Raw genomic sequence first — 57,671 nt, 5'->3', positions numbered from 1 at the left:
AGATCAATAATAAACTCTCGCAGGATCGGGCCGATGCAGTACGTGAATACTTTATCAGTAAAGGCATTGAACCCGACCGTATTGCCAGCAAAGGTTTTGGTGAGACCAAACCCGTGGCTACGAATGATAGCGAAGAAGGCCGTCAGAAAAACCGCCGGGTTGAGTTTGTGATTGTGAAAAAATGATGTTTTCTCCGATCAGCTACTGAGTTGTAAAAAAAAGCATAAATACGTCAACCATACTATAGGAATCGTGTTAACGTATTGGCGACCAAACGCCTGTTCTCATTTATCAAGCAAAACGACATGCAACTCAACGCTGGCTGCAAACTCTCCTTCGAAGCGCTAAGTCCAACCCCTCTGGTTCTCATGCTACGTCCTCGCTCAGGTGCGGGGCAGTGGATCATCCGGGAAGAATACCAGATTACGCCCTCCGTTATTGTCACGGAGTTCACCGATATGTATGGCAATCTCTGTCAGCGAGTTATAGCTCCTGTGGGGCCTTTTTCCATTTTCTTTTCAGCTACGGTTCAAACGGCTGATTTAATTGACGTCGCACCTGGTGCTCCTTATACACCCGTTGAAGAATTACCCGATGATGTGCTGCATTATACACTACCCAGCCGCTACTGCCAGTCTGATCAAATGGGTGACTTAGCCACTCAGATCACAAAAGATACAGAACCCGGTTATGATCAGGTTGAAGCCATTCGCAAATGGATTCATGAAAACGTCACCTATCAATACGGCACGAGCGATGCCAGTACGTCGGCGATCGACACCGCCGACAAACGTATCGGTGTCTGTCGTGATTTTACGCATCTCGGTATTTCCCTTTGCCGTGCCTTAAATATTCCGGCCCGCATGGTCGTTGGTTATTTATACCAGCTTGACCCCATGGATCTTCATGCCTGGTTTGAGGCTTATGTTGATGGGCGCTGGTTTACATTTGATGCTACGCAGGAACAACCACGTGGCAATCGAATTACAGTCGCCTATGGGCGCGACGCAGCTGATGTAGCGTTTACAACACAGTTTGGTCCAATGAATCTTAATGATATGCAGGTATGGGTCGATTCAGCCCAGAATGAGCTGGAAGAAAGCGAAAAAAAAGCAGAAGAAGCTCCAACTCTTTCAACCTCAGCCGGGTCTACTAATCAAATCAACCACTGACATGACCAAACAACTGCTCTTCTGTGCTTTTGTGGGAACGCTGACGGCCTGCCAACATGAGGCTGATATTCAACCGACTTCCACAGCACTTGCGGCTGAACTAGTCGGTACGTATCATACAAATTCGTATCTCGATCCGTCGTATGTAGCACTGTCGGCTGGTCAAATGCCGTATGCCGAATTAAAAGCAGAGTCAGACAGTACTGTTACGTTAGTTTATACCAAACTGTATCCGGAAAAAGCCAGCTTATCTCTCCCGCATGTAGCCTTAAGTCGCCAGACAAATGGTGTTCAGCTTCGTTTGGCCGATTCGAGTATCGGTACGGTACAAACCGACCGGGTTTTCACGAATAACGGAATGGAGAAACAGGGAAAGCTACTTCGGCTTACCATCCAGAATGACCCACAGAATATCCTCAATTTCTCAGGATCTAAATAAACCAGATTGCTCTACAACAAAAAGCGCGACTCTTTATGGAGTCGCGCTTTTTTGATATGTTGATAGGTACTCTACTAGCGAACAGCAAACTCACCTGAACCGATCCGGAAACCTTCCGAATAAAGTTCTACTGTGTATTTACCTGGTTTGTAAGGAATACCACGGCTATATAGCAATTCAACATTTTGTCCATTGCTGGTGTAATTTACCGTTTGCTTAGTGGTATAAACCGTTTCAGCACCGTCTACCGTGAATGTACCTGAGCCATTGGCCATATCCGATACGACAGCTCCCGAAGGATCAAGTACACGAACAAACACATCTTTTGGTTCTTCTTTTGTCAGCGGATTGTCTAACAGGGTATAAACCAATTTGATTTTGTCCAGGCGCTTTGCTTTATAGGCGTCGTCATCTTTCACTTTGCCCTTGGCATTAACACCGAACACTTTAACGTTTTGCGCTTTCAGAGCTGCTGCACGAGTAACTTTTGTGCTCAACTCCTGATTCTGAGATTGAACCTGGCTAACAACCGTCGTTACCGAATCGCGGAATTGTTGACCTTTCACTTTCAAGCCGGTATTTTCTTCGTCCAGTACTTTAACATTGCTGGCGAGCGTTACGTTTTCGCGCTGTAGGTTGGCGATAAGCGTGTCTTTTTCAACCAGATATGCTTCGTACTGCTTGATTTTAGCCTCGTACTTAGAAATCGAAATACGATTACCTCTTTTTAATGCTGCTTTATCGCCTTCTAGTTGCACCTTCATTTTCTGCAATTCAGAAACGTCGCCACCCAGTTTTTGTACTTCGGCAATCTTGGCATCAAGTGCTGTCGAGATCGAATCTAGTTTAACTCGGGTCGTTGACAATTCCTCAACACGCTCGGAGATGGTTACCTCCTGGTTTTCAGAGACTTTCTTCTGATCGAAATACAAATAACTCGATACACCTGCCAGACCCGTCATAATAATCAGGGCAGCCAGTAGAGCACCGCTTGTCTTGGGTTTCTGCGAATTACTTTCCATAAGAATTTTCAGTTAGTTTAACGATTTAACATGCACAAATTTTCAAAAAGCCGCCTAAGCGGTTGTGTAGAGGTTGTTACATCAGGAGTTTAGCGATGGTTAAGAAACTTTACTTGCCCAGAAAATCTGATTTTAACAGGCAAGCAATGTTATCGAAACGTTAGTTTTTATCATTCTATTGTCGACTATAACGAATTGCCTCTTAAAAATGTTGTTAACGCGGCATTAATAGGCCTCACAAAGGTAATTGATTATCAACAAGATAAGCCATACAATAAATAGAAGTTTCTACTTAACTTAGACTACCCAGCTAGTAGCCTATCAATTGCCTAACTGATAACAACCTAATTACTACGTCGGTTATGATTTAAATATTCGTCAATAATGCCCGAACTTCCCGAAGTTGAGATTAGACGTCAATACCTCGAAACGTCTTCATTATACCAGCCCATTAGCCATATTGAGGTTGAGGATAAAAAACTACTCACAACTGATTACGCCACATTAGCCAGTACGCTGCACGGAAGGCAGTTTACGGGTACGCGCCGTATAGGTAAAAACCTATTCGTTTTAACCGACGTAGCCAATGTGATTGTCCACATGCATTTTGGCATGACGGGTGATCTGGACTATTATCACGCTTCGCTCGACCGGCCGCGCTTTGCCCGAATTGTATTTGAATTTACGAGTGGGTTCAACCTTGGTTTCCTCTGTCCGCGTAAATTCGAACGTATTGGTTTAGTAGATGACATAGAGGCTTTTTTGAAACGAAAGAAAATTGGCCCCGACGGTCTGGCGATTTCATTGACCGAATTGACCGAGCGTATCCGGCGCAAAAAAGCATTAATAAAACCCGTGTTGCTCGATCAGAGCATTGTGGCCGGCTTAGGAAACTGGATTGTTGATGAAGTGCTGTTTCAGGCTCGTATCCACCCCGAGCAACGGGCAGACACACTCTCCGACGCTCAGATGAGTCATCTTCATGATGCCATTTTACTCGTTCTTGAAACAGCCATTCGCTACGAAGCTACGTACCGGGATTTCCCAGTCGGCTTCCTGATTCACGTTCGCGAGTGGGACGATTCTCCTTACGATGATCTCGAAGCGCACAAATATTGTCCGCATTGTAGAACCCGCATTGAACGCTCGGTCGTGGGTGGACGCACTACGTTCTTCTGCCCAAAAGATCAGGTGCTCCCTTTAGTACAGGAGCTAACCGGAGCTACAGGAGGAAGACCCCCTAAAAATATTGGCTTAAACGGAATCGAGCAATGCAGGGATGCAACTCGCCAGGGATAGGCCATGCCACGTACAACCGTACGTCGCCCCGATCTTGATAGCTTAAAGCCAAGTCGGGGCTTTTTGTTGCCCTACGGTCAACGGATTTTCTTAGGCATACGCCACCCCAACTGTACAAGGCTGACGCGTCACTAGAGATAATGGAAAAAAAGAAGGTGGTGACATACGATGTCACCACCCCGGTCTTATGTCAAGCTGAATTGTACTTTTTGGGGATGTGTTGTATAACAAGAGTGGCTGTTGCAAAAGTCTGAAAGACCTACTGAAAGCCAAGTAAAGAAGCCAACTTCCGGTCATTGTAAAGTGAATACCTATCGTTTACCAAAGTAACTTAGAGTGGGTAGGGACTTTTGCAACAGCCACAAGACTTATGTTAATAGAATATTCCGAGATGAGCCATTGCCTGAAAGTATGAAAAACAGGCTAAATATGACAAGCATATCATAACTATTCATCATCCAAATACAAATACTGTTGAAAGTAAAGCCTGTAGACTATCCAGAGAGTAATTAATATACCCACCCCTATCAATCCTTCAGTGGTACGAGAAGAGACAAGATCGAAATGCCTAAGAATGCGGGTTATTATAAGCCCTGACACTATGCTGCAAACGATAAAGATGGTGCCAACAGCTAACGTTCGAATAAAAAGAACAAATCCTAGCATGCTTTTTAAGGTTCAATTAGATTACAATTTGCAAATCCTGAAACGTCCCCATTTACTTCTGAATTAATATAGTTCTTCAAACTCAGTTCTCGAACCACCCCCAGGACATGGTATAATATAGCCCCTTAATACATACGACGTAGTATAAACTGATCCAATACCTTCAACAAAAAGATTGACAGTTACATCAACAACAACAGTTAATGTTGTTATTGGGCCATTCATAGTATATGTAACGGCATCCTCTTGATAGCTTTGCTGCTGAGCAGATAATGGGAAGGTCATTCCCGTAAGAGACGTAGCTACATTCTCGACATGACGCGTGTTAGGATCGAAATTAGTTGTTATTGAAAGACCATTCCAAGGCAATATAGGCATTTCACTTCGTGTGATACCAGGATGATTGCCACCACAAGGCTGCTCATATGCACGAGCGGCTCCTATCGGCTGAGAAATATTTGCAGCATGTGCAATAGCATTGATAATAACTTGGTCCTTGAATTTATTTTTGAACTTAAGGCTTTTAGAAAATTTTGTGCTTCACCAATGCTATTAAAAACTACCGAATTTTTAGTAGTTACTTGATCAGATTTAACTAGCTTAAAATCAGTTACTAGCTTTTCAACTTGCTGCTTAGTATCAATACTCTCGTGTTCTACCTGACAACTAGATATAATAGAACCCACTAAGAATATCACTGCCAAAGACTTAACATTTCTTTTTCCTCTACCTTTTCCTAGTAGATAGCGAACGGCTAGAAATACGAGAGTACCAATAGTAATCCAGCTAAGAAAAGTAAAGAAATAAAGGAAAAAATCAGGATGAAGCGGTTTCGGAAATAAGATGATTCCCATGTTTTTGCTTTTAAATAAGTAATACTAAATGAACAATCTGTAAGTCTGTTTTTGCAGAGCAATACAGAATTGCCTCGTATTAAACATAGAGGTAATATCTATCTTACATAGGTTATAATGTCTGAAATCACCATTTCACCAAATGAAATCACCCAAATAGATTAAAATTATTATTTAATCTATAATAAATATAATCTTTTATAGTGCAAATAGGCTAATAACTATACTAAGACCATATATTTATATATTCCTTGTTAGTTTATGTATATACATTAGATATTCTCTTCCTGAATTATACATCCATTCCCTAAGTATGAAAGGGGAAAAAATCACAAGCCAGTAGGTTCGCAATACTACAAACCAAACGGTATCGACTGGCAGAAGATAACAGGGGAAAATAGTTTGCATTAGGAACTTCCGCGCCCGTGCCAACCTTTTCCCCCTACTAAGAAGTCTGTTCATGAACTAGCATGCGAATAAGTTGGTTTTGAAATTACATGTATCTACATGAATTATGAAAACACAACGCACACTAGCAGATATACGTACTGCCACGCCTAATAACGTTGGTGATGGTTTCATCGGTTTGAATGCCTTTCATCCGCAGGGGTCGCGGCCATTCAATCCATTTCTGTTGTTAGATCACCACGGTCCTATGAAAGTGCAGCCATCCGAACAACCGAAAGGTGTTGATGAGCATCCACACCGGGGTTTCGAAACGGTAACTATCGTTTATGAAGGCGCTCTTGAACATCGTGATTCGGCAGGTAACCACGGTAAGCTCTTCAAAGGAGATGTGCAATGGATGACAGCTGCTTCGGGTATTATCCACGAAGAAAAACATGAACGGGCCTTTTCCCGTCAGGGTGGTCAACTGGATTTTGTGCAGTTATGGGTCAATCTAGCAGCCAAAGACAAAATGAAGGCCCCTCGTTATCAAGATATTGCTTCGTCACGAATTCCGACAACGACATTGTCGGGTGGTGGACGGCTACGTGTTATTGCGGGTGAGTTAGAGGGTTCGACAGGGCCTGCCAGTACGTTCAGTCCAATTATTGTAGCCGATTTGACGTTGACCCAAGGCCAATCTGAAACGCTTAGCGTTCCTTCAGATTACTCATTTATGGTTTACGTGTTGCGTGGCTCGGCCACGATTAATAACGAACAGTTAGTACGTGGTCAAATCGCGCTGATGAATCCAGATGGCGACTTCATTTCGCTTTCAACGGCCGCGGACGCTAAACTGCTCATTCTGGCAGGTGAGCCAATTCGGGAGCCGTTGGCTGTTTACGGGCCATTTGTCATGAACACCCGCGAGGAGATTCTGGCTGCTTTTGAAGATTTCCAGGCCGGAAAAATGGGTATCCTAAAGTAGGACCTGCGCTTAGAGCCGTACAACGGTTATTTCGAGGGGCATCAATAACCGTAGCACGACTCTAAGCATAAGTCTGTGCGTTTTCGGACAAATACGTACGGACTTACTTTTCTAAATCCTTGATGTTGCCGAACCCGATTACATCCTTATATACTGGATCATCGCGCAATTCGGTAGCCCGAATGAGTTTATCAGCGCCAAATTTTGCCTTCAGATCGTATAATGTCTGGCGGAATTTCCCCTTACGCGTAGTATTCTCGAACAAGCTTAGCGGCACGACTTCTGTCGGTATGAATCGAAAAACAGCTACGCACATGCTACGCAGGTGTTCGTTAAGTACCGGTTCACACTTATGCGCTTCCTGAAACTTGACCAACCGCTCCCGAATAATTCCATACAGTTCAATACCGTCCTGTTTAGGGCTTGGAAAATGGGCTTCATAATTATACGTTTTACCGGTGTGATAGCGGCAGGAAAACGACATATCCTGACAAAACACGCCTTGTTGCACCATGCGCCGTTCGAGCGTCAGGCAAAGTGATTGCAGTAATTCATCCAGACTTTCAGGATTCCGCTGATCGGCGGCAATTGTGCGCATCGCCGACATACTCTTATTATTGGTGTTCGTATCCAGATCCACCTCACCCCCAAAATTCAACCGCAAATGCCAGTGCCAGCCAATAATGCTCTGGCATACAGCGCGCAGATGGTGTGGGGAGGCATACCGTAATTCTAAAGGCGTATGAACACCGCCTGCTTCGAGTCGATCGGCCATACGACGGCCGATTCCCGGCAAATCGGTTAGTTTAAGCGGGCGCAGTACGTCGTCAATTGTATCGGGAGTAATAATTGTCAGGCCATCGGGTTTTTGAATATCGGACGCTAGCTTGGCCAGAAATACATTTGGCGCAATACCAATTGAACAACGCAGCCAGTCACCCACATCCCGCCAGATTGCCTGCTTGATACGTAGCGCCACCTGGCTCATGTCTTTGTAAATCAGTTGATAGTTTGTTAAATCAACGACAGCTTCGTCTATGCTTTTCGGCACTACGTCGTCCGAAATCGTCTTGAGTACCTCAATAATTTTGACATGATATTCCCGATAGCGGCCAGGGTGCGTTTGGACAGGCACCAGGTCGGGACACAGACGCATAGCCTCATCTAACCGCATACCCGTTTTTATACCTCGCAATTTAGCTTCTATCGACGGCGCAATGATACATCCTTGTCGACCCGTATAGACACATACACCTACGGGCCGCCCTCGCAGCCAGTAATTATCCTGTTGTTCGCATGAAGCAAAAAAGCTGTTCATATCGACAAACAGCACCGTTGGCAATGTATTATCAGAAAGTCGGTTCCGATTCATCAATTTTACAATAAGAAAGTGTCTTTTGATGCTATCATTCGTCTGTATTTGTAGTATGTTTGTTGTAATACAAGCGCAATATATTTTACTTGTATTATATATACTAATACTATACCATATTGTGGTAGAAAAATGTTCAAATAAACTTGATGATACTGTGACAATTCAAGACCGCTTAAAGCAGGTTTTCGACGCTCTTGGTATAACTATTTACCAGATAGCCAAGGAATTAGGCGAAAACCCATCCAAATTTTACAATATTCTGAACGGTCGGGCCAAGCCATCATACGATACGATCATGAGTTTGCTGGCCTGCTATCCGCAAATCAGTGCAGACTATTTGATTCGCGGTATTTTGCCCGTGTTGAACTCACCTGAAGCAAATGCCAAGATGATGTCTTCTGACGACGACACTATTGAGGTTCCATTTGTGCCCGTTCGGTTCTACGCTACGTTCGTAGAGAGCTATTCGGAAGGCGGCAATACCACGGATGCTGAGACTTTCCGGGTGCGAAAGCCGATCTTAAAAGGTCATAAACAAGCGGTGGTACTGGAGATTTCGGGAAACAGCATGAGTCCGCAGTTGGCACATGGGGCTAAAGTGCTGGCGGTGCCTGTTAGTGAAAACAACTGGGAATACCAGTCGGGGGGCGTTTATGCGGTTATGTATCGGGATTACTTTGTTGTTAAGCGCATCCGCGATAATGAGCTCCTAACCCGGAAATATTTAACGCTCCACTCTGATAACCCGAACGGCGGTAACGTAACAGTTCCTTTGCAGGATATTCGGGGCTTATGGAAAATTGTGTCGATTGTTGAAGCTCCCGTGGAGTAAAAGCAGGGTGACGTAAAGAGTTTCTGTCGATGCGGTAGATTGTGTTGATAAAAATCTACCGCATCGACAGAAACCAGATTGCCAATTTATTACGCCACTCCCTGCGGTTCCATAACCTCTTTCTGATGCTCCCACATTTCCTGAAAAATAGGGCTGTACTGGCGGAGGGTTGAAAAGCTACCTTCATCCACGATTTTACCGTCCCGCATAATATAGATGTAATCGAAAAGAGGTAACAGATGTAATCTATGCAAGGTTGAGACAATCGCTTTATCCGCAAACTCACGCCACAATTCGCGGTAAATGGCCAGCTCGGTCTTGGGATCTACACTACTCGTTGGTTCGTCCAACAACACAATATCGCTCGTGCGGGCAGCCAAAACTCCTCTCGCCAGAGCCAGCCGCTGCCGTTGACCACCCGATAAATTCACGCCTTTCTCCTGAATGTTGGTTTCCAGAGCGTTTGGCAGTTGTTTTACTACGTCGTCGAAACGGGCCACGCGGCAAACTTCTTTTATATCATCGTCATCAAAAGGGAGCCCGAGCGTAATGTTGTAGGTAAGCGTATTTTCAAAGATTTCTGGCTCCTGCGGAAACAAAGTCACTGTGTTGGCAACTGCATTCAGGTCAGGCATTGGCTGTCCGTCAACGTGCACTGATAAGCCCGATTCGGGCAGATATAAACCCCTCAAAAGGGTCAGTAGTGTGCTTTTTCCCGATCCGCTTTCACCAATAAATGCCACCCGTTTACCCCGGTTCAGACTAATCGTCACCTCAATCAGGTTAGCAACCTTACGAGATGAGCCACTTGACCGGCCATGCGAAAAATTAAGCCCGGTAATATCAATGGTTTGCCAGTTGATTGGCAGCGTTTCGTGGTCAGGGCGTTCATAACGGGAATAAGCCTCACCTATTCCCCGTACCGTTTGCACATCTGTATTGAACTGCACAATTTGCGTATACTGATAAGCAACGTCGTTAAACACACTCGTAAACTGATTTACATAGCCTAACAGTGTGACCAGGCCACCAATTAAAAATATTTGCCCAGGCACATAGTGCTGGTAAACGTAGCCCGTTGCCAAAACAATGTAAATGAGTGTGACTAACAGGGTGGCAACAAACCACTTCCATTCGTTAATTTTTACCTGCTTCATGAACGGTAAAAAAACGGCATTCACTTTTCGACCCAGGCTGATCTGAATACGTTGCTCCAAGCGCAGTGTAATCACAGTTATGATATTTGACAGGTTATCGAAGAGACTGGAGGAAACAATATGTTCGCGTTCGTTGGTTTCATCGAGTGCTTTAATGAACGGTCGGTCAAATTGAAGAATAACCCAAATTGTTAATGCCCCTAATGCCAGCCCAATACAGCCAAATAGCGGAGCGAAATACAGCATGGCTCCAAACGAAAAAGCCAGTTTGAAAAGAGCATTTAAGTAGATGAATCCACCCTGAAAGAATGTTTTCAGCGCATCGTATGCTTTACGAATCCGGTTAATAGTGGCTCCACTATGATGGTTCTTATGCCAGCTAACCGGCAAGTGCAGTGTTTGGTGAAATAATTCATCCAAAAAATTACGGCTGAGCGTAAACGCCAGCCTTCGTTCCATGATGCGAGCCGGGCCGTGAAAAGTCCATTCCAGCAATACCAGACCCATATAGCCTGCGGCATACAGACCGATCAGGTTTGGTACATCGGTGCTTTGCTGCTGAAGTTCGCCAACAAACCATCCAAACAGCAACGGGTTTAAGGCTCTGACAAGGTTGGCTAGTACAAACAGCAAATAAATCAGTACATATCGCCGTTTTTCGTGCCGGGCATACGTCCAGGCAGTACGTAGCATAGCCACATACGGGTTTTTCATGATTTTTAAGTTACGGTAGAGTTACGTCAACGAATTTACCAATTCACAGCGATATGACAAGCGATTGATTTCTAAGTATATTCTTTCCTTTCCCCTTTGATTTCTGATTGAAATTCAGTAATTTTGCGACCTGATTTGCAAGGAGAGCCATGTGTCATACAGCGCGGCTCACTCCCTTCTTATTTTAGAAACACATAACTTTCAGTATAACAAGCTAATGGCTCGCGATTTAGCATTTACGAGAAATATCGGTATCGCTGCTCACATTGATGCGGGTAAGACGACCACTACCGAACGTATTCTCTATTACGCCGGAGTAAGTCACAAAATCGGTGAGGTTCATGATGGAGCCGCCACGATGGACTGGATGGAGCAGGAACAGGAACGTGGAATCACGATTACCTCGGCGGCTACAACTGTCGACTGGACTTACCGGGACAAAAAATACCATATTAACATTATTGATACCCCAGGCCACGTTGACTTTACGGTTGAGGTAAACCGCTCACTACGTGTACTTGACGGACTTGTATTCCTGTTCAGTGCGGTTGACGGTGTTGAGCCTCAGTCGGAAACGAACTGGCGTTTGGCTAACAACTACAACGTAGCACGTTTGGGCTTCGTAAATAAAATGGACCGGTCTGGCGCCGACTTCCTGAACGTGTGCAAGCAGGTAAAGGAAATGCTGGGCAGCTACGCCGTTCCGCTTCAGTTGCCAATTGGCGAAGAAGATAACTTTAAAGGTGTTGTTGACCTCGTTAACTTCCGGGGTATCGTTTGGAATGAGACAGATAAAGGGATGACGTTTGACGTTGTTCCCATCCCTGCCGACATGCTGGACGAAGCCACAGAATGGCGTGAAAAACTTCTTGAAGCTGTTGCCGAGTTCGACGATAGCCTGATGGAGAAGTATTTCGAAGATCCGGAATCAATTTCTGAAGACGAAATTCTGGCGGCTCTGCGTAAAGCAACTATCGCTATGAAAATCGTTCCGATGCTTTGCGGTTCGTCCTTCAAAAACAAAGGGGTTCAGACCATGCTTGACTATGTGATGGCACTGTTACCATCACCGTTGGACAAGGAGAGCATCTTTGGAACCGACCCTAACACTGGAGCAGAAATCTCTCGCAAGCCTTCGTCAACGGAGCCATTTGCAGCGCTGGCGTTTAAAATTGCGACCGACCCCTACGTAGGCCGTTTATGCTTTGTGCGTTCTTACTCGGGTGTTCTGGAATCAGGTTCTTATGTCCTGAACAATCGTTCGGGCAGTAAAGAGCGGATTTCACGGATTTTCCAAATGCACGCCAACAAGCAAAACCAGATCGATCGTCTGGAAGCGGGTGACATTGGGGCCGTTGTCGGCTTTAAAGATATTAAGACTGGCGATACGTTATCGGACGAGAAATTCCCGATCATCCTGGAATCGATGGTATTCCCCGAGCCAGTTATCGGGTACGCTATTGAGCCTAAGAAATCAGCCGATCAGGATAACTTCTCGAAAGCCATTGGTAAGTTGATCGAAGAAGACCCAACCCTGAAGGTTGAGTCGAACGAAGAAACTGGCCAAACGATTATCCGGGGTATGGGCGAACTTCACCTTGAAATCATCATTGACCGGATGCGTCGTGAATTCAAAGTAGAAGTAAACCAGGGTGCTCCTCAGGTAGCTTACAAAGAGAAGCTTACCAAAAACGTTGAACACCGTGAGGTTTATAAAAAACAAACGGGTGGTCGTGGTAAGTTTGCCGATGTTGTATTTGAACTTGGACCACGTGGCGAAGACGAAACCGGTGTTGTACCATCAGGACTTGAGTTCGTAAATGCTATTGTGGGCGGTGTAATTCCCCGCGAATTTATCCCTGCCATCGAAAAAGGATTCAAAGAATCGTTGAAAAACGGGCCTTTAGCTGGCTTCCCGCTTGAGAGCATGAAGGTTCGGATATTCCATGGCTCGTACCACGATGTTGACTCCGACGCGCTGTCATTTGAAATGGCCGCTCGTTTAGGCTTCCGTGAAGCAGCTCGTCAGGCTGGTCCGAAATTGCTCGAACCAATTATGGCTGTTGAAGTGCTAACGCCAGAAGAGTATACAGGTCCAATCACGGGTGATTTGAACCGCCGTCGTGGTGTAATGAAGGGTATGGATACAAAAGCTGGATCGCAAGTGATCAAGGCTGATGTTCCTCTGTCAGAATTGTTTGGCTACGTAACCGATTTGCGGACAATGTCATCGGGTCGTGCTACGGCTAACTTGACATTCTCTCATTATGAAGTTGTTCCAAACAACATTTCTGAGGCCGTAGTAGCAAAAGAAAAAGGTACTGTGAAGGCGTAAGCCTTATTCGATATTGGGCAGTGGGTCAACCGACCGACTGCCCATTTTTTGTGCCGTCGGAGTAAATGGTTCTTTCGACAGCACTTTCACCTAACGAACCAAAACACAATGAGCCAAAAAATTCGCATAAAGCTGAAATCGTTCGACCACATGCTGGTTGACAAGTCGGCCGAGAAAATCGTGAAAGCGGTTAAATCGACGGGTGCTATCGTAAGCGGTCCCATCCCATTGCCAACGAACAAAGAAATCTATACCGTACTGCGGTCGCCCCACGTCAACAAAAAGGCACGGGAGCAGTTCCAACTTTGCACCTACAAGCGCTTAGTGGACATCTACAGCAGCAGTGCGAAAACGGTTGACGCGCTCATGAAACTCGAATTACCGAGTGGTGTTGACGTAGAAATCAAAGTCTAACGAGTCGACGCTAAAGGCTTAGAATGCCGCAAGTGCGAGACGTCAACCGTTTCGAACTTGCGGCATTTTTCATATAAAGCAATTTCCCGGCAATTCCGTTGAATTATACGTAAAGACTACCTGTTATTTTTGTATATTGTATGTCACGGCGAAGGCCGCCCGGTGAGATTTTATACATTATGTTAAACGTCATCCAACTACTGCCCGACTCGATTGCCAACCAGATTGCGGCTGGTGAGGTTGTGCAGCGGCCAGCGTCGGTAGTAAAAGAATTGCTTGAGAACTCGGTAGACGCCAAAGCTAAATCGGTGCAGGTTATCATTCGCGAAGCGGGTCGAAACCTGATTCAGATTGTAGACGACGGCGTTGGTATGACTGAAACCGATGCCCGTATGAGTTTTGAACGCCACGCAACGTCCAAAATTCGTTCCTCCGACGATTTATTCCGCATTCGTACTATGGGGTTTCGGGGCGAAGCGCTGGCGTCCATTGCCGCCGTCGCTCAAATTGAAATGCGTACCCGCCGGGCAGAAGAGGAATTGGGCACGCTGATCCGGATCGAGGGATCTGACATTAAAACGCAGGAATCCATCTCGTGCCTGCCCGGCACAAATCTGCTCATCAAAAACCTGTTCTTCAACGTACCAGCCCGACGCAACTTTCTAAAGTCGAATTCAGTGGAAATGCGGCATATCCTTGATGAATTTCAGCGGATATCACTGGCAAATCCTGAAGTTGCCTTTTCGCTGTTTCATAACGATCAGGAAATCTATAACCTTCCCGCTGGTAAACTCAGTCGCCGAATCGTTGATATGTTCGGAAAAAGTTACCGCGAACAATTAAACTACTGCGAGGAAAAAACCCCCTACGTAACGGTTCATGGTTATATAGGCAAACCAGAGTCTGCAAAGAAAGCGCGCAATGAGCAATTTTTCTTTGTTAACAATCGGTATATCAAACACAATTACCTTCACCATGCGGTAGTGGGAGCTTACGAAGGTACGTTGCCCGAAGGGAGTCATCCGTTTTATGTACTGTTCATTGACATCGACCCATCGCACATTGACATCAACATACATCCGACTAAAACAGAAATTAAGTTTGACGACGAGCGATCTGTTTATGCCATTATGATGGCGGCTGTCCGAAAAGCCGTAGGCGTCTATAACCTATCGCCTTCCTTGGATTTTGATTCGGATGTCAATTTTTTAATGGGTGGTCGATCAGCTTCAGGAAAATCGGCGGCTATTGATACGAAATCGGAACGTAGCGATGGATTAGCAGTTAAATCAGATGTTTCTGCCCGGAATACTGCTCGGCCTGTTACGCCATCCTGGGCCTCGTCCACACCTGTCAATGAGCGTAGCACGTTACGTAACGACTCCCTGGATAAAGCGGCTGGAAGCAGTTTCGACATGCCAAAAGCTAAGCCGTCTGTTAATAACTGGCAAACGTTATACGAAGGTGTTTCAGGAACCGATAACCCAATTCAACCACCTAGTGACACCGGAGAGGAAGGAAACTGGCTGGGTGCGGCCAAGCTGGAATCGCAGCCAGCAGAAAGCGAACCTATTACATTGGGAAGCCGGGCCAATCAGTTACAGATAAATGTAGAGTCTGGCGAGGAGCCCGTGCCTGTGCTCGTTGATGACGATAACATCGTACAGGTCCAGAATCGTTACCTTTTAGCGCCAATCAAGTCTGGAATGATGTTGATTGACCAACGTCGGGCTTACGAACGGATTTTATATGATCAATTCTATGCGGCACTGACAAAACGGAATGGAGCCTCGCAGCAACTGTTGTTTCCAAAAACGATTACGTTAATGCCCATAGATTTTCAGTTAGCGCTCGATTTGCGCGATGACCTGATGAGTCTCGGTTTTGAGTTCGATGAGTTAGGCGCAAACACCTTCGTCATTCGGGGAGTCCCAACATTAACGATGGGCGAAAATGAAGAAGAGCTATTCGCGAATCTGCTGGCTCAATTGCGGGCCGATACGGGCCGACTGAAATTAGACAAGAGTGAGTCGATGGCACGCTCACTGGCCCGCCGGTCGGCGATGCGCCATGTAGTGCGCTTGAGCACAACCGAGCGTAGAGCATTGGTAGACCAACTGTTTATCTCGGCCAATCCAGGTTATACGCCTGCTGGTGAGCGGATAACAATTGTTTTAACGTTGGATAAAATTGCGGGACTTTTTCACCAATAATTGAGTTTATTAGCATAAATTAGTTGAAATAAGAATGTTCAATCTGACGCCGGTAGTCCGTGTACTTTTGATAATAAACGTAATAGTATTTCTAATCACGAATTACCTGTTTGCGAATGGAAGTATTATTGAGCAATTTGGCCTGCATTCATTTTTGTCTGACAAGTTCAATCCGATTCAGTTATTGACACATATGTTTTTGCATGCAAATGGCAATCACATTTTCAGCAACATGATCGGCTTACTGGTTTTTGGGCCTATGCTGGAGCAGGCCTGGGGACCGCGTCGGTTTACGTTCTTTTACTTTTTTTGCGGTTTAGGGTCAGCTTTATTGTTTTCCGGGGTAAACTATTTCGAGATACACGACATATATGAATCCATTCAGGATTATCGGTTAAACCCAGGCTTCGACAATTTTTCGGCCTTTATTGACCAGCATGCGGTTTCATATTACGAGCGATTGGTACCGTTCATTGAAAAGTTTAAAAGTTACCCGAACGACAGTAAAAATATTCAGGATAGCGTTGCCATTGCCAATCAGATTTTCACCAATCAAGTCGATGAGCCAATGGTTGGTGCCTCTGGAGCCGTTTTTGGAGTAATAATGGGCTTCGGATTATTGTTTCCGAACACTGAACTGTTTTTATTGTTTCTACCTATACCGATTAAAGCAAAATACCTCGTTATAGCTTATGGGGCCTTTGAGCTTTATTCGGGTGTCTACCGGACGCAGACGGATAACGTAGCCCATTTCGCCCATATAGGCGGAATGCTATTTGCATTTATACTAATAAAATACTGGGATTCACAGCGAAAAACGTTTTATTGACGATGAGCGGGTTGTTTGAGGATTTTCGGAGCGAATTCAATAAGCCCAACAATACGTTGGTGCAGTTGATACTAATTAACACTGTCGTATTTCTGGTGCTGTTGATAGCAAAGGTAAGCCTGACCATGGCCGAACGGTCAGGCCTATATATCATCATGGAAGAGCAACTAATGATGCCCGGTGAGGTAAATGCATTTCTGCATAAGCCCTGGACATTAATTACTTACTTTTTTACGCACAACGATATTTTACATATTCTCTACAACATGCTGTTTCTTTACTGGTTCGGCAAACTGATTGATGAATATTTAGGCAATCGTCGCCTGATCGGTTTGTACATTATGGGGGGAATCGCAGGTGGGTTAGTTTTTCTGGCCATGTATAACCTGGTACCCTATTTTCAGAACCGGGATACCGTACCAATGCTTGGCGCTTCAGCGGCAGCCTTTTCAGTAGCTGTAGGTGCTGCCACTTTACTGCCAAATTACACGTTCCATTTACTCTTTTTTGGCCCTGTTCGTATAAAATATATCGTTTTCTTTTTCATTGTTCTTTCAATCGCTCAATCGGCGGGTGCCAATGCAGGAGGAAATTTAGCTCACTTAGGTGGTGCTTTGATGGGCTTTACGTACGTTAAGTTATTGCAGAATGGCACTGATCTGGGGCGACCTATCTATTGGTTAGCCGATGGCTGGAACAATTTATTTCGTCCTAAACCAGCGGTGAAAGTATCTTATCGCCAACGTAGCAGCACCAGTGCTCAAACCAGCGCTTACGCAACATCAGGTAGTTCTTCATCGGCTATTTCAACCCCTGATCAGGATGAAGTTGATACGATTCTGGATAAAATTTCACGTTCCGGCTATGAGAGCCTGACGCGTGAAGAAAAACAAAAGCTCTTTCGGGCCAGTCAGCGGAATTAATTTCATTCCTCTAAAAATCTAAGCCCTTAGGCGTCTACGTATATCTACAGGCGCCTAAGGGCTTAGATTTTTTATAATTGTCGAAAAAATATAGTAGTTTCGCCATTTCAATGCAGCGGGCGATTTGCCAAATGAAACATTGTATTTTGTACGTGTGTTGTTGTAAGACAGACGTTTATCTGCTACCATCATGCTGATTACCCCGGGTGGCCTTTTGGCCACAATTAACACTCCCGACGATCTTCGTAAACTCGATAAATCCCGCTTGCCTCAGGTTGCCGATGAACTTCGGCAGTTCATTATTGACGACGTATCGGTCTATGGTGGCCACTTCGGGGCCAGCCTTGGTGTAGTTGAACTAACAGTTGCTCTCCACTACGTATTCAATACGCCCGACGATCAATTGGTGTGGGATGTGGGTCATCAGGCTTATGGGCATAAAATCCTCACCGGTCGTCGTGACCAGTTTCACACAAATCGCTTTTACAAGGGTCTTTCAGGTTTTCCGAAACGAAAAGAAAGCCCATATGATTCGTTTGGGGTTGGACACTCCTCTACCTCTATTTCGGCAGCATTAGGTATGGCTGTAGCGTCGCAGTTACAAGGTCATCCAAAACGAAATCACATTGCTGTTATTGGTGACGGAGCCATGACCGCCGGAGAAGCCTTCGAAGGCATGAACCACGCGGGTGCTACAGACAGCAATCTGCTCATCGTGCTGAACGATAATTGCATGAGCATCGACCCTAACGTAGGCGCCCTGCGTGAATACCTGACCGATATTACTACGTCACAGACCTATAATAAGGTGAAGGATGAGGTCTGGAATTTGCTGGGTAAAATGGATAAACTTGGCAAGACCGCTCAGGAACTGGTTTCTCAGGTACAGTCGGGAATTAAAAGCTCGCTGCTCGAACAAAGCAATTTATTTGAATCATTGCACCTACGGTATTTTGGCCCAATTGACGGCCATGATATTGACCATTTAGTAAGCGTTCTCGACGATCTTAAAAATATTCCGGGGCCAAAGTTGTTGCACGTTCTGACCGTGAAAGGCAAGGGGTATGCGCCGGCTGAAAAAGATCAGACGAAGTGGCATGCACCTGGTTTGTTCGACAAGGTGACGGGCGTTATCCAGAAGAAAATCTATGATACGCCCCAACCGCCCAAATATCAGGATGTATTCGGAAATACATTGGTTGAACTGGCCGAGCAAAACCTCCACATTGTGGGTGTAACACCGGCTATGCCATCGGGGTCGTCAATGAATCTTATGATGAAAGCTATGCCTAAGCGGGCCTTCGATGTAGGTATTGCCGAACAACATGCCGTTACATTCTCGGCAGGAATGGCTACCCAGGGCGAAGTTGTCTTCTGTAACATCTATTCGACGTTTATGCAACGGGCTTACGACCAGGTCATTCATGACGTATGTATTCAGGAGTTACCAGTTATCTTCTGCCTTGATCGGGCTGGATTCGCAGGATCCGATGGACCAACGCATCACGGAGCCTATGATCTGGCCTACATGCGCTGTATTCCGAATATGATCGTGGCCGCACCGATGAACGAACAGGAACTGCGGAATATGATGTTCACAGCCCAGTCCGACGAGATTCAACAAGGGAAAAATGCCTTTACGATACGTTACCCGCGTGGAGAAGGGGTAATGCCCAACTGGCGAACGCCATTTGAAAAACAAATCGTTGGTAAAGGCCGCCTGATTGCGGATGGCGAGAACGTAGCAATTCTGACGATTGGTCATATAGGTAACTACGCTGTTCAGGCTACACAAATGCTGATTAAAGAGGGTATTCGACCCGCTCACTTTGATATGCGGTATGTGAAACCATTGGACGAAGAACTACTCCACCAGATTTTTAGCCGATTCGACCGTGTTTTAACGGTTGAAGATGGTTGTATAATGGGTGGTTTCGGCAGTGCGGTTTTGGAATTTATGGCCAATCATGGTTACATGGCCCGCGTCAAACGGTTAGGTATTCCCGATGCGGTTGTTGAGCATGGTGAGCAAATTGAACTACATCACGAGTGTGGTTTCGATCCAGAGGGTATTGCTTCGGCCGTTCGTGAATTGCTATTTTCGGGCCGGGCGGTAACGGTTTGATAGAGAATATTTTTAACAGGATTACAGGATTATATAGGATAAAGCAGAATCCTTGTAATCTTGTAATCCTGTTTGTTTTTTTAGAGGATTATGAAAGTTTTCAAATTTGGCGGAGCATCCGTAAAAGATGCTGATGGCGTTCGGAATCTGGCCGAGATCATACGAACACAAGGTCAAAATGTCGTGGTAGTTATTTCTGCAATGGGTAAAACAACCAATGCCCTGGAAGAAATCGTTCGAAGCTATATGCAGGCGAAAAAGTTTCAAAGTCAGTTAGAAGCTCTCCGAACGTATCATACAGACATTATGGATGAACTTGAAGGTGATTTTTCCGATGTTCATCAGACGTTCGCTCACCTTGAATCTTACTTATCTCATCCTCCCGCTACTTCCTACGACGAAGTTTATGATCAGCTCGTATCCCTGGGCGAATTACTTTCTACACAAATTGTTGCGGCTTATTTAACACAAACCGGCCTACCGGCCCGCTGGCTCGATGCCCGGGAATTGATCCGTACTGATGCAACGTTTCGTGAAGGCCGGGTTGATTGGCAGGAGACCCAGCGACGTATCCACAAAGCGGTTACGAAAAAAGGGATTAAGATAACCCAGGGATTCATTGGTCAGACACCTGATAAGCGAACAACTACGCTTGGTCGCGAAGGATCTGATTATACCGCTGCTATTTTCGCTTATTGCCTGAATGCGGAAAGTGTTACCATCTGGAAAGACGTGCCGGGTGTATTGAATGCCGACCCTAAATGGTTCGATGACACTGTGCTCTTAGACAAAATAACGTATCAGGATGCCATTGAATTGGCTTATTACGGGGCAACCGTCATACATCCAAAAACGATTAAACCTCTGCAAAACAAGGCTATACCTCTTTACGTCAAATCATTTCTAAAGCCTGCCGCACCGGGAACCGTCATTGGCAATTACGAACGGCATCTGCTGGTTCCCTCCTTTATTTTCAAGGTGAATCAGGTACTCATTTCACTCCACCCAAACGATTTCTCGTTTATTGCAGAGGATAATTTGAGTCGGATTTTCGGGCGGTTTGCCCAGGCAGGGGTGAAAATAAACCTCATGCAAAATACCGCTATCAGCTTCTCTGTGGTCGTGGATAATAATCCAGATCGCGTTCCGGCGCTGTTAGCCCAGCTTAAACAGGATTTTCGGGTTACTTATAACGAACGCCTGGAACTGATTACAATACGTTACTACGATCAAAGTACAACAGACCGCGTACTGGTTAACAAAAAGCTGCTACTGGAGCAGAAAAGCCGGTATACGGTGCAGCTAGTTGTCAAGGATTTGGGCTAGTATATTTACATTTGTCCCGTTGCCTTTAGGCTGATAACCAGGCCTTAAAGTATTACATTTTCAATTAATATTCTCACTATAAATGAATCGCTACTCCGCATTGCTGGTAACGTTTATTTCCTTATCACTCAGCTCATGTGTAACTGGTCAAGTAACAGATTCAGAGAAGGTTAGCTAGTCTTTTGAAGATTATAAAAGAGCTATTCTAATTTCAAATAGCGATAGTGCTTCTGTAAAAGTTGGCGGTAAAACATTCGAATATTTTCAATATTTACGGGAACATATACTAAATGCTGACCGCAAAGCGCTGGATAGAATTGGGCTTGTAGATAAGATGACTGTGCTTTCCTTTAGAGTGAACCCAGGCATAACGAAATCTAAGTTAGCATCGATGGATGGTAAGTCATTTTTCAAATACGCGGTTAGCTTGGGAGCCCTAAATAGTGCTATTTTAAAAGTGAAAATAGGGGAAGTGAAAATTTCTGGTGATCAGGCAGAAGGCACTATCGTAATGAGTGATAGATCAATGCCGCCAAATTTATATTATCGTTTCGTTAAAGAAGGTGGAAATTGGAAGTTTGACTTTACATCAACACTACCTATACTTTTTGGTATTTTATCGGTTGCAATCAACCAAGCTAATAAAAGTGAAGATGATTTTGTTACCGAAGTTACTGAGAAAAACTTGGGAGCTAAATTACCACAAAAGGTATGGGAGCCTTTATAACTGTTTCTATAGTGAATAAAATATAGCATTTCTATGCATTACGGCTATTTCAATGGCACCATTGCGCCTACAGAGCAGCTTGCGGTGGGCATTACAGACCTTAGCTTACTTCGTGGCTATGGTCTTTTCGATTACTTCCTGACGTACAACAGCCGCCCCTTTCAATGGGATTGGTACTGGGAACGGTTTCAGAACTCGGCCTCACGGATGCACTTGCCACTGCCACTTGGCAAAGATGAAACCTATGCCGTTGTCATAAATTTGATCGAACGTAGCGGTGGAGCGGACGTAGCATTTCGGTTTGTACTGACAGGCGGATATTCGGCCGATAGTATTAGCATCGAACGACCCAATCTGCTTATTCTGGCGGAATCGATTCATCCTACTCCTCTTATTCAATATGAACAGGGTATCAAAGTAATTCTGGATGAATACGTCCGGGAGATGGCCGAAGTAAAAAGCACTGATTATAAGCGTGTTATTCTAATGGCGCAGGCTATTAAATCGGCTGGCGCATCAGACTTGCTGTACCAGAAAGGGGGAGAAATTAGTGAGTTAAGCCGTAGTAATTTCTTTATTGTCAAAGGTGATCGGCTCATCACACCCAGTCGGCATATCCTGCACGGAATCACGCGCCGAACGATTCTGCAATTAGCTCAAAGCGATTTCCAGGTTGAAGAACGCCCGGTGCTACTCTCCGAACTTTATGACGCCGACGAAGCGTTCACGACAAGTTCAACTAAAAAAGTATTACCTATCACCCAAATAGGTGATCTAACCATTGGCAACGGACACGTTGGCCCAAAATCAAAATTTCTGTTAGAGCAGTTTAATGAACTGGTGAAGACCTGGTAATAGACTCGCATATTTTTTAATCACCTCCTTCGTCACTACGTCCTCCTGCCCTATTCGACCGATACAGGGTAAAGCCGTATACTGTAGAATGAAGTCTTCCGATGCCGGAACCGTCGGTCCGTTGAATAAAATGCCTATGAGCGGAATCGAACGATGACGACAGGCTTCAACCGACAGCAAGGTGTGGTTTATACTCCCCAGATAATTTCTGGATACTAACACAACAGGTAAGCCCAGACGTTGAACCAGATCAATATTCAGATCATCATTGTTAAGAGGTACCATCAGTCCACCCGCCAGCTCGATAATCAGTGAATTATTCGTATCAGGTGCGATAATCTTGCTCATATCAATCGTTACGCCATCCAGCGCTGCGGCCGCGTGGGGCGACAATGGCTGCGTTAGCCGATACGCTTCCGGGTGGAAGGCCGACACCGAATTACTCACTAATTGACGTACTGCATTCGTATCAGAATCGGATAAAGCTCCGGACTGAATTGGTTTCCAATAGTCGGCTTGAAGAGCTTCGACCAACACGGCGGATGCGACTGTTTTACCGATTTCGGTGCCAATTCCGGCAACAATTAATTGAAGAGGTAGTGCCATCTATTCTCGTAAACTAGTTTCATTGAACAAGGCTTTTTGCAAAACAGCCAGTAACTGATCTATCTCGGCGGTTGAGTTAAACGCATGAATGCATAAACGCAACCGCTCCTGCCCAGCCGGAACAGTTGGACTTAAAATGGCCCGAACGTCCAGCCCAATACGTTGTGCCTGGTTAGCAACGTATCGAGCCTGCTCATTGCCCGGTGTAATCAAACATTGAATGGGCGATTGGCTGTCCGTCCACGTAGCACCAGGCATTAATTCTCCTGCTTTTTGACGGAAATAATTTAATCGGTCGTGCAGTTGTTGCTGGCTTTCAGACTGCACCTTTATCAGTTGATGCGCACAACGAATGGCCAGAAAACTGTGGGGTGGTAAAGCTGTTGTGTAAATAAACGGGCGCGCAAAATTGATGAGATAATCACGTAGCACAGCCGGACCAACAACAACCGCCCCATGAACGCCCAATCCTTTTCCAAACGTATGAACTCTAGCTAAAACGCGTTTCTGCAAGCCCAATGCAACCACCAATCCTTCACCATGTTCGCCATAAACGCCAGTGGCATGGGCCTCATCGACCAGTAAAGCAGCTCCATAACGATCACAGAGATCAGCCAGACCGAGTAAAGGAGCTAAGTCACCATCCATCGAATAGACCGATTCAACGGCGACGAAAACCTGCCCGTTCGCCTGTTGAAGTTGGCTTTCCAGATCTATCAAATCATTATGTCGAAAACGTCGACGAGTAGCGTAGCTGAGCCGAGCACCGTCAATCATGCTGGCATGAATCAATTCATCTGTCAGTAACGTATCCCCCGCTTTAGGCAGACAAGCCAGTAGGCCAAGATTGGCGTCATAACCAGAATTAAAAACCAGGGCTGCCTCAGTTTGATAAAATACCGCCAACTCCTTTTCAACTTCGTCGGCTAAAGTTGTCTGTCCTGCCAGCAATCGGGATCCGGTCGCCCCACTACGTGCGTTGGTGTGTTCGACATCGGCCTGTTGAATGGCAGCTTTAAGCGCTGACGAACGCGCAAAACCGAGGTAATCGTTGGAGCAAAAATCAACAAGTCCGTCTGACGTTCGGAGTTGTCGTAGTAAACCATTCTGTCGATACGTATCCAGACGCTCTGACAAAAGATGATCAACTAAATGAGTAACAGTAGGCATGGGAACAAAGATAAAACGACCTAGCAGGACAAGGCCTTATTGCCTGCTGATAATGTTGAAAATGTGTGTAAGTATAGGGTTATCCACAATCCCTGTGTGGATAAGTAGCTATAAAGTATAACTTGAATTTAAAATGGGGAAATGTCTCTACACAAAACAATTAAACACATTAAAAAATAATTAGTCACCTGCTGATCTCGAGGACAATTTTACCAAATTGTTTGCCGGCTTCCATTTTCTGAAAGGCTAGTTCGACTTGATTGAGGGAAAAAATTTCGTCGATAATTGGTACAATTTGTTTTTCATTTACAAAAGCAAGCATGTCGGTAAACTCCCGTTCGGTACCCATTGTCGAACCAAAAATAGACAGTTGCTTGAAAAATACACGGGCCGGAACAATGTCGGTAATATTGCCCGTTGTACCGCCAAAAAAAGCAATCCGCCCGCCCGGTGCCGCTACGTCGATTAGTTTGGCGAAGCTTGGCCCCCCAGCACTGTCGATGATAACATCAAAGTAGCCGCTACGTCCTCCGCCCGTTTGAGTCATCAGCGTTTTATGCCAATCTGGCTCGTGATAGTTAACCCCACCTATGGCTCCTAAGGATTTCGCCTTTGTCAGTTTTTCTTCAGATCCAGAAGTTACCCACACTTCTGCTCCGGCGGCTACGGCAAACTGCAACGCAAACAAAGCGGCACCACCACCAATACCCGTAATGAGCACTTTTTCGGGAACAGACGCACCAGACTGGTGTAGCCCGGCACGCGTCATAAGTGCCCGCCAGACGGTTAGGCCCACCAGCGGAAGCGCAGCCGCCTGTTCAAATGACAAATGAGAAGGCTTAGGACAACTATAATTCAGACCGACAGCCACATACTCGGCAAACGTACCGTTATCAGGCATACCTAACATGCGGTAGTCAGGGCCATAGAAATTGGGGTTACTGCCCCAATGCATAGATGGATTGATCACAACCTCATGCCCACGCCAGACGGGATCAACGTCTGCGCCAACTTCAGCCACAACGCCTGCGCCGTCGGAACCCAGAATTACGGGCAGTTTTATGCCTGGATACAAACCCTGCTGAATAAACACATCGCGGTGATTCAGGGCTGCGGCTTTGAGTTTTATAAGCACTTCACCCGGCCCGACGGTGGGCATTGGCGCATCGATAAGCTGAACGGGTTGGTGCTTTTCGGAAAGAAGGACGGCTTTCATGGATGAGTTTTTACGAACGTAATGAATTTGTATCGAAACTTCTGGATTTTACATTTGTCTGACTAACGCCAGCCAAACCATGATAACGTACAGAGAGGCAACTTCTGATGACGCAGAGCAGATTGCCCGGTTGCATAGCCTCAGCTGGCAGCAAAACTACAGAGGTATTTGGAGAGATGAATTTCTAAATGGTTCTGTACTTGAAAATAGACAGCACGTTTGGCAGGAACGGCTGACGCAACCAACAAAAAATCAGCACATTATTGTAGCTGAGTCTGAAAAGACAATTTATGGTTTTGCCTGTATCTACGCTGATAAAGATCCTATCTGGGGAACATTACTCGACAATCTGCACGTTCATGCAACGCAGAAAGGAAAAGGCATTGGCACCTTTCTGATCAAATCGGCAGCCCGCTGGTCCTATCTTAAAAATCCTGAGTCGGGGCTTTATTTATGGGTATTACCACAAAACAGCAACGCCCGAACATTTTACGAGAATTTAGGCGCGACGAATGCTGAGTTGGTTTCCCAGGAATGTCCGGACGGCGGAATTTATCCTAGTTACCGCTACGTATGGTCTGACGTGCTGAAATTGATTTAAATAACAGGGAGAGACACTACCAAAAGTTAAGCAACCAATTATGATTCGGTTTTTCAACGAGGACGTACCGTATAAACTTACCCGGAAACAGGCAACTCGTCAATGGCTTAAACAGCAGGCTGAAGCCGAAGGGTATTCTGTAGGGGATTTAAATTATATTTTCTGTTCCGACGACTACGTTCTGCAAGTGAACCGCGACTACCTGCAACACGATTATTATACAGACATCATTACGTTCGACCAGAGCGAAGAGGATGATAAGTTGGAAGGAGATATTTTCATTAGTGTTGACCGCGTAGCCGACAACGCTCAACAGTTAGGTATTGCGGCCGACCAGGAAATGCGCCGGGTATTGGCGCACGGTATGCTCCATCTCTGCGGCTATGGCGACAAAACCGATGAAGAAGCCGCGCAAATGCGAGCGAAAGAGGAAGAGTGGATGAATCTTCTACCTAATTAACCCGCCGTCATGCCACCATCTAGTTGGATGGCCTGGCCTGTAAAAAAGGCATTCTCGTCGGAACAGAGCCACAAGATTGCCTGGGCAATTTCTTCCGGCTGCCCAAACCGTCCCATTGGGATCATCTTACGCATCCGTTCTTCCATGCTTGGTGCAGTGCTGATTAGTCCGTCGACCATGGTAGAGTGCGTATACGCTGGACAAACGGCATTGATCCGTATGTTTTGCCGAACGTATTCCAGCGCGGCAGTCTTAGTTAACCCAATTACGGCATGTTTAGAGGCACTATAGGGCGCTCCCATCGGCATCCCCCGGACACCCGCAATGCTGGATACGTTCACAATACGACCACCGGCAGGACGGCGTTTCCCTACATTATTTTCGGATTGTGGGCCATTCTCCTTTTGGGTTAACATCTGGCGAATCTGGGCCTGCATACCATAAAATACGCCCCCAATATTCACCGCCATCATCTGATTAAAATCCTGTGATGTCTGGTCTAGTAATCGGCCAAACTTGCCACCGATACCCGCATTGTTGATGCCAATATCCAAACGTCCATACGTAGCAACCGTCTGATGAACAGCGGCATCAATCTGCTCGAATTCTGCTACGTTGCAGGCTACGAATAAGGCATCACCACCTGATTCCTGAATTTGCTCAACAGTATCGCGCCCACTTGCTTCGTTTATGTCAGCAACAACGACCCACGCTCCAGCTTTGGCAAACGCAATAGCCGTTGCCCGACCAATACCCGAACCAGCACCGGTAATGAAGGCAACCTGGTTAGTGAAATTCGCCATAAAAAAGGACTTAATGCCACCTAAAATACAAACCCTGTTTTTGTCATCCAAGATAACAAAAACAGGTCTATATGTCTGACTGAAATTGGTTTACTCCAGGCCGAAGGCCGATAAGGTCACAAATTCGCTGACCCGCGCCTGAATTTCCTGCTCCGTCAAGTTCATTATCCGTTCAGCGCCGAATTTTTCAACACAGAACGACGCCATTGCCGAACCGTAAATAATGGCTCGTTTCATATTCTCGAATGAGATATCATCCGTTTTAGCCAAATGGCCGATAAAACCTCCTGCAAACGTATCACCCGCGCCCGTTGGATCGAATACTTCTTCGAGCGGCAACGCTGGGGCAAAGAAGACTTGATTTTCGCTGAACAGCAGGGCACCATGTTCTCCTTTCTTGATAATGACCGTTTTAGGCCCCATTGTCCGGATTTTAGCCGCAGCCCGTACTAATGAATATTCGCGGGTTAATTGCCGGGCTTCTTCGTCGTTTACCACCAGTACGTCCACCAGTGTAAGCAGGCTCATCAAATCGGGATTAGCGATTTCGATCCAGAGATTCATGGTGTCAAGCACAATGAGTTTCGGGCGTTTGTGAAGCCGCTCAATCACCATCTGTTGAATAGCCGGTGCGGTATTTCCCAGCATCAGATACTCACAATCCTGATACGACTCGGGAACGACCGGATCAAAATCTTCCATTACGTTCAACTGCACTTCCACCGTATCGCGGGTGTTCATGTCGTTGTGGTACTTACCCGACCAGAAAAATGTCTTCTCTCCTACCCGAACTTGCAGTCCCTCGGTATTGACACCGTGCTGATTGAGATCGTCAATCATGGTTTGTGGAAAATCGTCACCCACAACGGCAACCAGATTATTCTCTTTCGTAAAATACGATGCTGAAAGCGTGATGTAGGTGGCGGCCCCACCGATAATTTTGTCGGTTTTGCCGAACGGGGTTTCCAGCGCGTCAAACGCCACGGAACCAACAGTTAGTAGACTCATTGTAAGAAGTTTTCTGTTTACGATTTACGGTTTTCTGTTGGCTACTTATCAGCTAGTAGAAAACAAATACTTACTTTCTCCGCCCAATGACGGGGCATCGTTTAAAGGGTTTTGTTTGATCAAATAAATACCGATACGTTACGTGTGTCTTGACAATTTTTGATCCTAATTGGCTGACGAAACGTACCATTATTGGATTGAAATCACCAACCCAGTTCATCTCCAGTTCAGTATACTGAAAGTTTGGATTGTGGTCGGCTTCGTGCGGCATTCGTAGCGCGATAGCCGCTTCAACGCCTTTTCCCTGATGTTCCGGTGCTACACCAAATACTACCCCAAAGGCTTTATGATTGGTTTTCAATAATACGTGCCACAGAAATTTCAACTTACCAATCAGATTGAGTTTCCCATTAACGTGCTTGAATATCTGGTTCAATTCGGGCAGGCAAACAAAAAAAGCGACCGGCTCATCGTGATAATAAGCGAAGTAGATGATTTTTTCGTCAATGACAGGTTTTAATTTCTGCATCAAGACCTGCGCCTGTGCTGCCGACATCTCCTTAACCCCACTATGACCACCCCAGGCTGCGTTGTAAATATGCCGAAATTGTTCGGCCGCCTGCGGAAGCTGTTTTTTATCAATCGTTCGGAAACTGTAGTCAGGGTTCTGGTAGATACGTTGAGCCCGTTCTTTTACCGCCTGCGACATATCGACCAGTTTGGCCCAGGTTGTTGGGATACCGAACGTGAACTGTTTGAAGTAGTCTTTGAAGCCGTAGTTCTCAAAAAAAGGAATGTAATACGGCTTGGTGTAGGGCATACAATAGTTTGGTTCCCGATCAAACCCGTCCACTAATAATCCCCACCAACGGTCGCGGTCGCCGAAATTGATAGGGCCGTCCATCGCTTCCATGCCTTTGTTCCGGAGCCATTTTTTAGCCATATCGAACAGCATAAACGCAGCTGCCTGATCGTCGATGCATTCAAAAAAGCCGGCCCCGCCCGTGGGTTGGTCGTTATCGAGGTTCGCAATTTCGTGGTCGACAAAAACCGCAATACGTCCGATTGTTTCTTTTTTGTCGTTTACCAGCAAATACCGAACGCACTCACCGTGTTCGAACCGTTTGTTGCGAGCCGGATCGAACACTTCCTCAACGTCGGTATCCAACGGCCGAATCCAACACGTATCGTTCCGATAAAGTCGTACGGGAAACTGAACAAATTCTCTCTGATACTGGGCGTTTGCGCCTACTTCCACTACCTGCATTATAGAACCTGAGCGGGTCAATACTTAAAACAAAACGCGAATATAACCAAAACCACCCGGGCAGCGTAGGCGGGCTACCGTTTTCCGCCGAACAATCCGTAACTTCGCCTTCATGAACAGGATCATTTCTGCCAGGCTGACAAAGGAACTGTATGCTTCGACAGCTCGCTATTGCCGCTGAACGCTTATACTCGCTCACAAATGCCAATCAGGCAGGTTAATTCCTTTATCAGTATCCGAAACAGTCAATCAAGCAATGCAACCGCTTCATTTATACAATACGCTTTCCCGAAAAAAAGAACTGTTCGAACCGCTCAATGCACCCTATGTAGGCATGTATGTTTGCGGCCCGACGGTCTATAATTATGTTCACCTTGGCAACGTTCGTACGTTTCTTACCTTCGATACACTCTATCGATATCTGACATTTATCGGCTATAAGGTTCGCTACGTTCGTAACCTGACGGACGTTGGCCATCTGGTTGGCGATGGGGATGAAGGCGAAGACAAAATCGGACGAATGGCGAAGCTGGAGAAGGTGGAGCCAATGGAAATTGTGCAGCGCTTCACGAATGATTTTCATACCGTGATGGCGCAGTTCAATACGTTCCCGCCAAGCATCGAACCAACCGCAACGGGCCACATGGTGGAGCAGATTGAAGCCGTACAGGCTTTATTGTCAAAAGAACTCGCCTACGAATCGAACGGGTCCGTTTATTTTGATATTGAAACCTACAATCAGCGGGGTGGAAACTACGGAAAACTTTCCGGCCGGATTCTGGAAGATTTGCTGAATGATACCCGCGAACTGGACGGTCAGTCGGAAAAGCGCAACCCGCTTGATTTCGCCATCTGGAAACGGGCAGCTCCTGAACACATTATGCGCTGGAACTCCCCCTGGGGAGAAGGTTTTCCGGGCTGGCATTTAGAGTGCACCTGCATGAGTACCAAATACTTAGGCAAACAGTTCGATATTCACGGTGGTGGAATGGATCTGAAGTTTCCTCACCACGAATGCGAAATTGCCCAGGGTGATGGGCTTACGGGCCATGACCCCGTTCGGTACTGGATGCACTCGAACATGCTGACGGTTAACGGTCAGAAAATGTCGAAGTCACTGGGTAATTCATTCCTGCCGTCTGAATTATTTGCGGGTTCGCACTACTTACTTGAGCAAGCTTACAGCCCCATGACTGTGCGTTTTTTTATGCTTCAGTCGCACTACCGCAGTACGCTCGATTTTTCGAACGATGCGCTTAAAGCGGCTCAGAAAGGCTATCGCCGATTGGCTAATGGCTTACGAGTCATCAAGAGCTTAAGCTATCAAGCGGGTGAAGGAAATGAAGACGAAACGAAGCAACAGGATATTCGGCAGGCGGTTCAACAGTTCTACGAAGCCATGAACGACGACCTCAATACGGCCGTTGGCATTGCCCAATTGTTCACCCTGTTGAAATACATCAATATGCTTTACCTGAACCAGCTTCAGGCATCGGTTCTTGGCGAAGAGGTTTTCAATTTACTCAAAGAGTCGTTTATTACGTTCATGCAGGACGTACTGGGTTTAAAAGAAGAAGGCGCAGATAATCAGCCTGTTCTGGAAGGATTGTTAACCTTGTATCGAGAGTATAAAGAGCAGCGTCAATACGACAAGGTGGATCAGATTCGTTCCTACTTCAAGGCACAGGGATTGGCAATCAAAGACATGAAACACCAGATCGACTGGGCATATGAAGAATAGAGATCTCACCAGTCTTGAGATTAGCCATAGAAAAAAGCGACTGACTACTTAACCAATACGGGCCAATCTTAGGATTGATCCAGACACATCTGAATGACCAGATCTTTCACGCTTCTCGTACTGGCTTTCCTGCTAAGTTTCAGTGCCTGTAAAACTAAGCAGAACCAGAGTGATACCACGCAAACCACCGAACAACAGGTGCCATTGGTATCAGCTCCGGCATTTGATGCTGATTCGGCATATAGCTATATTGATCGCCAGGTTAAGTTTGGGCCACGTGTCCCTAATACACCCGCCCACATCCAAACAGGCAATTACCTCGCGGCCAAGCTAAAGCAATTTGGTTGTGAGGTCACGGAACAGTCATTTATAGCAACCACCTGGGATGGGAAGAAACTAAACGCCCGTAATATTATTGGCAGTATCAATCCCAAAGCTGCCAAACGTATCGTGCTGGCATCGCACTGGGATTCGCGTCCACACGCTGACCAGGACCCCGACAAAGCCGATCAGACAAAAGCCGTCACCGCAGCTAACGATGGAGCGAGTGGTGTAGGTGTTTTGCTCGAACTGGCACGTAGCATTCAGCAAAGCGACAAGAAGCCAGCGGTTGGCATTGACCTTATTTTCTTCGATGCCGAAGATTGGGGGAACGGCGAAAAAGCAGCAAATGATTTTGAGAAAGAAAGCGGCAATCAATATGATTACATCGGTTTTTGTCTTGGTTCGCGCTACTGGGCCAAGCATTTGCATAAGCCAGGCTATTCGGCATATTACGGTATTTTGCTAGATATGGTTGGTGCGAAAGGCGCTACGTTTGCGAAGGAAGGTCTTTCGATGCAGTTTGCTCCTTCAGTTGTTAATAACGTTTGGCAAACGGCCAGTCGGGTGGGATATAGTCAATATTTTGTTGATACACCCGGTGGTCAAATTACCGATGATCATGTAGCACCAAATACCATTGCGAAGATTCCCATGATTGATATTATTCACACAAATATTGGATCGGGCGGTTTCTTTCCGGCCTGGCACACCGCGGAAGACAACATGAGCAATATTGACCGTGGAACGCTTAAGGCCGTCGGTCAAACACTTTTGCAAGTGCTTTATAACGAACAATGAGTAATGTAGGGGATGGAATGCAACGGCTTTTTCTGGTATCGTTGCTTATGGTAAGTATTTTGGGTTGTAGTTCTGCACCTGACCAGTTTGGTAAGCTTGACCTAAAAAAATGGCGGAGCGACCGGGGCGGATGCAATGGTGTTCGTGCTACGTTAGTACCAGGTTTTAAAGCTGAAGTTCAGAATCTGAAAGGGAAAACAGCCAACACCATTGGCGAATTACTTGGTCGTCCAGACGTCAATCAGATTGCCGACCGGAATCAGAAATTCTACATTTATTTCTTGGAAAAAGGTATTCACTGCGATCAGCCGGGGGGTAAATCAACGAGTCGCTCAGTTGCTATTCGAATGAGCGCTATCGGTTTGGCTACCGAGATTACATTTCAAAATGGGATTCCCTGAGTAACGCGGCTGGGAGCCGCAGTCTGTTGGTACTCATGTAGCGGGTTTCCACCCGCGATAGTTACACGTAAAACTTTTTTCGTTCAATCATTTCCTCCACTACGTCGGGTACCATGTAGCGAATCGACCTGTTTGCGCGGAGACTTTCCCGGATAAAGGTTGCTGAAATATCAAGCAAGGGAGCTTCCACTAATCGAACGTTGGGGTGAGCCTTAAACTGACTCTCAGCCGAGCGCGGACGTGGATATACGTACAGCCCATAGTACTCCAGAATCTTGTCGTAGTTTTTCCAGTTGGTAAACTGCTCCAGGTTGTCTTCGCCCATGATAAGACGAAACGTATGCTGCGGATATTTTTCGCCAAGCCGGATCAACGTATCAATCGTATAACTGGGCTTTGGCATGGAAAATTCGATATTTGTGGCTTTCAGGCGGCTGTTGTCCGCAATAGCGCGTTCGACCATATCGATCCGATCGAATTCATGCAGAAGACTCTTGGTTTTTTTAAAAGGATTTTGTGGTGATACGACAAACCATACCTGCTCCAAATCTGTACTGGTAGCCATCGTATTGGCAATAATCAGATGGCCAACATGGATGGGGTTAAAGGAGCCGAAGAACAAGCCAATTTTCATAACGAATCAAAAGTCAATAGGCATCAGTGTTTGTTATCGACTGATGACTATTGATTTATATTACCGTTCCCTTCGCAGGTACTTTATTTTCCTTCACAAAATCATCAACCAACTTCTGTGCTTTTTTGAGCGATGTTTCGAGATCATCGTTTACCAAAGCGACATCAAACCGGTTTTGAAAGCTCATTTCAAAATGCACTTTAAATAACCGTTTCGATAAGCTTTCTTCAGTCTCAGAGCCACGGCCAATCAGGCGTTGACGTAGCGTTTCTTCATCTGGGACCTTTACAAAAACGGCCAGCGCTTTCTCACCATAATATTCTTTCAGTTTAAGACCTCCCTGAACATCTACATCGAACAGAACATGTTTACCACTGTCCCAAACACGCTGAATCTCCGATTTTAACGTACCATAGAAAGCACCAATATAAACTTCCTCCCACTCGACAAACTCGTTATTATCAATTTTTTCCTTGAATACTTCGGGCGTTAAAAAATAATAGTCTTTGCCATTCTCTTCTGAACGTCCCCGGCGGTCACGCGTGCAGGCTGAAATAGAAAAGCCGAGATTTTCATTCTCGGCCAATAAATGCTTAACAATTGTTGTTTTGCCCGAACCAGAAGGGGCTGAAAAGATAATTAGTTTACCGTCCACGTAGGAAAAAGTGTTGAATGGATAATAAGTTAATTGGGGTAATTAAGGGTGCTTTATACAGCATTCCTTAATTACCCCAATTGCTTTGGTAGCTATTAACTAAAAGTTAGAATACGGGATTTAATCGTTGCCACTAACTGCTCAGGGCAGCATCTTTTTTCTATCCGTTTCGTCAATAATTCCTTCACTTCCTGTTCAAGATGATACATCTCAATACAAGGTTTGCAAGATTCCAGATTTGCTTTCACTCTGGCGAGTTGTTGTTCGGTGGCTTCTCCATCCAGAATCAACTGAATCATCTTCAAACAATCGGCCCGGTGATCGCAATGTTCTTTCATCTCGGGCTTTGTATCGGATGAAGATGATGATGACAACGAGGTTTGCATTGGAAAAATTTTATTTATTCCAAGAATAATAATACCGTTAAGTTATGAGCAGAACCAATTTATACTTAGAAAAAGTTCGGTTTATTCTTCATTTTCTTCTTTGTATCCCATTGAAGATGCGTAATCACGCAATTTTTCTTTCAACAGGTTGCGGGCGCGGTGCAATCGAGACCGAACGGTACCAATAGGAATGTCCAGAATTTTTGCCATTTCCTCATACGTAAACCCTTCGATGTCGCACAAGATAATAACAGTCCGAAAATCCACTGGCAACGAGTTTAAGGCCGTTGCGACTTCATCGCCAATTAAATCAGAAACGGATTCAGCCCGTAGGTCAACCGTGTGTTCAGACTCGGCGTCTTCAGAATTATAAGTCGTTTCGACGTCCTGATAATCTACCTTAGCCGGCTCTTTACTTTTTTTCCGATAATCGTTAATGAAGCTGTTCTTCAGTATCCGAAACAGCCATGCTTTGGCGTTAGTTCCTTGCTCAAAGGACGAAATAAACCGGAATGCCTTCAAATAGGTATCCTGTACGAGATCGTTGGCATCGTCCTCGTCGGTCGTTAGCCGAAAAGCAAAATTGTACATGGAGTCAATGTGTGGCATAAACTCCTTGTTAAAAATTCGATACTTCTGCTCATCGGTATAACCACGAGCGGGTGTGTCGGCCGAGGGCTGTTCGATGGGCTCTCCGTCGGGTAGCAATTGGTCTTCGTCGCGAGTTGGCGTATCTGACATAACTTCGTGTATGGTCGCCATAAAAGTAAGAGTTAATTGCCGTTTACTGTCGGCAATCCTCAACGAATTCAATAATTAGATGGAACTAATCCGCTGAGTTTTGTAAGAGTTGACTGCAAAAACCAATCCTTTGTTTAGCAAAATGGTTTAAAATCATCTCTTTATGACTATTTGGCAGTGAACCTTTACCCATTTGACAACGTTGAAGCCGGTCCGTCACTGTTTGAATTAGCAGTGACGGACCGGCTTTCGTTATGCATTACAGTGTATAAAGAAGTCTTTAGACTACAACAGATTTAAAATACCGTTTCAGCCAGGAGTCGGCTGCCCGCACATGCCAAGCTGCCAGAAACTCTGTTTTTGTCTTTACCAACGTATTAAATACCGTAGTACTCGGTGTCAACGAACCATTTTCAACTGCTTCTTTAATCATAGGTAACGCAAACGTCCGTACCGAACCGTCAGTTGCCAGAACAGCCACCGAGCGATCAAAGAAATCAATCGGTCCGTTTACACGCTCTAGCTGACGACCAATATCCTGTAACATACGCACAGATGCGTCAATTGAGCAGCCGCTGGGCAAGCTATATCCTTCATCTACAGCAACTACCACAAAACGATCTTTAATTACCTGTGCTGATGCCAGCAACGGCTGCCCATGAGCAGCCCATTGACTTAGCGCTGGTTGCAGTGCTTCTTCAACGATTTTCACATCGCTATCCGTAAGTGGGCGGTTCGCCTGATAGACCCAAATACGAGCCGTGTCAGGCAGTTTATCGAAGTCAACGTACATTTTGAATGATGAATTATGAGTGATGAATGATAAACAAGGAATGCATTCGTAACATTCATAATTTACTCAAAGGCCTTGCCCCTGTGCGATGAGTTCCGAGATGTCGAAGACACGTACTGACTCTTCACGATTCTTATTCTTAACGCCATCAGACATCATTGTCATACAAAATGGACAGGCAACCGCAATTGTATCGGCACCCGTGCTAAGCGCTTCTTCAACACGCTCAACATTTACGTCTTTTTTACCTGGCTCTGGCTCTTTAAAATACTGGCCGCCACCAGCCCCGCAACATAATCCATTTGCCCGTACGCGTTTCATTTCGACAAGATCAGCATCCAGTGCCGCCAGAACCTCGCGTGGAACCTCATATACCTTATTGGCGCGACCCAGGTAGCAAGAGTCATGGAACGTAATGCGACGCCCCTTAAACGACTGACCGTCTTTAACCCGAACACGACCTTCATTTATAAGACCCTGCAAAAACTGCGAGTGGTGAATTACTTCGTAGTTACCACCTAATTCAGGATATTCATTCTTGAGTGTATTGAAGCAGTGCGGGCAAGCAGTTACGATTTTCCTGACATTATAGCCATTCAACACCTGAATATTCGACATTGCCTGCATCTGGAACAAAAACTCGTTCCCCGCCCGGCGCGCCGGATCACCGGTACAAGCCTCCTCCGGCCCCAATACAGCGAACTTAATGCCAACATGATTAAGTATACGAACGAAAGCAATAGTTACGCGTTTGTAGCGATCATCGAATGAGCCAGCGCAGCCAACCCAAAACAAAATCTCAGGTTCTTCGCCCAATGCTGCCATGTCGGCCATCGTTGGGACTTTATATGTTTTTTCCGTCATCATCACTTGATATTCAATTCAGGATTTATGATTCAGGTATTTGGTAGCTGGCATATTAGCAGTTCATATCACCGGCCAAATGCCTAAACCAAAACCTTACTTAACTTCATTAACCTGGTCGACCCAGTTAAAGCGGTCACTTGGCGAGAATTTCCAGGGAGCCATGTTATTCTCAATATTACTGAACATTGCGTTCCAGGAAGCGGGTGCCTGCGACTCTTCCATGACTCGATACCGACGTAGCTGTAGGATAATATCCAATGGATTGATGTTGATTGGACAGGCATTTACGCACGCTTGACAGGTTGTGCAGGCATTCAACTCTTCGGCCGTAATGTAATCATTGAGCAGCGATTTGTCGTCGCGATAGTCATTCCCATTCGCTTTCCAACCCTGCTGAATTTCTTCGAGCCGGTCGCGGGTGTCCATCATGATTTTGCGGGGCGACAACTTCTTCCCTGTAATGTTAGCCGGGCAAGCTGCTGTACACCGTCCGCACTCGGTGCAGCTATAGGCATTCATAAGGTTAATCCACTTCAAGTCCTGCACATCTTTGGCGCCAAATCGACCAACTTCAGCGGGTTGGTCACCATTATCATTCGCTTGTGAGCCGTCAGTTTCCGTAGTAATAGGCAAGCCTAAAGCTAGCTGAACCTCTTTCGTTATTTCGGGCATATTCTGCATTTCACCTTTTGGTTGCAGATCCGAGAAATAGACGTTAGGAAAGCCCAAGGCTATGTGTAGGTGTTTCGAGTACGTTACATAGATGGCAAATGCCAGAATGCCCAGAATATGTAACCACCATGCAATGCGCTCATAAGCTATCAAGGACGTATCACTGAAATTTGTAAAGAATAATTTCAGAAACTGGCTAATTAAAAAATCAGGTACGATACCTTGTAGCTCCCCGTAGTGCCCAACTCCCCGATCACGCAAAACACTGTCAGATGCATTCCAGGTCAGAAAAGCGATCATCAGCAGGATTTCTGCTGTCAGAATAATGGCAGCATCCGTGCGGGGCCAGCGCGTCATTTCACGATGACGCTCCTGCTGAAAACGAGGTACTTTTGTGATAAACCGGCGACACAAAAACACGACACAAACAGCTAGTACACCAAAAGCCAACACTTCAAATACATCAATCAGAACTGGATAAACAGGTGTAATGTATGGCGCAAACAGGCGGTGAGTACCCAGAATACCATCCAGGATAATCTCCAGAATTTCGAGGTTGATGATGATGAACCCGGCATAAATAACGAAGTGCATTACGCCCACCAGCATATTAGTAAACATCTTTTTCTGACCAAACGCAACCAGCAACATCGTTTTCAGGCGCTCTTCGGCATGATCAAATCGATTTTCTGGCCGACCAAGATTAATGGCTCGGGCAATGAATTTGATACGTTGCATTATATACCAAACCGTTATGGCTAGAGCCGCGACAAATAAAACTTGCTGAAAAACTTTCATCTATTTACGCTTATTATTTTGTCTGATAATCAATCGTTTGACCCAGACACTAGTACAGTAATAAAAAATATTCTGGCCAACATGTTGCAAAAGGCATTCCGTTACGTACTTTTGCACCCACGTTTCGGTGATGTAGCTCAGTTGGTAGAGCAAAGGACTGAAAATCCTTGTGTCGGCGGTTCGATTCCGTCCATCACCACCACCTTAACGTAAGCCTTTCCAATTGGAAAGGCTTTTTTTATGCCTTCTAACTACCAACAAACTTTTTTACACCAGGTAAGTCTAGAGCAAACAACAGGAAAACAGTATGCTTGCATACCATTTTCCTGTTGGCAAATATACTGCTTTCCCTAAATCTAACAAGCCTCCAGACTGGTTGTTTTGGATTTAGTTTAGCCTAAAAACACAATGCTTTTTGGGATAGGTTATAGTGGACGTATTACGTCTCTCATGTAACTTATTCTGATCCTGTGAGTCCCAATTCTCTCATGGGAATCAACGTTCTGCTTGCCTTTTGTTATTTGTCTTATAACATATCTGGCGACTCCCTACCGAATCGGTCGGACAGCCTCGCTCATCTGGTAGTACAGCCTACTCAACCGAAGACGGGTCGATTGTTGGCTGTGGGGACTACATCGCTTATCACGGTAGGAGCATCATACGCGTATCTGGAACGGACATGGTGGAATGGCAAAGGAATACCTTTTCACTTCGATGAAGGTCGGGATTTGACCTACGCTAGTGGACTAGATAAGGTAGCTCATTTAACAGGTGGCATTTTCGTATCAGAAACTTACTATTCGGCCTTTCGCTGGGCAGGTGTATCAGAACGAAAGGCCGAATGGCTGGCTCTGGGGTCAGCCACCTTTGTGGAGCTAGGTATCGAATTAAAAGACGCCTATTCGCCAACGTATGGCTTCAGTTGGCGCGACGTAGCAGCAGGCACACTGGGTGGATTCTGGCCAATGGCTCAGCACCGTTCAGGCTTTTTGCGTGATGCCCAGTGGAAAGTCAGCTATTGGCAACAAACGCCCAAATACTTTAACGAACGGGGTATTCCAGTGCAACGATTTTCTATCGACGATTACATCAATCAAACGTACTGGTTTTCATTTTCGCCCGAACATTTTGGTGGAAAATCCTGGAAAAGTGCCTGGCCCGATTGGCTACAACTATCCATTGGACTTGGCCTGGAAGCAGAAACCTGGAGTGTCAATCACGATGGTCTAGGTGGGCGACATGAATGGTACGTTGCCCCAGATATTAACCTGGTTAAACTGCTAAAACCACGTAGCACTACCGCCAAAGCAATTTTAGGGCTTTTCAAATATATTAAGATTCCGGCACCGACCCTACAACTGGGCACAACACTACGTTGGCACTGGCTTTATTTCTGAAGCATGTTTATTTCTATGCCAATGGCTTGCATCAATTGGCTGGCATTGAAACTCTTGCAAATTCCATTGCGGAGCTTGTAGTCAAAAATCAGTTCGCCGTTGTGGAGATCCGACTGGAAATGAAAATTTCGAACAAATCCGTCAGCATCGGTAAGTTGACCCAGTTCGAGATCATGGGTTGAAACAAAGCCTGAAGTGGTAGTCTGATGCAATTGGCGAATGAGCGCTTCTGCTCCCCTGTGCCGATCGGCGGAATTAGTGCCTTTGAGTATTTCATCCAGAAAATATAAGACAGGAATCGTATCTGATTGCTTCGATAAACCGATGAGCGTTTGAAGCCGCTTGAGTTCAGCATAGAACGATGAGGTACTTTCTTCCAGCGAGTCCTGCGTACGCATGCTTGTAAATACGCGTACAGGTGAGCACCATAACCGTTCAGCGCTTACAACGGCCCCAGCAAGTGCTAATACCACATTGGCGCCTACTGTGCGCAGAAACGTACTTTTACCCGACATGTTTGAGCCAGTAATCAATATGGTTTGGCCAGAACCTGCTAGTTTTAATGAGTTGGCAACGCTGCGATCCTGCGGCAACAAGGGGTGAGCGGCTGCAGTAATGTCTAACGTCAGCTTATCGCTAATATCAACGATGTCGGGGGTAGCATAGCCAGGATGCGCATAGGCAAAACCAGCCAGGCTATTGAGCGCTTCCAGTTCGCCAAGGGCCTCAAACCAACGACTCAGCGTGGGGCCGTGGGTTTTTCGCCAGCGTTCGAGTTGAAACAGGTAATGAATATCCCATAACGTAGCAATGCCAAAAAGCAGAAAGAAATAGGGATTGCGCCGATAATTTAAGCCTTCCGTTAATCGGGCAAGCTGGCCGATGGCATCAGATGCAGAGTCGCCATTTGACGTTAATGCCTGCTTGATCGCTTTGATTCGAACAGTGTTAGCCTGTAACTTACCAGCATGCTCAAACAAGGCGCGAAAAGCACGTAGCGCGGCTGAAATTTCGAATGTTTGATCACTAACCTCTTTTGCTCTCGCTGCCGTTTGGCTCAGTACTAAACCATGCACAGCCAAGCCCAACAGGACTGCCGAACCCGGAACATAGCCAAGCAGCCAGGCCACAAACAAGCTGAATGTGATGGTTGGAAATATAAACCGGACGATAGACAGATAAGCAGGCAATGGGACAATCTCGGCAGTAGCCCACTTCACCAATACATCTGGCGAACGGCTAATCGTTTCTTCCATATAAGCCAATGCTTCAAATTGTTGCCGCCAGTCGATTTGCGGATTCAATTCCGCGGCCGCTTCCTGTCGAAGTCGGATAGCATCGGGCGAGTTTGGTGCTTTTAACCAGGAAGCCAGTCGGTTTTGACCCGCCTGCGTGTGTGTTCGGTTAAGCAACCGGAAGAGCGAGTGTTTCCCAAATACGTCCAAATCGCCTGAATAATAGTGCGTTGCACTAACATACTGCTCGCCCATTTCGGAACGCACATACTGGCGCTTAAGCCGGGCCGCTTCGTCCTGATTGATAAATACTAACTGGTGATTTAAGTCTCGCTCACGCCGAACGGTTTGGTGTTTCTTCAGTAAAACCAGAAAACCCACGACCCCAACCAGCAACGTTATTACTGAAGCCAATTGCTGATCGAGCCGGATAAGCAGCCAAACGGCTAGTACACTTACTACAAACCAGACAAGGCGAAAAAAGGCTAATTGGTTATACCGGCGTTGTGCAATTTGTTCGGCTTGACGAAATTGCTGTTGGCGTTCAGGGAAGGTGGTTTCAGGGTTCATGCTACAGGTATAAAAAAATCGGCAGTGTTGCCACTGCCGACAGCTATGTATGCTTTTTGAGCTGGCTGTTTGCGATCAGAGAACAATAGTACGTGACTTATTTATTACAACCCTGGCAAACGCCCTGAATCAGGAGATTCATTTCTTTACGATTGTACCCTTCTGGTAATACCACGACTGGAATGTTGACGTGATCTAAGCAGGTCGTTTGACCGCAGTTTTCGCACTTAAAGTGAACGTGGTCGTGGTGATGGTGACCATTCGAGCAGGTTTCTCGGCAGAGCGCATATTTGGTGCCGCCTTCGTCATCAAGGACTTTGTGCAGGAGGCCTTTATCCAAAAATGTACGTAGCGTCCGATAGATCGTTACACGATCGTGGTCGGGACCAAGGCCGTTCTCGACATCATTGTGTGCTAGTGCATGACCAGCGTTTAGAAACAAATCCAGCACTTCCTCGCGGCCATTGGTATGCCGGAGATTAAAGTCTTTCAGGGTTTTAGAAGCCGAAGTCATGATTAGTCGATAGTCATTAGTCAATAGTCAATAGTAGTTAGCCGTTTTCGGACATATCAACCACGCTTAACTAACGACTCTTTTTATTCGATGGTTTCAAATTGCAATTTAACCAGATTTGCGTAGATGCCGTCTTCCTGCATGGCCAATTGGTCGTGCGTACCCGACTCTGCAATCTGCCCCTCACGTATTACATAAATCGTGTCCACTTTACGAATGGTTGCCAATCGGTGAGCAATAATGATGGTCGTACGGTTTTGCATCAGCAGGTCCAGCGCTTCCTGTACTAACCGCTCCGATTCGGCATCCAGTGAACTGGTTGCTTCATCCAGAATCAAAATAGCAGGATCTTTCAGGATAGCGCGGGCAATGGCGATACGTTGCCGTTGCCCACCCGACAGCTTGATGCCCCGTTCGCCCACTATCGTTTGTAAGCCTTCAGGAAACGATTCAATAAATTGCAATGCATTGGCCTTACGGGCAGCTTCACGTACTTCCGCTTCCGTAGCGCCGGGTTTGCCGTACTGAATATTCTCGAGAATTGTGCCGCCAAACAGCATAACCTCCTGCGGAACAATAGCGATATTCTTACGAAGTTCGGTAATGTTGAAGCTATCCAACTCGCGGCCATCTATCGTAATATGACCACCGGCAATGGGATAGTAGCGCATCAGCAACTGCACAATTGTCGACTTTCCCGCTCCACTCTGACCAACCAGGGCAACTTTCCGACCGGCCGGTACGTCGATCGAGATACCTTTCAGTACTTCAATGTCGGGACGAGCCGGGTAAGAAAACCGCACACCATTGAATAGAACGCGTCCCTGAACGGGTATAAATAGTGGCAGCTCTTCGTTGGCTTTTACTTCGGATGGTTCTCCGAGAATTTCCAGAATCCGCTCCGATGCACCCAGCGTTTGCGCTAGTTGTGAATAAACATCGCCCATACCTGCCACAGAACCGCCAATGAACGTAGTATAGACCAGGAATGTGAGCAGGTCAGCAAAAGGCATTTCGTTATTTAATACCAACGAACCACCATACCAAACGACACCGATAATGCCGCCAAAGAGGGTGAAAATCACAAACGAGACAAATATGCCCCGGTATTTAGCTGCTCGCAAGGCCATGTTAACAACCTGTTGTAGCGCATTTCCGTAGCGGTTTATCTCCAGATTCTCATTCGTAAACGCTTTCACTACGTGTACAGACTGCAACGTCTCTTCTACGACAACATTCGCCTGTGCCAGCAAGTCCTGTACCTGTTTGGATAGTTTACGAATGAACCGTCCAAAGAATAAAGCGGATATAATCATCACGGGAAACGTAGCGAGCATAAAGAGCGTCAGTTTCCAGGAAACGTAAAGAATAATGCCGGTGCCAATAACCAGTGTAGCAACCTGACGAAATAACTCGGCCAGTGTTAATGTAAATACGCTCTGCAACTGCGATACGTCCGACGAGATTCGGCTGGTTAACTCACCCACGCGACGTTGCTCAAAAAAGGAAATGGGCAACGTAATGATTTTAGCATAGGTTGCCCGGCGCACATCGGCCATGGCTCGCTCGCTCACCTGCGAAAAAAAGTAAATACGAAAGAAGGAGAAAAGCGCTTGTGCTATCAGTACGCCCACAAAAAACAGCGTGACCTGGTTCAACGAAAAGGCTGATTTACCCTGGATAACACTAGTGATCTGCCCGATCAGCAGGCCAAAACTCATGGTTGTACCAGTCGACAGGATCAGAAATACAAATCCGATAATGTACTGAAACCGATAAGGTTTCACAAACCGGAAGATGCTCAGCGCTTTTTTTACACTGTCACGCGTAAACTTCTTTTTATTCTCTTCTTTGGCTTCCTCACCAAAATTTTGTTCTTGTTTTGCCATTTTTATTTTTCGTAACGACCAACGTGTCGGTTGCTACAGATTGTCTTTTTGTCCTTTATACCCAGATTGTTCAAAAATCTGCCGGGCGTCAGCGTTGCGCATTAAATCTGCAATGGAAACATTGCTGTGTTCATCGTGATACCGACCTACAATTCGCCAGCCGACCCAGCGACCAATGGCACCAGGGCAAGCCTGTCCTATTTCAGCAGTAAAAGGCCGCTCATTCAAATATCGCTGTTTTATGGCGGAGTTCGTCTGATATAACAACTGATTGTCAATAAAATGCGCCCAAACAACATCTTGTGCATTAAACGTTTGAGTCAGTTGCTTGTCTGAATAGCCGATAACCAGACTGTCGCCGACATCGGGGAGCATCGTTTTCGTAAATACGTACCCTTTCCCATAATAGACCATATCGGCCAGTATCGTTTGGTCGGCGCGATTTGTCGCATTGTATTTATCAGAAATAGCAAAGACAATGGCAGGAACAATGTATTCCTTTTGGTATCGACGCAGAATGTACTGTGGATAATCTGGCCCCTGAGGGCGGTATTTTGCCTTTGGGCCAGCAAAATAGTCGAGACCGATCACGATCAGGCTATCTGTAACGACTAAATCCGGCCCCAGAAAGCCCGTCACGACGGTAGCTACTTTGGGAGAGCGAAAGTCAGGGAAATCTTTTTTAATATTTGTAAACGCTTCGGCCAATTGCTTTTTCAAATCAGTCATATCGCCGAATTCGGCCTCAACCTGAGCTTGCAATTCGTTCAAAGCGGGATTGTTGATCCGGTTGGTCAATTCCTGGACAAGTGCTGTATCATTTCCGGCTCCGTTCGCGTTAAAGTACAATTGAGCTATAGCCGGGTTTCGATTCAGCAAAGCCTTAAGACTGTCGGGCGATTTGCTGGAAAAAAGTTGCTGGTCAAGTCGAAAAAAGGTCAGGTCATCAGGTTTGGTGCACGAAACCAGCAGAAGAAAACAAAAAAGGCCCACAATGGCCGACTGTATCCGCATGAAAATCACGAGTTTTCAATATAGAAAACGTGCAAAAATATGAAAAAAGTTGCAGGCTTAGGACTGATTTTGGTCATGTTAACGGTATGCTACGGTTGGGCGCAGTCAACCTCGCCCGCCCTATACCGGTTACGCACCAAAGAATCAAGTGAAACCGAGAAGCGATTTCGCAAAATACTAGGGGATAATTACGACGGTCAGGATAAAAACCGCCGGGATTACGATGATGACCGCAAGCGCCGTCGCAAACGTAGCCAGCAAACGACTACGCCTACCAACGATGGTTCTTACGACGGCTCCGGACCCGATTATATTCGTCCGAGTCACCTCATCGAAATGGGTATTCGGTTCGCTCCCTCGCTCGATATTAATACGGCCGCCGGTACGGGTAATTACTCGGGCTTTCGCGATAATGGCGTTGGACTCCGTATGAGCGTTGGCCCTACGCTGGATTACTTTTTCTTCAAAGATCGCTACGCGTTTAGTACGGGTCTTTGGTACACGATCAAACGGTCGGGCTTTCAGATGCCGGGCTCATTTGGGCAAAGTCGGTGGGATCCGAGCGCCCCAGAAAAAGAATCCATTTATAATTTACAGTATCTGCAAATTCCAGCAACGGTGAAGCTATTTGCCAATAACATCGCACCCAACATGCGGCTGTATCTCCAGACAGGTGGCTTATTAAGTATTAAATTAGCGGAGAAAGCCCTGGATCAGGCACGAAACGGTCTTTATACCGCCGACAGTGGAGGTAGTCGGCGTCAGTATGGATTTGGAGATGTTGAACTGCTCCTCGGTACCGGGATTCAGTACAAAATTAACCAGACGAATGCACTCAATGTTGGCATGAGCTATCAGCGTGGATTAATCAACGTAGCGCGCGGCAGTGAATTGATTTCTAAAAACCGGGTTGTCTCGCTGGAAGTTGGGTTCAAGTTTTAGCGTTTCTACAGTGTGGTGTAATCTGCAACTACACGGGCTTCTATCTAAACGGTAGAAATCAAATTCGCATCTCAATTCCTTTTTCGCGTAAATAGCTTTTCAAATCAGGAATTTCGATTTCCTTGAAGTGGAAAATACTGGCAGCCAGACCGGCATCAGCTTTGCCCGTTGTGAATACGTCTACAAAGTGATCCATGGTACCCGCTCCCCCGGACGCGATAACCGGAATATTAGCCGTGCCCGAAATTTGTGCTGTTAGCTCAAGCGCAAATCCCGCTTTTGTTCCGTCGGTATCCATTGACGTCAGCAGGATTTCACCCGCCCCTCGATTTTCAACTTCTTTAGCCCAGGCAATTGTACGTAGTTCCGTAGGTTTGCGCCCGCCATGTGTGTGAACGATGTGATCGTAGGGCATCAGGCTCGGGGGCGTGTTACTATTTGCTTGTTTGACATGTTCCGCGCTCCCCTGCTCCAGGCTAATCCAGCGCGTATCAATGGCTACAACTACACATTGGCTTCCAAATTCTAACGCCAGTTGGTCGACTAAGCCAGGATTTCGAACAGCAGACGAGTTAATCGAAATCTTGTCAGCACCCGCATTTAACAGCGCCGATACGTCAGCTACGGATGAAATTCCACCACCGACAGTAAAGGGAATGTTGATGGTGTGCGCTACGTTACGCACCAGTTCAATCAACGTTTTGCGCCCGTCAACAGTGGCCGTAATATCCAGGAAAACCAGTTCGTCAGCACCTTGTTCAGCATAGATGGCAGCAAGAGCAACCGGGTCGCCCGCGTCGCGCAGGTTGACGAAGTTGGTTCCTTTTACAGTACGTCCGTCTTTGATGTCAAGGCAGGGAATGATCCGTTTCGTAAGCATTAGTAGGAAGTAAAGGCTTTGATAGACATAGTATTTTCGGGGCTATCAATGGGTTGGAAACCGAATTGCTCGTATAAGCCGTGGGCATCCCGCGTAACCAGCATGATCCGACGCAACCCCTGCAACGGCGGATAGGTCGTGATGAATTTTATTAGCTGTTTCGACAATCCAAGGCCCCGGTGTTCAGGTAAAATAAAAACATCAGCCAGGTAGCCGAACGTAGCAAAGTCGGTAATGACACGAGCGAAACCAACTTGATTATCACCCTGATATACGCCAAAGCAAGCTGAATTTTCGATCGAACGCTGAACAATATCGAACGGGATATTTAAACACCAATACGCTTCCTGACTCAAGTATCGGTGAATCACAGCAATATCAAGTTTAGACTTATCAGCGCTTATGGTATATGCCTCCTTCATGGTGTTTTATTCATTAAACTGCCTTAATTCCTTCAGCGTCACCCGTCCTTCATAGATCGCTTTGCCAACGATGACGCCAAAAACGTCCATATCGGCTAAGGTCTCGATGTCGGACATGTTGCTCACACCACCACTAGCAATAATATCTAATTTGGGAAACTGGTCCTGCATGTTCCGATACAGATCAAACGACGGCCCTTCTAATAAGCCATCTTTTGCTACGTCGGTACTGATTACGTACTTGATGCCTTTTTGAACCCATTTTTCCAGAAAATCATACACCCAAACTTCCGTTGCTTCTTCCCAACCGCTGACGGCGATCTTCTCATTTTTAGCGTCGGCTCCCAGGATAATCTTTTCTGATCCATAGCGAGAAAGCCACCTTTCCATCAGATCAGGGTCTTTTACGGCAATGCTTCCGCCCGTAACCTGCATAGCGCCACACTCGAACGCTATTTGTAGGTCCTCATCGGACTGTACGCCACCGCCAAAATCAACGTGAAGATTTGTTTTCGATGCGATCAGTTCCAGCACTTTCCAGTTTATAATCCGCTTTTCTTTTGCGCCATCCAGATCCACCAAATGCAGGCGCGTCAGGCCCGCATCCTCAAACTGTTGAGCAACTTCAAGCGGTCGGGCATTGTATTCTTTTTTCTGGCGATAATCGCCCTGAGTCAGCCGAACAGCCTTCCCATCAATCAGGTCAATAGCAGGAATAATATACATTTTCTAAACCGCTACGGCGGACCGACAGAGTAAACGGAGGATTCACGGAGTATACAAAGAATGTGTGTTCTTTGTGTTAAACTCAATGCTCTCCGTGTTTAAATTATAGTTTCAAAAAATTCTCCAGTATTCGCTGACCAACATTCCCGCTGATTTCCGCGTGAAACTGGGCAGCATAGAAATTATCCCGATGCAACATGGCGCTAAACGGGCGGACGTAGTTGCAGATGGCCGTTGTTTCAGGGCAAACATCGGCGGCATAACTATGCACAAAGTACATATATGCGTTTTCGGGCAGACCTTGTGTCAGCGGACCACGTAGCGTATGAATATTGTTCCAGCCAGTGTGAGGTACTTTAAAATCAGGCTGGGCCGGAAACCGTCGAACGTCAATATCGAAAACGCCCATGCACTTTGTGTCGTTTTCTTCCGAATAGCGGCACATGAGCTGCATTCCCACACACGTACCGAGTACGGGCTGTTTCAGAGACGGAATCAATTTATCCAGACCTCGCTCGCGCAGATAGGCCATTGCCGTGCTGGCCTCTCCTACGCCGGGGAAGATGACTTTATCGGCCGAACGGATTTCGGCTTCATCATCCGTAAGCAGATAACCAGCGCCCAATCGCTCCAGAGCATACATAACCGACTGTACGTTGCCAGCGTTGTATTTAATGATGACAGTTTTCATAAAGCAAAAGCCCAGCTCTTTAGCAGAACCGGGCTTTGTATATTGTGTAATCAGGATTATCTCACCGAACTCACAAACACGAGCATCTCGTTCTGCTGCGTTACCGCCCAGACTGGTGATGCTGATGGTTTGGTGCTTGTAAAATCATAAGACAAAGGTAAACGCTTAGTCGTGTAAATCAAAACAAACTCCCCTGAACCACTTTAGGCTGCAGGACGGGCTCACGAAGGTTTAGGCCGCAATGCTTGTTCAGTTCGCGAATCCAGTACAGAATCAATTCGGGGGCTGTATCGTTTTCAGCCCCACCGTGAACGAATAAATAAGCCGTTTGTAACCCTTTGTCGAACCACGTTTTCAAACGCTGTATCCAGGCGTCGGTTCGGGTATAATCGGTTGGATGGCCTTCGTTGGCGATGAATCGTAGCGTTAGAACAGGGCTGCTCAAGCCCATGTGCAGTACATCACGGCGGCCTGCTACGTCCGTGATGACAACATGTCGGCGAAGATGGTAAAGTCGTTCGAGGGTTTGTTGCCAAACAGCCGCCTTACTGAACCAGTCGGCGTGTCGAAATTCAACCGCTACGTCCAGTTCATCGGGCAGGTTTTTAAGGTATGTTTCCAGCACTGGCCACTTGTCTGGGCCAAACGTTGGTGGAAGTTGCAGAAAGGTCATGCCCAGAAACTCTTCCAGATTCAGGACTGCGTTTACGAACTCTTCGGTTAGTCCTTCCGTAGCAATTAGATGCCGTTCATGGCTAATAATCTGCGGAAATTTTGGGCAATAGGTGAAACCTTCGGTAGCTTCGGCTTTCCACTTTTCTATCATCCCCGCTGTTGGAATCTGATAGTGCGTCAGATTCAATTCGATGGTATTAAATTGACGGGTGTAGTAATGAAGAAAATCGCGCTCCTTCGCATGAGCTGGATATACCTTACCAACGTAGTCTTTATTGGCCCAGATTGGTCCGCCAATAAAGACCCTGGGTTGACAGCTTGCGCTGCGATGCGTCGCTTCAACACCAGCCCAGATCCGAGCGTTAAACGCCGAACCAGGAGGCAGCACGAAATTAACGGCATCAAGGTTATATATTTTTCCGAATTCCATAGGTTTCTGATCGAACCGCCGAAGCGGAAGTATAAACGTAAAACTGCCAAAGACACCCTTTCGTTTTTTCGCCCTATCCAATTTAACTAATTTTGCTTTTTATCTGTAATCTCCAGATTGGTTTTTGCGCTACTGGCTATTGAGTACAGCAAAAAGAGACAGGATTTCGACTGAGTTATGATTTCAAAGACATACGCCCCCCAGGAAATTGAAGAAAAATGGTATCAATACTGGCTTGATAATCAATTTTTCAAATCTACCCCCGACAACCGAGAACCGTATACGGTCGTCATTCCGCCACCGAACGTAACGGGCGTGTTGCACATGGGCCACATGCTCAACAATACAATACAGGACGTACTGGTCCGAAAGGCCCGCATGGAGGGTAAAAATGCCTGCTGGGTACCTGGGACTGACCATGCCAGTATTGCGACCGAAGCCAAAGTGGTAGCCATGCTTAAAGAGCGCGGCATCAGCAAAAAAGACCTCACGCGCGAGGAATTTCTGGAGTATGCCTGGGAATGGACCCACAAGTACGGTGGCATCATTCTGCAACAACTCCGCAAACTCGGTGCTTCCTGCGACTGGGACCGAACCCGTTTCACGATGGAACCGGCTTTGCACGACTCGGTTATTGACGTATTTGTTGATCTATACAACAAAGGCCAGATTTATCGGGGTGTCCGCATGGTCAATTGGGACCCGCAGGGACGTACTGCCGTGTCGGATGAGGAAGTTATAACCAAAGAAATTCAGCAGAAGCTGGTTTATATCCAATACGAGATTGTCGGGAGCAACGGGCAGGATTACATCACTATAGCGACGGTTCGGCCGGAGACGATCATGGCCGACGCAGCTATAGCTGTTAACCCGAATGACGAACGGTTTACGCATCTGCATGGAAAGAAAGCGCTTATTCCGCTCATCAACCGCGAGATTCCCATCATTACAGATGAGTATGTAACCATGGATTTTGGTACAGGTGGGCTGAAAGTTACGCCTGCGCACGATCCAAATGACTATGCGCTGGGTATTACGCATAACCTGCCTGTGCTGGACATTCTGAATGATGATGGCACGTTGAACGATAAAGCTCAGATTCTGGTCGGGCTAGATCGGTTTGCCGCGCGTAAAGCTATCATCAAACTTCTCGAAGAATCAGGCAATCTGGTCAAAACGGAGGATTACAAATCGAATGTTGGTACTTCCGAGCGAACAGGCGCTGTCATTGAGCCAAAACTGTCGTTGCAGTGGTTTCTGAAAATGGACGAATTGTCGAAACCAGCCTTGACGAACGTAATGGACGACACAATCCAGCTTGTTCCGCCCAAGTTTAAGAATATGTATCGCTCCTGGATGGAGAACGTCCATGACTGGTGCATTAGTCGTCAATTGTGGTGGGGCCAGCAGATTCCGGCGTTTTATATGCAGGATGGCACCATTATCGTAGCGAAAAATAAGCACGAAGCCTTGGAGAAAGTGCAGCACGAAAAACTGCTCTTTGCCATGACCGAAGCCGATCTGACACAGGACGAAGACGTACTTGATACGTGGTTCTCGTCCTGGCTCTGGCCGATGTCGGTTTTTGACGGAATAAAAGACCCGAATAATGCCGATATAAATTATTACTATCCAACCAATGACCTCGTTACGGCGCCCGAAATTCTGTTTTTCTGGGTAGCTCGTATGATCATCGCTGGGTACGAATATCGGGGTGAAGCACCATTCAAAAATGTGTATCTAACTGGAATTGTTCGCGACAAGCTGGGACGTAAAATGTCGAAACAGCTTGGCAACTCACCCGATCCGCTGGATCTTATTGATCAGTATGGAGCCGACGGCGTTCGTACGGGAATGCTGTTCAGTTCGGCGGCTGGTAATGATCTGATGTTCGATGAAAAACTGGTTGAGCAGGGTCGTAATTTCAGTAACAAAATCTGGAATGCCTTTCGCTTGGTGAAAGGCTGGACGGTTAGTGACGAGGCTACCGCTGCTAGGGTATCTTTGGCATTAACAGGAAATGGTCTTGATGGCAATTCGCTAGCCATTCGTTGGTTTGAATCGAAACTTAATGCTACGTTGATTCAGATTGAAGATGATTTCAGCAAGTTTCGTATCTCCGATGCTTTACAAGCCGTTTATAAGTTGATCTGGGATGATTTCTGTTCTCAATACCTCGAATTGATCAAACCTCCGTTCGATACGGAAACTGGTACGTCACAACCGATTGATCGTGTTACCTACGAGGCTACTATCAATTTCTTCGAAAGGCTTATGAGTCTGGCGCATCCGTTCATGCCGTTCATTACCGAAGAGATCTGGCAGGATATTCGCGAACGGCAACCGCGTGAAAGTATTTGCATCGCGCCTTTTCCGAAAGCAGGTTTGATCGACGAGCAAATTCTAACCGATTTTGAAACGCTGTTTGAAGTAATTTCCAACGTGCGGAATATTCGAAACGTCAAGCAGATTTCGCCAAAAGTGGCTTTGCCATTAGCCATCAAAACTACATCTCCCGATCAGTTTCAAAAGCTCGAAATATTATTGCAAAAAATGGCCAATGTCTCGGCCATTGACTACGTTGGTGAAAAGGCTGCAGGTGTTCCTTTCCTGATAAAAAGCGACGAATTCTTCGTTAACATTGCCGGAGAAATTGACCTTGAACAGGAGATCGCCAGTACCCGGAAAGAATTGGAATATAACATCGGGTTTCGAGATTCGACACTCAAAAAGCTTTCAAACGAAAAATTCGTTGCTAATGCCAAAGCTGATATTGTCGATCGAGAACGCCAGAAACTTGCTGATGCTGAAGCCAAAATTCAGGCTTTGGATCAAAGGTTAGTAGATTTAGGTGCTTAACTTTTGGGACAGGTAGCTCATTTTGAGTGTACTACGTTACCACTCAGAAAAAAATAAAAATAATTTACAAAGCAATAATGCAATTATTTGATCAAATAATTGCATTATTGCTTTGTAAACAGAGCTTAGCGCCAATGAACAAGTGCATTTTTCTGGACCGCGACGGTGTTTTGAATGAAGACCGAACGGATTACGTCTATCGGGTGGAAGATTTTATCATTCCCGATGGCGTACCGGAAGCCTTGCGTTTACTTAAAGAAGCAGGCTATTTACTGATTGTTATCACTAACCAGGCAGGAATCGCAAAAGGGCTTTACACCCGAGATGACGTAATGGCTTGTTACAATTATCTACAGGAGCAATGCGGTCAGGTTATTGATGCTATTTATTATTGTCCGCATCACCCCAACTATGATACTGAATCACTCACGCGCAAGCCTGGTTCATTACTGCTCGAAAAGGCAATAGCCAAATATGATATTGAACCCGACGAATCCTGGATGATTGGCGATGCCCTGCGTGATATGCAGGCGGGCCGACGTGTTGGCGTCCGAACGGTACGTATCACTCACGAACCACAACCTTCGGATGAGCATGATGGCTGCGTAACTAACTTACTGGAAGCTTCTCGGTTTGTACTGCGTTATGCCTAGCAATAAAACACCACCAACTTTCATGAAAGTTGGTGGTGTTTTATTAACTAAAAATTAGCTCTTATGCCCGTGAATGCGTCGAAGCGGGTTTCTGTACGCTACCATATGCGGGGCAATTTGCCTTCCGTGCACACGAACCGAGCGATAATGTTGCCAGCGCAACCCCTAAAATCAGTAGTTTTTTCATGCCAGTAGTTTCCTTGTGCGTTCTTAACCCCCAGATTAATAAACGAATATAGTTCTTATGAGCGTATATTTTTCCCAAAGCAGACGAACTTATTCGTCTGCTTTGGGAACGGTTAATTGTCTTCTTTTACCAACTCAGCTTCTTCCTCACGCTCTTCAGCCGCTTCAGTTGCTTCCAGTTCAGTCATGCCGGGTTCAGCACCACCGTAGCCTAGAATTTTGAGCATTACTTCACTATTTTGCTCAGGTGCAAATAGTCGAGTCCGAAGATTGCCTTGCTCATCCTTGTCAACAATAACGTGTTGCGGAGCTGGAATTAGACAGTGTTGAATGCCGCCATATCCACCTAATGACTCCTGATACGCTCCGGTATGAAATAAGCCAATGTACTGGTCTTCTGCCTCCTGATCGAAAATCGGCAAGTAAAGGTCCGCACTGTGTGCTTCTGTATTATAAAAATCGTGTGAGTCACAAGTCAGACCACCGAGATTCACTTTCTGATAAGGATTGTCCCAGTTGTTGACCGAAAGCATGATATACTTTTGGCCTAGTCCCCAGGAATCAGGTAGTTGTGTAATGAACGAACCATCGATCATATACCACAATTCCTTATCATTCTGCAACTTTTGGTCGATTACCTTGTATATTACTGCTCCACTTTCACCAACTGTATACGATCCAAATTCCGTGAAAATGTGTGGGACCGGTACATTGCTCTTATTGCAAATCCATTGAATACTTTCCACAATCTGGTCGATCATGGCTTGATAATCGTACGTAAACTGAAACGAAGTCTGTATCGGCATGCCCCCACCAATGTCGATTGAATCGAGGTCAGGACAGATTTTACGCAGTTCGCAATACTTATACATAAACCGGCTCAACTCGCTCCAGTAATATGCACTGTCCTTAATGCCTGTATTGATGAAGAAATGCAGCATTTTGAGCTTAAACTTCTCATTCGGCTGAATTTTACTCCGGTACAATTCATTCACATCACTATAACGAATGCCCAAACGCGATGTATAGAAGGCGAAGTTCGGCTCTTCATCCGTAGCAATCCGAATACCAAAGTTGACCGTGTCGGCCGTTATGGTATTCTCATAAGCCTCAATTTCCTTAAGGTTATCAAGTACAGGAATTACGTTGAACCCCTCATTGATCATTTCACTGAGGTACTGCGTGTAGAGAGGCCGTTTATAGCCGTTGGCAATAATATACGTCTGCTTCGAAACACGATCCATTTTGTGCAATTCTCGCACAATTTGAATATCGTAGGCCGAGGATGTCTCGAGGTGAACGTTATTTTTCAGTACTTCTTCAAGTACAAACCGAAAATGAGATGATTTTGTACAATAGCAGTACGTATAATTTCCCTTATAATTATACCGCTTCATTGCATTCCTGAACAGCAACTTAGCATGTTCAATATGCTCGGTTATTTTTGGTAAATACGTCAGCTTCAGGGGCGTACCGTATTGCTTGACAATGTCCATCAGTGGGACATTATTGAACATAAGTTCGTTTTTCTCGACATTGAACTCCCGTGTCGGGAATTCAAACGTCTGGTCAATCAGATCATAGTATGTCTTCATCCCTACGTTCGACGCATAAAATGGGGCAGTCCGCTAGCTAGTGCGGTTGTGGTTCTAAAAAAATAGATGCGAATTTGGCCCCGGAAATTGGGGTTTGCAAATGAAATGCATTCGCAAAATAGTCAACGAAAAAGCGAGGTCTTTGATTCGATAATTTCTAAAAATTAATACTACCGAAATACGATACGTTATTAGCAGATTCAAGTTCATCAGGCAAACCAAAAAGAAGCCGTACTTTTGCTTGCAACACTGACTATTTTTATCGCATGCCCCAGGCTATTCATTTCATTTCTATTGGCGGCAGTGCCATGCACAATCTTGCTTTGACTCTTCAACATCAAGGCTATAGTATCACAGGCTCAGACGATCAAATCTATGAACCATCACGGACACGCTTGAAGCAATATGGTCTACTCCCTGACGAATTAGGCTGGTTTCCAGAGAAAATCACTACTGATTTAAATGGAGTTATTGTAGGAATGCATGCTCGAAAAGATAATCCTGAGCTAATTAAAGCGCGGGAACTAGGGCTTCCCGTTTATTCCTACCCTGAATTTATTTATCAGCAAAGTCAGCAGAAACAACGGGTAGTTATTGCAGGAAGTCATGGTAAAACAACCATTACAGCCATGATTTTGCATGTCATGACGTATCATAAGCGGCTGTTTGATTACTGGATTGGGGATGAGATTGATGGATTCGACGCAACGGTTAGATTAACACCAGATGCTCCTGTCATTATTATTGAAGGTGATGAATATGCCTCTTCTCCAATTGACGCACGACCGAAGTTTTTGCATTATCAACCTCACATTGCCCTTATAAGTGGCATTGCCTGGGATCATATTAATATTTATCCAACCTGGGATGAATACGTTGACCAGTTTGAATCATTGGCCGAAGCAATGCCCAAAGCAGGAATTTTGATTTTCGACGAATCAGACGATATGCTTGATGTAATTGGCCAGAAAGATCGTCCTGACATTACCAAAATTCCATACGTAGCTCATCCCAGCGAAATAATTAATGGCCAAACGTATTTGATTACGAAACAAGGCCACAAGCTACCATTACAAATCTTCGGTGACCATAATATGAAGAATGTATCTGGTGCTATGACTGTTTGTGATCGAATTGGAATTACGGAAGACCAGTTTTATGAAGCAATTGCATCATTTAAAGGTGTGGCACAGCGGTTAGAGAAAGTAGCAGAAAACGATATGCGAATCCTATATCGTGATTTCGCTCATTCACCTGCTAAAGTCGAAGCAACTACTGAAGCTGTCAAGCGCCAGTATCCTGATCGAAAATTGCTGGCAGTTTTAGAACTCTACACGTTAAGTAGCCTGAATAAAGTTTTTTTAAAACAATACAAAGGCTCTCTGGAAGCCGCTGATGAAGCCGTTGTATATTTTGATGCCAAGACGATTCAAAATATGCCAATTTCTGTAGAATATATAGTTGAGGCCTTCGATAAACCGGGTTTGCAAATTCTGACTGATAGTAAGGATTTAATGACTTATCTTCTTCAAAATCGTAATTCAAACCAAGTGTTCCTATTGATGAGTTCAGGTACGTTCAGTGGGTTGAATTTAAACGAAATATCGAAGAAGTTGATTTAATAGGCTATAGCCTAAAAAGAATCATATTAATAATAGAGTCAATTTAAAATTGATTCGGTCAACTATGAATAGTATTGTTGTTTATTGCGCTTCAAGCTTAGGATTTAACCCAATTTACAATAAGGTAGCTGTTGAACTCGGCGAAAAAATGGCCGCTCTTAACATCCGACTTATCTATGGCGGAGGGGGCTTTGGACTCATGGGTAACGTAGCAAATGCCGTATTACAAAATGGGGGTGAGGTAACAGGCGTAATTCCTAACTTCCTGGCGAATCTTGAAGTAGCGCATACCACCCTGACGGAACTGCATTTTGTCGAGACAATGCACGAACGAAAATTCAAAATGGTGCAATTAGCTAGGGGGGTAATTACCCTGCCTGGTGGTTATGGAACCATGGATGAGTTATTCGAAATTTTAGCTTGGCGCCAGCTCAAACTTTATGATGGCCCTATTGCGATCATTAACACAAACGGCTATTATGATCTAATGCTTCAACAACTCGATCGTATGGTAACCGACGGTTTTCTCAAAGCAGAGAATCGCAATCTGTTACTGATTGCAAAGTCTGTAGATGAAGTTTTGAAAATGATAAGCGATTTCTGGGCTAATGCATAGAATGTATTACTTATCATTTAGTTTCTAATAAGAAAGGATAGCCATACTATAGCTAACCCTCCTTATTAAAAATATCTAAAATGCCGAACGCCGTGCTCTGGGTAGAACACGGCGTTGGATCTGGTTTCCTTAGGTGGCACCTTCCTACTCTCCCGCTTGTGA

The 57,671-nt window shown here is 45.7% G+C and carries 53 protein-coding genes and 1 tRNA gene (1 of these 54 running past the window's edge); 27 read left to right on the top strand and 27 right to left on the bottom strand.

Annotated features, from left to right (window positions below):
* From ACYVEA_RS14310 to ACYVEA_RS14300, 3 genes are all read left to right on the top strand, one after another.
* Nucleotides 1–185: the 3' end of an OmpA family protein gene (locus tag ACYVEA_RS14310; protein WP_461114131.1), read on the top strand. It extends 1,498 nt beyond the left edge of the window; the window shows 185 of its 1,683 coding nt (coding positions 1,499–1,683); the start codon falls outside the window, past its left edge; its stop codon occupies nt 183–185.
* 120 nt (nt 186–305) lie between these two features.
* Nucleotides 306–1,172, top strand: a complete 867-nt coding sequence (locus ACYVEA_RS14305) for a transglutaminase domain-containing protein (protein ID WP_461114130.1) — start codon at nt 306–308, stop codon at nt 1,170–1,172.
* Nucleotide 1,173: 1 nt separating this feature from the next.
* Nucleotides 1,174–1,611: a hypothetical protein gene (locus ACYVEA_RS14300; RefSeq protein ID WP_461114129.1), complete on the top strand. Its 438-nt coding sequence runs from the start codon at nt 1,174–1,176 to the stop codon at nt 1,609–1,611.
* A 74-nt stretch (nt 1,612–1,685) separates the two neighbouring features.
* On the opposite strand, the gene ACYVEA_RS14295 is transcribed toward ACYVEA_RS14300, so the two are convergent.
* On the bottom strand, nt 1,686–2,633 hold the full coding sequence (locus ACYVEA_RS14295) for a hypothetical protein (RefSeq protein WP_461114128.1): 948 nt from the start codon (nt 2,631–2,633) through the stop codon (nt 1,686–1,688).
* A gap of 384 nt (nt 2,634–3,017) precedes the next feature.
* On the opposite strand from ACYVEA_RS14295, the gene ACYVEA_RS14290 reads away from it, so the two are divergent.
* Nucleotides 3,018–3,932: an Fpg/Nei family DNA glycosylase gene (locus tag ACYVEA_RS14290; protein WP_461114127.1), complete on the top strand. Its 915-nt coding sequence runs from the start codon at nt 3,018–3,020 to the stop codon at nt 3,930–3,932.
* Between the two features lie 1,106 nt (nt 3,933–5,038).
* Here ACYVEA_RS14290 and ACYVEA_RS14285 read toward each other — a convergent pair.
* On the bottom strand, nt 5,039–5,452 hold the full coding sequence (locus ACYVEA_RS14285; RefSeq protein WP_461114126.1) for a hypothetical protein: 414 nt from the start codon (nt 5,450–5,452) through the stop codon (nt 5,039–5,041).
* Between the two features lie 514 nt (nt 5,453–5,966).
* Between ACYVEA_RS14285 and ACYVEA_RS14280 the strand changes: the two genes are divergently transcribed.
* On the top strand, nt 5,967–6,827 hold the full coding sequence (locus ACYVEA_RS14280; protein WP_461114125.1) for a pirin family protein: 861 nt from the start codon (nt 5,967–5,969) through the stop codon (nt 6,825–6,827).
* 103 nt (nt 6,828–6,930) lie between these two features.
* On the opposite strand, the gene ACYVEA_RS14275 is transcribed toward ACYVEA_RS14280, so the two are convergent.
* Nucleotides 6,931–8,199 carry a DNA polymerase Y family protein gene (locus ACYVEA_RS14275; protein WP_461114124.1) on the bottom strand — a complete coding sequence of 423 codons (1,269 nt, stop codon included), beginning with the start codon at nt 8,197–8,199 and terminating at the stop codon, nt 6,931–6,933.
* Nucleotides 8,200–8,356: 157 nt separating this feature from the next.
* On the opposite strand from ACYVEA_RS14275, the gene ACYVEA_RS14270 reads away from it, so the two are divergent.
* Entirely contained in the window at nt 8,357–9,034 is a 678-nt protein-coding gene (locus ACYVEA_RS14270) for a LexA family transcriptional regulator (protein ID WP_461114123.1), read from the top strand.
* 89 nt (nt 9,035–9,123) lie between these two features.
* Here ACYVEA_RS14270 and ACYVEA_RS14265 read toward each other — a convergent pair whose 3' ends face one another.
* On the bottom strand, nt 9,124–10,905 hold the full coding sequence (locus ACYVEA_RS14265; RefSeq protein WP_461114122.1) for an ABC transporter ATP-binding protein: 1,782 nt from the start codon (nt 10,903–10,905) through the stop codon (nt 9,124–9,126).
* Between the two features lie 217 nt (nt 10,906–11,122).
* Here ACYVEA_RS14265 and fusA point away from each other — a divergent pair, with 217 nt between their 5' ends.
* The 9 genes from fusA (at nt 11,123) to ACYVEA_RS14220 (ending at nt 22,652) form a co-directional block, all read left to right on the top strand.
* Entirely contained in the window at nt 11,123–13,240 is a 2,118-nt protein-coding gene (fusA, locus tag ACYVEA_RS14260) for an elongation factor G (protein ID WP_461114121.1), read from the top strand.
* A gap of 108 nt (nt 13,241–13,348) precedes the next feature.
* On the top strand, nt 13,349–13,654 hold the full coding sequence (rpsJ, locus tag ACYVEA_RS14255; RefSeq protein WP_012930032.1) for a 30S ribosomal protein S10: 306 nt from the start codon (nt 13,349–13,351) through the stop codon (nt 13,652–13,654).
* A 179-nt stretch (nt 13,655–13,833) separates the two neighbouring features.
* Entirely contained in the window at nt 13,834–15,867 is a 2,034-nt protein-coding gene (gene mutL / locus ACYVEA_RS14250) for a DNA mismatch repair endonuclease MutL (RefSeq protein WP_461114120.1), read from the top strand.
* 34 nt (nt 15,868–15,901) lie between these two features.
* Nucleotides 15,902–16,696, top strand: a complete 795-nt coding sequence (locus ACYVEA_RS14245; protein WP_461114119.1) for a rhomboid family intramembrane serine protease — start codon at nt 15,902–15,904, stop codon at nt 16,694–16,696.
* Nucleotides 16,697–16,698: 2 nt separating this feature from the next.
* On the top strand, nt 16,699–17,619 hold the full coding sequence (locus ACYVEA_RS14240) for a rhomboid family intramembrane serine protease (RefSeq protein ID WP_461114118.1): 921 nt from the start codon (nt 16,699–16,701) through the stop codon (nt 17,617–17,619).
* A gap of 190 nt (nt 17,620–17,809) precedes the next feature.
* A complete protein-coding gene (gene dxs / locus ACYVEA_RS14235; protein WP_461114117.1) occupies nt 17,810–19,744 on the top strand; it encodes a 1-deoxy-D-xylulose-5-phosphate synthase in 1,935 nt (644 codons plus the stop codon).
* Nucleotides 19,745–19,834: 90 nt separating this feature from the next.
* Entirely contained in the window at nt 19,835–21,070 is a 1,236-nt protein-coding gene (locus ACYVEA_RS14230; RefSeq protein ID WP_461114116.1) for an aspartate kinase, read from the top strand.
* Nucleotides 21,071–21,404: 334 nt separating this feature from the next.
* Nucleotides 21,405–21,797, top strand: coding sequence for a hypothetical protein (locus tag ACYVEA_RS14225; RefSeq protein ID WP_461114115.1), 393 nt, complete (start codon nt 21,405–21,407; stop codon nt 21,795–21,797).
* A gap of 33 nt (nt 21,798–21,830) precedes the next feature.
* Nucleotides 21,831–22,652 (top strand): aminotransferase class IV, encoded by an 822-nt coding sequence (locus tag ACYVEA_RS14220; protein WP_461114114.1) that lies wholly within the window; start codon nt 21,831–21,833, stop codon nt 22,650–22,652.
* Here ACYVEA_RS14220 and bioD read toward each other — a convergent pair.
* From bioD to ACYVEA_RS14205, 3 genes are all read right to left on the bottom strand, one after another.
* Entirely contained in the window at nt 22,617–23,258 is a 642-nt protein-coding gene (bioD, locus tag ACYVEA_RS14215) for a dethiobiotin synthase (RefSeq protein ID WP_461114113.1), read from the bottom strand. The genes ACYVEA_RS14220 and bioD overlap by 36 nt on opposite strands.
* Complete coding sequence (locus ACYVEA_RS14210) at nt 23,259–24,428, bottom strand: aminotransferase class I/II-fold pyridoxal phosphate-dependent enzyme (RefSeq protein WP_461114112.1); 1,170 nt, start codon at nt 24,426–24,428, stop codon at nt 23,259–23,261.
* A 184-nt stretch (nt 24,429–24,612) separates the two neighbouring features.
* Nucleotides 24,613–25,644 carry a zinc-binding dehydrogenase gene (locus tag ACYVEA_RS14205; RefSeq protein WP_461114111.1) on the bottom strand — a complete coding sequence of 344 codons (1,032 nt, stop codon included), beginning with the start codon at nt 25,642–25,644 and terminating at the stop codon, nt 24,613–24,615.
* Between the two features lie 79 nt (nt 25,645–25,723).
* On the opposite strand from ACYVEA_RS14205, the gene ACYVEA_RS14200 reads away from it, so the two are divergent.
* Nucleotides 25,724–26,245: a GNAT family N-acetyltransferase gene (locus tag ACYVEA_RS14200; protein WP_461114110.1), complete on the top strand. Its 522-nt coding sequence runs from the start codon at nt 25,724–25,726 to the stop codon at nt 26,243–26,245.
* A 40-nt stretch (nt 26,246–26,285) separates the two neighbouring features.
* Nucleotides 26,286–26,705, top strand: coding sequence for an rRNA maturation RNase YbeY (ybeY, locus tag ACYVEA_RS14195; RefSeq protein WP_461114109.1), 420 nt, complete (start codon nt 26,286–26,288; stop codon nt 26,703–26,705).
* Here ybeY and ACYVEA_RS14190 read toward each other — a convergent pair.
* The 3 genes from ACYVEA_RS14190 to ACYVEA_RS14180 form a co-directional block, all read right to left on the bottom strand.
* The gene (locus tag ACYVEA_RS14190) at nt 26,702–27,508 is read right to left on the bottom strand and encodes an SDR family NAD(P)-dependent oxidoreductase (protein WP_461114108.1); all 807 of its coding nucleotides are present in this window, start codon (nt 27,506–27,508) and stop codon (nt 26,702–26,704) included. The two genes, ybeY and ACYVEA_RS14190, sit on opposite strands and share 4 nt — an antisense overlap.
* Nucleotides 27,509–27,598: 90 nt before the next feature.
* On the bottom strand, nt 27,599–28,516 hold the full coding sequence (locus ACYVEA_RS14185) for a PfkB family carbohydrate kinase (RefSeq protein ID WP_461114107.1): 918 nt from the start codon (nt 28,514–28,516) through the stop codon (nt 27,599–27,601).
* 70 nt (nt 28,517–28,586) lie between these two features.
* Complete coding sequence (locus ACYVEA_RS14180) at nt 28,587–29,783, bottom strand: hypothetical protein (RefSeq protein WP_461114106.1); 1,197 nt, start codon at nt 29,781–29,783, stop codon at nt 28,587–28,589.
* Nucleotides 29,784–30,039: 256 nt separating this feature from the next.
* Here ACYVEA_RS14180 and cysS point away from each other — a divergent pair, with 256 nt between their 5' ends.
* The 3 genes from cysS to ACYVEA_RS14165 all read left to right on the top strand — a co-directional run bounded on the left by cysS (nt 30,040) and on the right by ACYVEA_RS14165 (nt 33,047).
* On the top strand, nt 30,040–31,524 hold the full coding sequence (gene cysS / locus ACYVEA_RS14175; RefSeq protein WP_461114105.1) for a cysteine--tRNA ligase: 1,485 nt from the start codon (nt 30,040–30,042) through the stop codon (nt 31,522–31,524).
* A 93-nt stretch (nt 31,525–31,617) separates the two neighbouring features.
* Entirely contained in the window at nt 31,618–32,646 is a 1,029-nt protein-coding gene (locus ACYVEA_RS14170; protein WP_461114104.1) for a M28 family peptidase, read from the top strand.
* A 17-nt stretch (nt 32,647–32,663) separates the two neighbouring features.
* Nucleotides 32,664–33,047 carry a hypothetical protein gene (locus ACYVEA_RS14165; RefSeq protein WP_461114591.1) on the top strand — a complete coding sequence of 128 codons (384 nt, stop codon included), beginning with the start codon at nt 32,664–32,666 and terminating at the stop codon, nt 33,045–33,047.
* Nucleotides 33,048–33,108: 61 nt separating this feature from the next.
* Here the strand turns inward: ACYVEA_RS14165 and nadD are convergent, their stop codons facing one another.
* The 7 genes from nadD to ACYVEA_RS14130 all read right to left on the bottom strand — a co-directional run bounded on the left by nadD (nt 33,109) and on the right by ACYVEA_RS14130 (nt 38,593).
* Nucleotides 33,109–33,681 carry a nicotinate (nicotinamide) nucleotide adenylyltransferase gene (gene nadD, locus ACYVEA_RS14160; RefSeq protein WP_461114103.1) on the bottom strand — a complete coding sequence of 191 codons (573 nt, stop codon included), beginning with the start codon at nt 33,679–33,681 and terminating at the stop codon, nt 33,109–33,111.
* Nucleotides 33,682–33,736: 55 nt separating this feature from the next.
* Nucleotides 33,737–34,336: a guanylate kinase gene (gene gmk, locus ACYVEA_RS14155; protein WP_461114102.1), complete on the bottom strand. Its 600-nt coding sequence runs from the start codon at nt 34,334–34,336 to the stop codon at nt 33,737–33,739.
* A 95-nt stretch (nt 34,337–34,431) separates the two neighbouring features.
* Complete coding sequence (locus ACYVEA_RS14150) at nt 34,432–34,674, bottom strand: hypothetical protein (RefSeq protein WP_461114590.1); 243 nt, start codon at nt 34,672–34,674, stop codon at nt 34,432–34,434.
* A 129-nt stretch (nt 34,675–34,803) separates the two neighbouring features.
* The gene (locus ACYVEA_RS14145; RefSeq protein ID WP_245776734.1) at nt 34,804–35,484 is read right to left on the bottom strand and encodes a sigma-70 family RNA polymerase sigma factor; all 681 of its coding nucleotides are present in this window, start codon (nt 35,482–35,484) and stop codon (nt 34,804–34,806) included.
* Nucleotides 35,485–35,743: 259 nt separating this feature from the next.
* On the bottom strand, nt 35,744–36,256 hold the full coding sequence (locus ACYVEA_RS14140) for a hypothetical protein (RefSeq protein WP_461114101.1): 513 nt from the start codon (nt 36,254–36,256) through the stop codon (nt 35,744–35,746).
* A 66-nt stretch (nt 36,257–36,322) separates the two neighbouring features.
* Nucleotides 36,323–37,123 carry a (Fe-S)-binding protein gene (locus tag ACYVEA_RS14135; RefSeq protein ID WP_461114100.1) on the bottom strand — a complete coding sequence of 267 codons (801 nt, stop codon included), beginning with the start codon at nt 37,121–37,123 and terminating at the stop codon, nt 36,323–36,325.
* A gap of 93 nt (nt 37,124–37,216) precedes the next feature.
* Complete coding sequence (locus ACYVEA_RS14130) at nt 37,217–38,593, bottom strand: 4Fe-4S dicluster domain-containing protein (protein WP_461114099.1); 1,377 nt, start codon at nt 38,591–38,593, stop codon at nt 37,217–37,219.
* Nucleotides 38,594–38,719: 126 nt separating this feature from the next.
* Here ACYVEA_RS14130 and ACYVEA_RS14125 point away from each other — a divergent pair.
* A tRNA-Phe gene (locus tag ACYVEA_RS14125) sits at nt 38,720–38,795 on the top strand.
* Between the two features lie 286 nt (nt 38,796–39,081).
* Complete coding sequence (locus ACYVEA_RS14120) at nt 39,082–39,990, top strand: DUF2279 domain-containing protein (protein WP_461114098.1); 909 nt, start codon at nt 39,082–39,084, stop codon at nt 39,988–39,990.
* Here ACYVEA_RS14120 and ACYVEA_RS14115 read toward each other — a convergent pair.
* From ACYVEA_RS14115 to gldB, 4 genes are all read right to left on the bottom strand, one after another.
* On the bottom strand, nt 39,981–41,795 hold the full coding sequence (locus ACYVEA_RS14115) for a MutS-related protein (RefSeq protein ID WP_461114097.1): 1,815 nt from the start codon (nt 41,793–41,795) through the stop codon (nt 39,981–39,983). The genes ACYVEA_RS14120 and ACYVEA_RS14115 overlap by 10 nt on opposite strands.
* 97 nt (nt 41,796–41,892) lie before the next feature.
* Complete coding sequence (locus tag ACYVEA_RS14110) at nt 41,893–42,309, bottom strand: Fur family transcriptional regulator (RefSeq protein ID WP_461114096.1); 417 nt, start codon at nt 42,307–42,309, stop codon at nt 41,893–41,895.
* A gap of 83 nt (nt 42,310–42,392) precedes the next feature.
* Entirely contained in the window at nt 42,393–44,198 is a 1,806-nt protein-coding gene (locus ACYVEA_RS14105; RefSeq protein WP_461114095.1) for an ABC transporter ATP-binding protein, read from the bottom strand.
* Between the two features lie 33 nt (nt 44,199–44,231).
* Nucleotides 44,232–45,212: a gliding motility lipoprotein GldB gene (gene gldB / locus ACYVEA_RS14100; protein WP_461114094.1), complete on the bottom strand. Its 981-nt coding sequence runs from the start codon at nt 45,210–45,212 to the stop codon at nt 44,232–44,234.
* Nucleotides 45,213–45,251: 39 nt separating this feature from the next.
* Here gldB and ACYVEA_RS14095 point away from each other — a divergent pair, with 39 nt between their 5' ends.
* A complete protein-coding gene (locus ACYVEA_RS14095) occupies nt 45,252–46,154 on the top strand; it encodes a porin family protein (protein ID WP_461114093.1) in 903 nt (300 codons plus the stop codon).
* 58 nt (nt 46,155–46,212) lie between these two features.
* On the opposite strand, the gene hisF is transcribed toward ACYVEA_RS14095, so the two are convergent.
* From hisF to ACYVEA_RS14070, 5 genes are all read right to left on the bottom strand, one after another.
* The gene (hisF, locus tag ACYVEA_RS14090; protein WP_461114092.1) at nt 46,213–47,034 is read right to left on the bottom strand and encodes an imidazole glycerol phosphate synthase subunit HisF; all 822 of its coding nucleotides are present in this window, start codon (nt 47,032–47,034) and stop codon (nt 46,213–46,215) included.
* Nucleotides 47,034–47,456, bottom strand: a complete 423-nt coding sequence (locus ACYVEA_RS14085) for a GNAT family N-acetyltransferase (RefSeq protein ID WP_461114091.1) — start codon at nt 47,454–47,456, stop codon at nt 47,034–47,036. Before ACYVEA_RS14085 ends, hisF begins: the two co-directional genes overlap by 1 nt.
* Before the next feature lie 6 nt (nt 47,457–47,462).
* Nucleotides 47,463–48,182, bottom strand: coding sequence for a 1-(5-phosphoribosyl)-5-[(5-phosphoribosylamino)methylideneamino]imidazole-4-carboxamide isomerase (gene hisA / locus ACYVEA_RS14080; RefSeq protein ID WP_461114090.1), 720 nt, complete (start codon nt 48,180–48,182; stop codon nt 47,463–47,465).
* Between the two features lie 103 nt (nt 48,183–48,285).
* A complete protein-coding gene (hisH, locus tag ACYVEA_RS14075; RefSeq protein WP_461114089.1) occupies nt 48,286–48,873 on the bottom strand; it encodes an imidazole glycerol phosphate synthase subunit HisH in 588 nt (195 codons plus the stop codon).
* A gap of 178 nt (nt 48,874–49,051) precedes the next feature.
* On the bottom strand, nt 49,052–49,978 hold the full coding sequence (locus ACYVEA_RS14070) for a DUF72 domain-containing protein (RefSeq protein WP_461114088.1): 927 nt from the start codon (nt 49,976–49,978) through the stop codon (nt 49,052–49,054).
* A 177-nt stretch (nt 49,979–50,155) separates the two neighbouring features.
* Between ACYVEA_RS14070 and ACYVEA_RS14065 the strand changes: the two genes are divergently transcribed.
* Nucleotides 50,156–52,837, top strand: a complete 2,682-nt coding sequence (locus ACYVEA_RS14065; protein WP_461114087.1) for a valine--tRNA ligase — start codon at nt 50,156–50,158, stop codon at nt 52,835–52,837.
* A 134-nt stretch (nt 52,838–52,971) separates the two neighbouring features.
* Nucleotides 52,972–53,490, top strand: a complete 519-nt coding sequence (locus tag ACYVEA_RS14060; RefSeq protein ID WP_461114086.1) for a D-glycero-alpha-D-manno-heptose-1,7-bisphosphate 7-phosphatase — start codon at nt 52,972–52,974, stop codon at nt 53,488–53,490.
* A 299-nt stretch (nt 53,491–53,789) separates the two neighbouring features.
* Here ACYVEA_RS14060 and ACYVEA_RS14055 read toward each other — a convergent pair whose 3' ends face one another.
* On the bottom strand, nt 53,790–55,271 hold the full coding sequence (locus ACYVEA_RS14055) for a type III PLP-dependent enzyme domain-containing protein (protein ID WP_461114085.1): 1,482 nt from the start codon (nt 55,269–55,271) through the stop codon (nt 53,790–53,792).
* A 266-nt stretch (nt 55,272–55,537) separates the two neighbouring features.
* On the opposite strand from ACYVEA_RS14055, the gene ACYVEA_RS14050 reads away from it, so the two are divergent.
* A complete protein-coding gene (locus tag ACYVEA_RS14050) occupies nt 55,538–56,893 on the top strand; it encodes a UDP-N-acetylmuramate--L-alanine ligase (RefSeq protein ID WP_461114084.1) in 1,356 nt (451 codons plus the stop codon).
* Nucleotides 56,894–56,957: 64 nt separating this feature from the next.
* Complete coding sequence (locus tag ACYVEA_RS14045) at nt 56,958–57,509, top strand: LOG family protein (protein WP_461114083.1); 552 nt, start codon at nt 56,958–56,960, stop codon at nt 57,507–57,509.
* Nucleotides 57,510–57,671 lie beyond the last annotated feature (162 nt).

The sequence above is a fragment of the Spirosoma jeollabukense genome, assembly GCF_054777855.1.
Note: the sequence above shows the minus strand (reverse complement) of the source record. Positions and strands in the feature narration are given on the sequence as shown.

Excerpts from the sequence above, each read along its gene's own strand:
- ACYVEA_RS14060 (WP_461114086.1), top strand. The coding sequence starts at position 52,972 with ATGAACAAGTGCATTTTTCTGGACCGCGACGGTGTTTTGAATGAAGAC.
- ACYVEA_RS14225 (WP_461114115.1), top strand. The coding sequence starts at position 21,405 with ATGACTGTGCTTTCCTTTAGAGTGAACCCAGGCATAACGAAATCTAAG.
- ACYVEA_RS14095 (WP_461114093.1), top strand. The coding sequence starts at position 45,252 with ATGAAAAAAGTTGCAGGCTTAGGACTGATTTTGGTCATGTTAACGGTA.
- ACYVEA_RS14130 (WP_461114099.1), bottom strand. The coding sequence starts at position 38,593 with ATGAAAGTTTTTCAGCAAGTTTTATTTGTCGCGGCTCTAGCCATAACG.
- ACYVEA_RS14305 (WP_461114130.1), top strand. The coding sequence starts at position 306 with ATGCAACTCAACGCTGGCTGCAAACTCTCCTTCGAAGCGCTAAGTCCA.
- ybeY (WP_461114109.1), top strand. The coding sequence starts at position 26,286 with ATGATTCGGTTTTTCAACGAGGACGTACCGTATAAACTTACCCGGAAA.
- fusA (WP_461114121.1), top strand. The coding sequence starts at position 11,123 with ATGGCTCGCGATTTAGCATTTACGAGAAATATCGGTATCGCTGCTCAC.
- hisF (WP_461114092.1), bottom strand. The coding sequence starts at position 47,034 with ATGCTTACGAAACGGATCATTCCCTGCCTTGACATCAAAGACGGACGT.
- ACYVEA_RS14050 (WP_461114084.1), top strand. The coding sequence starts at position 55,538 with ATGCCCCAGGCTATTCATTTCATTTCTATTGGCGGCAGTGCCATGCAC.
- ACYVEA_RS14285 (WP_461114126.1), bottom strand. The coding sequence starts at position 5,452 with ATGGGAATCATCTTATTTCCGAAACCGCTTCATCCTGATTTTTTCCTT.
- ACYVEA_RS14245 (WP_461114119.1), top strand. The coding sequence starts at position 15,902 with ATGTTCAATCTGACGCCGGTAGTCCGTGTACTTTTGATAATAAACGTA.
- ACYVEA_RS14185 (WP_461114107.1), bottom strand. The coding sequence starts at position 28,516 with ATGAGTCTACTAACTGTTGGTTCCGTGGCGTTTGACGCGCTGGAAACC.
- ACYVEA_RS14275 (WP_461114124.1), bottom strand. The coding sequence starts at position 8,199 with ATGAATCGGAACCGACTTTCTGATAATACATTGCCAACGGTGCTGTTT.
- dxs (WP_461114117.1), top strand. The coding sequence starts at position 17,810 with ATGCTGATTACCCCGGGTGGCCTTTTGGCCACAATTAACACTCCCGAC.
- ACYVEA_RS14145 (WP_245776734.1), bottom strand. The coding sequence starts at position 35,484 with ATGGCGACCATACACGAAGTTATGTCAGATACGCCAACTCGCGACGAA.
- ACYVEA_RS14205 (WP_461114111.1), bottom strand. The coding sequence starts at position 25,644 with ATGAAAGCCGTCCTTCTTTCCGAAAAGCACCAACCCGTTCAGCTTATC.
- ACYVEA_RS14115 (WP_461114097.1), bottom strand. The coding sequence starts at position 41,795 with ATGAACCCTGAAACCACCTTCCCTGAACGCCAACAGCAATTTCGTCAA.
- ACYVEA_RS14135 (WP_461114100.1), bottom strand. The coding sequence starts at position 37,123 with ATGATGACGGAAAAAACATATAAAGTCCCAACGATGGCCGACATGGCA.
- bioD (WP_461114113.1), bottom strand. The coding sequence starts at position 23,258 with ATGGCACTACCTCTTCAATTAATTGTTGCCGGAATTGGCACCGAAATC.
- rpsJ (WP_012930032.1), top strand. The coding sequence starts at position 13,349 with ATGAGCCAAAAAATTCGCATAAAGCTGAAATCGTTCGACCACATGCTG.
- hisA (WP_461114090.1), bottom strand. The coding sequence starts at position 48,182 with ATGTATATTATTCCTGCTATTGACCTGATTGATGGGAAGGCTGTTCGG.
- ACYVEA_RS14120 (WP_461114098.1), top strand. The coding sequence starts at position 39,082 with ATGGGAATCAACGTTCTGCTTGCCTTTTGTTATTTGTCTTATAACATA.
- ACYVEA_RS14280 (WP_461114125.1), top strand. The coding sequence starts at position 5,967 with ATGAAAACACAACGCACACTAGCAGATATACGTACTGCCACGCCTAAT.
- ACYVEA_RS14055 (WP_461114085.1), bottom strand. The coding sequence starts at position 55,271 with ATGAAGACATACTATGATCTGATTGACCAGACGTTTGAATTCCCGACA.
- ACYVEA_RS14265 (WP_461114122.1), bottom strand. The coding sequence starts at position 10,905 with ATGAAAAACCCGTATGTGGCTATGCTACGTACTGCCTGGACGTATGCC.
- ACYVEA_RS14220 (WP_461114114.1), top strand. The coding sequence starts at position 21,831 with ATGCATTACGGCTATTTCAATGGCACCATTGCGCCTACAGAGCAGCTT.
- ACYVEA_RS14045 (WP_461114083.1), top strand. The coding sequence starts at position 56,958 with ATGAATAGTATTGTTGTTTATTGCGCTTCAAGCTTAGGATTTAACCCA.
- hisH (WP_461114089.1), bottom strand. The coding sequence starts at position 48,873 with ATGAAAACTGTCATCATTAAATACAACGCTGGCAACGTACAGTCGGTT.
- ACYVEA_RS14290 (WP_461114127.1), top strand. The coding sequence starts at position 3,018 with ATGCCCGAACTTCCCGAAGTTGAGATTAGACGTCAATACCTCGAAACG.
- ACYVEA_RS14190 (WP_461114108.1), bottom strand. The coding sequence starts at position 27,508 with ATGGCGAATTTCACTAACCAGGTTGCCTTCATTACCGGTGCTGGTTCG.
- ACYVEA_RS14110 (WP_461114096.1), bottom strand. The coding sequence starts at position 42,309 with ATGACTTCGGCTTCTAAAACCCTGAAAGACTTTAATCTCCGGCATACC.
- ACYVEA_RS14105 (WP_461114095.1), bottom strand. The coding sequence starts at position 44,198 with ATGGCAAAACAAGAACAAAATTTTGGTGAGGAAGCCAAAGAAGAGAAT.
- ACYVEA_RS14140 (WP_461114101.1), bottom strand. The coding sequence starts at position 36,256 with ATGTACGTTGACTTCGATAAACTGCCTGACACGGCTCGTATTTGGGTC.
- ACYVEA_RS14070 (WP_461114088.1), bottom strand. The coding sequence starts at position 49,978 with ATGGAATTCGGAAAAATATATAACCTTGATGCCGTTAATTTCGTGCTG.
- ACYVEA_RS14065 (WP_461114087.1), top strand. The coding sequence starts at position 50,156 with ATGATTTCAAAGACATACGCCCCCCAGGAAATTGAAGAAAAATGGTAT.
- cysS (WP_461114105.1), top strand. The coding sequence starts at position 30,040 with ATGCAACCGCTTCATTTATACAATACGCTTTCCCGAAAAAAAGAACTG.
- ACYVEA_RS14295 (WP_461114128.1), bottom strand. The coding sequence starts at position 2,633 with ATGGAAAGTAATTCGCAGAAACCCAAGACAAGCGGTGCTCTACTGGCT.
- mutL (WP_461114120.1), top strand. The coding sequence starts at position 13,834 with ATGTTAAACGTCATCCAACTACTGCCCGACTCGATTGCCAACCAGATT.
- ACYVEA_RS14230 (WP_461114116.1), top strand. The coding sequence starts at position 19,835 with ATGAAAGTTTTCAAATTTGGCGGAGCATCCGTAAAAGATGCTGATGGC.
- ACYVEA_RS14165 (WP_461114591.1), top strand. The coding sequence starts at position 32,664 with ATGCAACGGCTTTTTCTGGTATCGTTGCTTATGGTAAGTATTTTGGGT.
- ACYVEA_RS14300 (WP_461114129.1), top strand. The coding sequence starts at position 1,174 with ATGACCAAACAACTGCTCTTCTGTGCTTTTGTGGGAACGCTGACGGCC.
- ACYVEA_RS14240 (WP_461114118.1), top strand. The coding sequence starts at position 16,699 with ATGAGCGGGTTGTTTGAGGATTTTCGGAGCGAATTCAATAAGCCCAAC.
- ACYVEA_RS14085 (WP_461114091.1), bottom strand. The coding sequence starts at position 47,456 with ATGAAGGAGGCATATACCATAAGCGCTGATAAGTCTAAACTTGATATT.
- ACYVEA_RS14180 (WP_461114106.1), bottom strand. The coding sequence starts at position 29,783 with ATGCAGGTAGTGGAAGTAGGCGCAAACGCCCAGTATCAGAGAGAATTT.
- ACYVEA_RS14150 (WP_461114590.1), bottom strand. The coding sequence starts at position 34,674 with ATGAAAGAACATTGCGATCACCGGGCCGATTGTTTGAAGATGATTCAG.
- nadD (WP_461114103.1), bottom strand. The coding sequence starts at position 33,681 with ATGAAAATTGGCTTGTTCTTCGGCTCCTTTAACCCCATCCATGTTGGC.
- ACYVEA_RS14210 (WP_461114112.1), bottom strand. The coding sequence starts at position 24,428 with ATGCCTACTGTTACTCATTTAGTTGATCATCTTTTGTCAGAGCGTCTG.
- ACYVEA_RS14170 (WP_461114104.1), top strand. The coding sequence starts at position 31,618 with ATGACCAGATCTTTCACGCTTCTCGTACTGGCTTTCCTGCTAAGTTTC.
- gldB (WP_461114094.1), bottom strand. The coding sequence starts at position 45,212 with ATGCGGATACAGTCGGCCATTGTGGGCCTTTTTTGTTTTCTTCTGCTG.
- ACYVEA_RS14200 (WP_461114110.1), top strand. The coding sequence starts at position 25,724 with ATGATAACGTACAGAGAGGCAACTTCTGATGACGCAGAGCAGATTGCC.